This window comes from Pseudomonas sp. 5Ae-yellow, assembly GCF_014077575.1.
Classification (GTDB): Bacteria; Pseudomonadota; Gammaproteobacteria; order Pseudomonadales; family Pseudomonadaceae; genus Halopseudomonas; species Halopseudomonas neustonica.
Window position 1 is genome coordinate 1 of sequence record NZ_JACGWE010000016.1, and the last position, 56,025, is coordinate 56,025.

Here is a 56,025-nt window from a genome sequence, read left to right on the forward strand (position 1 = left end):
ATGTGGAAAAGGGGCAGGGTGCAAAACCATTTGCGTTTTTTGCACACATCTGGCGCTAAAAATAATTTCACGTCGCTCATCGGCTAAAAACGCCCTGTTTTGTGGCCATATTTTATTACCTCCAAGCCGCTCTACCGCCTTTTACCCGCATCCGCGCCAGCCCTTTAGCGACAAGGGCTGGACGTCAAATCGATAAGTAAATCACAACGGATATGACAGCGATATTTAACAGCTATAAATATTTGATAAGCAAAAATATAGCCCTGTAAGCTGCATTCATAGCGGGTTGAGATAATTTTTTGGATATGTTTATTATGGAAAAAGAATTTAAGCATAAACATTCGGGAACCTAGTTTTGGCTTCTAAAAACGTAACACTCCGCCAGCCCACCGGCCTCGACGGATTTGCTCTGAACCAACTTGTCGCACGCTGCCAGCCACTGGACACCAACTCGGTGTACTGCAACTTGCTGCAATGTGCAGACTTCGCTGAAACAGCCATCGCCGCAGAGGCCGATGACGGAGACTTGGTAGGCTTCATCTCTGGTTATCGCCCACCAGCACGCCCCGACACGTTGTTCGTGTGGCAGGTTGCGGTAGATAGCAGAATGCGTGGCCAAGGCTTGGCCCTGAAGATGTTGCTGGCTCTGGTTGAACGTACTCGCGCCGCTGGCGTGACCCGTCTGGAGACCACCATCTCGCCCGGCAACGACGCATCCGAGGCCCTGTTTAAAAAGGCCTTCCGCCTGCTGGGCGCCGATTTCACCACTGAAGTGCTGTTCTCCCGCGAGAAGCATTTCAACGGACAGCACGACGACGAAGTTATTTACCGTGCTGGCCCCTTTACTCAATCAATTACTCAAACAGCTCACGCTTGAGACCAGGAGATATCATGAACAACTTTGAACAGTTCGAGAAAAACGAATCCGACATCCGCAGCTACTGCCGTTCATTCCCGGTCCTCTTCAACCAGGCTCAGGGCGCAGAGCTGGTCACCACCGAAGGCAAGCGTTACATCGACTTCCTGGCGGGTGCAGGCACCCTGAACTACGGCCATAACCATCCGGTACTGAAGAAAGCACTGATCAAGTATCTGGAAGAAGATGGTATTACCCATGGCCTGGACATGTACTCCGCCGCTAAAGAGCGCTTTCTGGAAACCTTCAATCGGGTGATCCTGGAACCACGCGGCTTTTCTAAATACAAGATTCAATTTAGCGGCCCCACTGGCGCCAACGCCGTTGAAGCTGCGTTGAAGCTGGCCCGCAAGGTAACTGGACGCAGCAACGTCATCAGCTTCACCAACGGCTTCCATGGCTGCACCATCGGTGCACTCGCGGTTACCGGTAACGGTCACCACCGCGGTGCGGCAGGCGTACCCCTGACCGATGTCAGCCGTATGCCCTATGCCAACTACTTTGGCGAAAACGTTAACACCATCTCCATGATGGACAAGTTGCTCAGCGACCCAAGCAGCGGTATCGACAAGCCAGCCGCCGTCATCGTTGAGGTTGTTCAGGGTGAAGGTGGTCTGAATACCGCTTCTGCCGAGTGGATGCGCAAGCTTGAAAAGCTGTGCCGCAAGCACGAAATGCTGCTGATTGCCGATGACATTCAGGCCGGTTGTGGCCGTACCGGTACTTTCTTCAGCTTTGAAGAAATGGGTATCAAGCCTGACATCATCACCATGTCCAAATCGCTTAGCGGTTTCGGTCTGCCGTTCGCTATTGTCATCATGCGCAACGAGCTGGACCAGTGGGCACCAGGCGAGCACAACGGCACCTTCCGTGGTAACAACCACGCCTTCGTAACCGCTGCAGCTGCGCTTGAGCACTTCTGGACCAACGACGAGTTTGCCAAGAGCGTTCAGGCTAAAGGCAAAGTAATCAAGGACCGCATGCAGAAAATCGCACGCAAGCACGGCCCTGACTCGCTGTACGTTAAAGGTCGCGGCATGATGGTTGGTATCAGTTGCCCCGATGGCGAGACGGCTTCAGCCATCTGTAAAGAAGCCTTTGCCAACGGCCTGGTCATTGAAACCAGCGGCAACCACAGCCAAGTCGTTAAATGCCTGTGCCCGCTGACCATTACTGACGAACAGATCGAAAAAGCGCTGACCATCCTGGAAGCTGCTTTTGCCAAGGTAATGAGCGATCAGGTTGCCAATCAGGCATCCTGATCCCGGCAGCTTTGCGACCCAACACCGACTCGAAGAGGAAATGAATAGATGATCGTACGTACACTGGAAGAATGCGAAAACTCCGACCGCCGCGTCACCACCGAGACTTGGGAAAGCACCCGGATGCTGCTCAAGGATGACAAGATGGGATTCTCGTTTCACATCACCACCATCTTCGCCAACAAGGAAACGCACATCCACTACAAGAATCACCTTGAGTCTGTGTATTGCATGAGCGGCAACGGTGAGATCGAGACGCTTTCCGACGGCAAGGTCTATCAGATCCGTCCAGGCACACTCTACATCCTGGACCAGCATGATGATCACATGCTGCGCGGCGGGACTGAGGACATGAAAATGGCCTGTGTATTCAACCCACCGATCAGTGGCCGCGAAGTACACGACAAAGACGGCGTATACCCCGCAGACAGCGACTGATCAGTCTGGTCTGACGGCAAACCGCAAAGCTGCCAGCGATGGCGCTTTGCGCACTGCCAGTCGGGATTAATCGCGGTTCGACCGCGGTTTCCTGCCGGAAGGTAACAATCCGCGGCATGCTTTCGCGGACGTTAACACAGCCTTCATCGCAAACCCCACGATAAGATGTACTGGCAGCCAAACAAATCTGGTCGCCTCAGGTACACAGCCAGCGGCAGAAACGCGCCGCAGTAAGACGGACAAACGAGGGCATGAGGCTCTCTACCTGCTGGCAGCAGGACAAGATTCACCAACGACAGAAACCAGGACTATGCATACAGTAGAGAAAATCGGCGGCACATCAATGAGTCGCTTTGAGGAAGTACTGAACAACATTTTCATTGGCCAACGTCAGGGTACAGACCTGTACCAGCGTGTTTTCGTTGTCTCTGCCTACAGCGGTATGACCAACATGCTGCTCGAGCACAAGAAAACCGGTGAGCCCGGTGTGTACGAGCGATTTGCCGACGCCCATGTCGAGGATGCCTGGCTGGATGCCTTGGACGCTGTGCAGGAATCCATGGTCAGCAAGAATGCCGAGCTGTTCAAGGGCGAGTACGAGCGTCTGGCGGCCGACCGCTTTATTGAAGGCCGCATCAGTGACGTGCGTGACTGCATGGTGAGCCTGCAGCAGCTTTGCTCCTACGGCCACTTCCAGCTGACCGAGCACCTGATGAAAGTACGCGAAATGCTAGCCTCTTTGGGCGAAGCGCACAGTGCCTTCAATACCGTGCTGGCGCTGAAGAAAAAAGGCGTCAACGCACGCCTGGTTGACCTTACCGGCTGGAACCAGAGCGAACCAAAGGCGTTCCAGGATATGGTCAAGGACAGCTTTGACGGTATCGATCTAAGCAAGGAGCTGGTTGTTGCTACTGGCTATACCCATTGCAGCGAAGGCTTGATGAACACCTTTGACCGCGGCTACAGCGAAATCACCTTCGCACAGATTGCCGCATCCACCAGCGCGCACGAGGCGATTATTCACAAGGAATATCACCTCTCGAGTGCCGATCCAAACCTGGTTGGCGTGGACAAAGTTGTCACCATCGGCCGCACCAATTATGACGTAGCCGACCAGCTGTCCAACCTTGGTATGGAAGCGATTCATCCCAAAGCTGCGCGCACCCTGCGCCGTGCCGGTATCCACTTGCGCATCAAAAATGCGTTTGAACCGAATCATGGTGGCACCCTGATCAGTCAGGACTATTGCAGCGAGAAGCCCTGCGTTGAAATCATCGCCGGCCGCAAGGACGTATTTGGTCTGGAAGTCTTTGATCAGGAGATGCTCGGCGACGTCGGATATGACCTTGAGATCACCAAGCTATTGAAGAAGCTCAAGCTCTATGTGGTCAACAAGGACTCAGATGCCAATAGCATCACCTACTATGCATCGGGCTCACGCAAGATGATCAACCGCGCATCGCGCTTGATCGAAGAGCAGTACCCGATGGCCGAAGTCAATGTGCACAACATCGCCATCGTTTCGGCGATTGGCTCAGACCTAAAGGTCAAGGGCATCCTCGCCAAGACGGTTGCCGCGTTGGCAGAAGCTGACATCAGCATCCAGGCGATCCACCAGTCGATCCGCCAAGTTGAGATGCAGTGCATCATCAAGGAAGAGGATTACGACGCAGCTGTCGCAGCACTGCACCAGGCGCTGATTGAGCCAGAAAATCATGGTGACGTAATCGTCGCCGCCTGATCCTGAAAGACGGCAACAACAAGTAGCGGCCCCACAGATAACTGTCGGGCCGTTTTTGTTTTGTACGTGAGAGCATCAGCAGAGCAGTTAAAACTTCGTTATAGTCTGGCAATATCCTTGGCAAATACGCTCACGACAATACGCTGCGCATGTGCCGAACAGGGCTGCAGCATCTATGGATAAGGGACGAACGCGTGATTGAAGCGGTATGGATTGCATTTGCCTTCATGATGGGACTGGCCGTGCGCCAGGTGGGCCTCCCTCCCCTAATCGGTTATCTCGGTGCCGGATTTGCACTGTCTGCTCTGGGTTCAAGGGTTGGCGTCGGCCCTGAAGACAGCGAGGTACTCTCCCATATAGCGCATCTGGGCGTTTTACTGTTGCTGTTCACCGTTGGCCTCAAACTCAAGGTGAAGAACCTGGTGCGGCCAGAGGTGATTGGCGGCAGCCTCTTGCACTTCGCTCTGTCTACCGCGCTGCTGCTAGCCGGACTACTCTATTTTCTAGAGCTCCCCTTGGGTGAAGCTACGTTGCTGGCCATGGCACTCTCTTTTTCCAGTACTGTGCTGGCCGCCAAAGTACTGGAGAGTAAACGCGAGCTGCGCGCCTTCCATGGCCGGGTGGCTATCGGTGTCCTGATCATGCAGGACCTGATTGCCCTGGTAGCCATCAGCATCGCCAGCGGTAAAAGTCCGTCAGCCTGGGCGTTGATGGTAATTATCCTGCCCCTGAGCAAACCAATACTCTACAAGCTGCTTGATCTCAGCGGGCACGAAGAATTGATGGTGCTACTCGGCCTGCTACTGGCGCTGGTAATTGGCGGTGCCGGCTTCGAAGCCCTTGGACTCAGCTCCGAATTGGGCGCCTTGGCATTTGGTGCGCTGCTGGCAGGTCACAAGCGCGCGGGCGAACTTGCACAGTCGCTGTGGAGCCTTAAAGAAATCTTTCTGGTCGGCTTCTTCTTGCAGATAGGGCTCGGCGGCTTGCCGGATATGCAGGCAGTTATCTTCGCATTGGTAATCACCCTACTGCTACCACTCAAAGCGCTGCTGTTCTTCCTGCTGTTTGTCGGCTTCAAGCTGCGTGCTCGTAGCGCCTTTCTAAGTAGCCTGACCCTGGCCAACTACAGCGAGTTTGGGCTAATCATGGCGAGCCTGGTGCTTCCGCAATGGCTGATCCCCTTGGCCTTAACGGTGGCTTTCTCGTTCCTGCTTTCCGCTCCACTCAACCGCATTGTCCACTCAATTTACGAGCGCTTGTCGCCCTACCTGCTGCCCTTTGAACGCAACATTCGTCATCCAGACGAACAACCCATTACGCTTGATGATGCTCAGGTTCTGATTATGGGTCTGGGACGGACTGGCCGGGCAGCCTACGACAATCTCGCCGAACAGGGCTTCAATGTCATTGCACTGGACTCGGACCCGGTCGCTGTTGAGGCCAGCCTTAAAGACGGCCGCCGCGCGCTCTTCGCTGACGCAGAGGACCAGGTCTTCTGGCAGAACCTTGATATGCCCAATATTCATTCGGTGATCCTGGCCATGAACGATGCAGAAGCCAAGACCATCGCCGTGCAAAAACTGCGCTCACGCGGCTTTGCCGGCCTGATCGTTTCACACGCAATGTATGAGGACATCGCCAGAGCCATTATTCGCGCAGGCGCCGACCATACCTATCTGACCATGAGCGAAGCCGGCACCGGCTTGGCAGAGCACGTTGCACGCAGCATTCGCGAACGTAGCCAGTTGCTCAGCGAGGACGCTGAGCAACGAGCTGACGTCAAAGCTTAAGACAGCAAGAAACGGCTAACCTGTTCGGCAGCACTCCGCGGGTGCTCCAGCATAAAGCAGTGACCACCCGCTGTTTGGTGCGCTGTACAGCGCACACCGCTGCCTGCGAGGCGGCGTGCGCTTACCCCGACAAAGGGATAGGTGCGATCGCCATAAATGATATGCGTAGCTGTCTTGATGCGCCGCAGCGACCTCCAGAGGCCGCTGGGCATGCTCATGAAGACGTCGGCTTCGCGACTCGGATGACAACATAATTCAACCCCACGCTCCGGGTGATCCCGTAATGCGTGCGTAATATGCGCAGCGAAGGCATTCTCATCCCATCCGCGGAACATCCCCCTGTTATGCAAACTGCTATGCGCGGCGGCACGATCCGGCCAGCTGTCGCGTCGCGACCTGGCACGCTTGGCCACAGGATTGCTGTTTATTCCCAGTAGACCCAAGCCGCGCCTCAAGGTGATCAAGCCAGGTGGAAAAAACACTGGATCGAGTAAAACGGCACGTTCAAACAGGTCGGGCTCCGCCGACAGGATCAAAGCAGTTAAAACGCCACCAAAGCTGTGGCCACAAGCCACACGAGGCACATTGCCAAACAATCCTCGACCGGCTTCAAAAGCTTCCAGCGCCAGTTCAGCATTACGATTCCAGCCAACAAACTTATCGCCATGATCACTCTGGCCATGCCCCTGCAAATCGCATAGCCAGAGATCAAAGTCATGCGCGAGCAACTCCAGCAAAGGCTCGTAACTGCGGGTAGAAAAGCCGTTGCCGTGCAGAAAATGCAGTAAAGGCTTGCCGCTGGGAGGGCTATGCCAACCGCGCAGACTGAAGCCCGCGCTGGTCTGGTGCGCCCAGGGTAACAACTCCATGCCATGATCCCCGGTAAAAAACATCAGTCTAAACGGCGCCAGCGTAGCTGTCAGCGCCATTGGTGCCTGTTAAGCTGCCCCATCTATTGCGGGAATGGTGATATATGCTTGAGGTCAGGACATCCGGCCATGGATTACCGCTGGTGTGGGGGCACGGTTTAATGGGCAGCATGGCGCAGGAAGACACTACCGGCTGGTTTCATCATCGCGATAGCGACCTCAAATGGGTACGCTACGACGCCTGTGGTCATGGCAATTCGCTCCGACCACTGGACCCATTGCGCTATCGCTGGCCTGCGCTTGCGTCAGACATGCTGATGGTAGCAAGGCACAATACCACTGGCCGCTTTGCCTTGGGCGGGCAATCCATGGGTTGCGCCAGCGCAATATTAGCCGCCCTGCAGGCCCCGGATAGCGTCTGCAAGTTGGTATTGGCAACACCACCCACCGTCTGGTCCGACCGATCAGTTCAGGTAGCAAAATACGAGCAGATGATTCGTCTTTTACGCGCTCGCGGTATGAACGCGTTAATACAGCTGTCGCGCCAGTATCCTGCACTGCCAGACTGGCTTGGCCAAGCCCGCCCACAAGACGCCTTGGCGCAGCTCGAAAGCTTGTCAGGCTTCACCCGTGAGCTCTTGATAGCCGTCCTGCAGGGTGCAATCGCGTCCGACATGCCAGCACCAATCGAGCTGAAAAAGCTCGATCAACCCGCACTGATACTAGCCTGGCGCGACGACCCTATCCATCCGATAAGCAGCGCAGAGCAATTGGCTCAAAGCCTGCCCAACGCTGAACTACGCATTATTGACAGAGTCAACGAGCTGGCGGATTGGCCGCAACAAATCGCTGACTTTATCCATCAGTAAATGAACACCTCTGAGCTTATTCCAGGCTGTAGTCGATATTGGTAACCACCCTGACGCGCTTGGTTTCCGGGGTGAAGGGATCAACATCCTCGATCGAAAAATATCCCTGTGTTGCGCGGCGGATACTTCCCACTTCAGCCCCTGCATCGCGCGCGAACTGGTCTGCTGCTGCGCGCGCATCGCGGGTTGCGTCAGCGATCATATCCGGCTTGATACTATCAAGCTGGGTGAATAGAAAGCTGGGCTGAAACTCGTAGCTTTGAGTCAGCGCGATACCAGACTTCACCAGCTCGCCCACTGACTGCATGCCTTGCTTGACGCTATCGACCTCCTCGGTACGCACTAGAACGGTGACATCCGCACGGTAACGTTCAGGCGGTAGGTTATTACCGTAGCTATTCGCATGTTGATCGGTGATTTTAGGCACCGATAACTGAATCTGCGGCTCCTTGAATCCCTTAAGCAATAAAAAAGATCGAACCAAGCCTTGCTGAGTGTCTATATCGTTCTGCAGTTGGTCTAGACTGTTACCAGTAAGCGTAAAATTGATTGGCCAGAGCGCAAGGTCGGCTTGCACCTCACGTTCAGCCAGCCCTTTTACGCTCACCACACGATCAGCGCCGCGGAACTGCAACAAACCGGTTTTCAGGCTAACAGCCATAAAAGCCAACGCGATAGCGATCAACCCGGCTGCTACGATAGACCCCCAGGAAACACGAGAAACAGACGACATAGGTACCTCCAGTAAAAAGTGCAAACTCAGCATAAGAAAGACAAAGGATTGACGCGAGGCATTTCACTTGCGCGCATTCCACCTTAGAATGGCGCCCGACTTCCCTTGGACCCGAACTTTCTTTGTTGTATCCCCATCAAAAAAAGGAGCACGTGTGGATCTCGCGACACTAATTGGCCTGATCGGCGCCATTGGCATCATTGCCGCGTCCATTCTGCTGGGTACCGGAGCACAGGTATTCTTCAATGTACCTTCACTGCTGATTGTCATTGGCGGCAGTCTGTTTGTTGTACTGGCAAAGTTTAACGTCGGCCAATTCATCGGGGCGATTAAAGTGGCTGGGCGGGCATTTCGTTTCAAGCTGCCTGACACTGAAGAAAGCATTAACGAGCTGGTCGAGCTCGCTACTGTTGCGCGAAAGCAGGGGCTGCTGGCCTTGGAAGACAAGGAGATTTCATCCCCCTTCCTGCAAAGCGGTATTCAGCTGCTGATTGATGGCCATCCACAGGAAACCGTAAAGGCCATTCTGGAAAAGGAACGGCTAATGACCTTGGACCGCAACCGCTGGGGAGCCAAGGTGTTCAGCGCTCTAGGTGACGTCGGCCCAGCTATGGGCATGATTGGTACGCTCATCGGCCTGGTGCAGATGCTGTCCAATATGGAAGATCCTAAATCCATCGGCCCGGCCATGGCCGTAGCCCTGCTGACAACTCTTTATGGCGCCATGCTGGCAACCATGCTCTGCTTGCCAATAGCCGACAAGCTAACGCTTAGAATGAGTGAAGAAGCACGCATGCAGGGTCTATGGATAGACGCCATCCTGGCTATACAGGAAGGAACCAACCCTAGGGTCATCGAGCAAATGCTCAGCAGCTATTTGCCGCAGAACAAGCGCGACAAAATTGGCGGCGAAGCGGAAGAAGCCTGATGGAAGAGGAAGAAAGCGGCCCAGGTATACCAGCATGGGTGATGACCTTCGCTGACCTGATGTCACTACTGATGTGCTTTTTCGTGTTGCTGCTGTCTTTTTCCGAGATAGATGCACAGAAGTTCAAGCAGATAGCTGGCGAGATGTCTAAAGCCTTTGGTGTGCAGCGAGAGATCCCGGCCCTGGAAATCCCGATGGGCACCAGTCCCATCTTTGACAAGTTTTCCCCCGGCAAGCCCGAACCTACGCCAGTTGATAGCGTCCGCCAGCAGACCACAGAACAAGCCCCGCAACTTGATACCCTGCGTGAAGAGCTGGAAGGAAAACTAAAAGAGCAAGTCAGCAAAACGACTGAAGACCAGGTAGAGACCAGCATTGATGCCCTGCGTGAGGTGCTCGACAACGAATTGAAACAAGGCCGCATGCAACTTGAGCACGACCGCAAGCGCATTGTGATCAGGGTAGAGGAGAAAGGCTCCTTCCCTTCAGGCTCCGCAGACATGACACCCGACTTTCAGGACATGTTGGATAAGATCGCCGATGTAGTGTCACGCTTGCCAGGTGAGGTCACGATTGAGGGGCATACCGACAACATCCCGATCAAAACCAACCGCTTCCACTCCAACTGGGACCTATCGGCAGCACGTGCCTCGTCGGTAGCCAATGCACTGCTGCTGAACGACACCATCGAGCCGGAGCGAATAAGAGTGCAAGGCTATGCCGAAACTCGTCCACGGGCAGATAACGACTCCCCGGAAAACCGTGCACTCAACCGCCGGGTAGAAATCATCCTCGACCTGTCAGGCTCTATTGATGAATACGAAGCAGAACTGCGACGACTCATGGAGGAAGACCTGGGTGAATTGATCCAGGAACTGGAGTTGCAGGACAGCCCACCGCCGGCACAATAACCAAATCAACCAGTTTATCTGTCAGGCCTGGTTACTTCTTCAGATCATCAGGAATGGGCGGTTCGGGCATAGGCCCTGGCCGCTTGCCCTGGCCGGCACGATATTGGCGCAGCTGAAACACGTAAGCCAATACTTGAGCCACTGCCAAATAGAGACCGGAAGGAATCTCCTGATCAAGCTCAGTGCTGTAGTAGACCGCTCTCGCCAACGGCGGTGACTCCAGCACTACGATATTGTTTTCGTTGGCGACTTCACGGATCTTTTGCGCGATGAAATCAGCGCCTTTGGCCAGCATAATCGGGGCGCCGCCGTTCAGCGGATCATATTTCAAGGCCACAGCAAAGTGCGTTGGGTTAGTAATCACCACGTCCGCCTGCGGTACTTTCTCCATCATCCTGCGTTCGGCCATTTCACGTTGCAGCTGCCGAATTTTACCCTTGACCTCAGGCTTACCCTCGGAGTCCTTGAACTCGTCACGCACCTCCTGCTTGGTCATCATCAGCTTCTGCTTGTTATCCCATAGCTGGAAGGGCACATCGACCAGTGCAATGAGGATTAACGAAGATGAAAGAATCAACAACGCGGAGGCCAGCGCCCAGGCGCAATGCACTATGGCTTGTTCCAGCGGCTCCTGACCAATACTGAGAAAGTCATCGGTGCGCAAATGCAGCACCAGCAATGAGGTACCAAGCACAACCAAAAACTTGGCCAGCGCTTTGAGCAGCTCGACCAAGGCTTTTAGCGAAAACATACGCTTGAGCCCTGCAAGGGGATTCATTCGCTCGAACTTGGGCGCCAACGATTTGACACTAAAAAGCCATCCACCGAGCATGATAGGGCCGACGATAGAAGCCACCAGCAGCATGGCAAACAGGGGCGCAAGTACAACTATCCCCTCCATTACCGAGGTGTACAGATGGAGCGCCATGGCATCAGTGCCCAACAGCGCCTCACGCTCAAATGAGAAGTTGAAGACCATGATACCCATCAACTTACGTGCCATTTCGGGGCCGAGCATTAGCAGCGCGAGCGCTGAGACCATCACCACAGCCAGCGTATTCAGCTCTTTCGAGCGAGCCACCTGCCCCTTATCGCGCGACTCTTTAAGCCGTTTGGCCGTGGGGTCTTCTGTTTTTTCCTGACCGCTCTCGGATTCGGACATCAGCTCGCCCTCACCAAAGCACGCAACCAGATAAGAGCATCAGACGCTAACTCCTGATACTGCCCCAGCACGTTACTCAACAGAACCCAGAGTATGAACAAGCCAAAGATCAGCGTTAGCGGAAAGCCAATCGAGAAAATATTTAGCTGCGGCGCCGCGCGCATCATCACGCCAAAGGACAAATTAACGATCAGCAGCGCTGCAATGGCGGGCAAACCAATCAGAATGGCCGAGGCCATTACCCAAGAGAAACGGTAAACCAATGCTTCAAAGTCAGTTGCCGCCAGCGTCTCGCCAATAGGTAACGTATTAAAGCTCTCAACCAGCACCTCAAGCACGACCAGATGGCCATTCATCGCCAAAAACAACAAGGTAACCAGCATGGTAAATACCTGCGCTACAACGGCCACAGAGATACCCATGCTAGGGTCGTTCATCGACGCAAACCCCAAGCCCATCTGCATCGCAATAATCTGACCAGCCATCACATGAACTTGAAATAAGAGCTGCAGCGAAAGCCCCATAGCAGCGCCTATCACTATTTGCTCGGCGATAATGGTCCAGGTACTCAGTGACAGCGCATCAAGGGTTGGGACTTCAGGAATCTGTGGCGCGACCAGCAAGGTAAGCGCCAAGGCAAAATACAGGCGTATACGAGTTGGTATCAGTTGAGTGCCGAATACCGGCATGGTCATCAGCACGCTTGCGATGCGAAAGAGCACCCACAGGTAGCTTGAGACCCAGCGGCTAAGTTCGGCGCTGGATAGCTCCAGCATCAGCCGATCAGCCCTGGAATCTGCCGATACAGGGTATCGGTAAACTCAATCAACTGAGTAGTTAACCAAGGCCCCAACCAAATCAAGGTAACGAAGGTTACCAGCAGACGCGGGAGAAAACTCAGGGTCTGTTCGTTGATCTGCGTAGCCGCCTGAAACATGGCAACCACAAGGCCGATCAACAAACCTGGCATTACCACAATGGCAACCATGATACAGGTCAGCCATAGCGCTTGGCGGAACAGATCAACAGCTACTTCTGGAGTCATTGCCGGCCCTCCCCTAACGCACAGCAAAGCTGGCAGCGAGAGTGCCGATAATCAGCGCCCATCCATCTACCAGCACGAACAGCATGATCTTGAATGGCAAGGAAATAATCAGCGGCGACAGCATCATCATACCCATGGCCATCAGCACACTGGCAACAACCAGATCGATAACCAAAAACGGAATAAAGATCATGAAGCCAATCTGAAAGGCAGTCTTCAGTTCAGAGGTAACAAAAGCCGGTACCAGAATATGAAAGGGCACTTCGTCGGGGCCCGTCAGGTCGGTGCGATTGGCCAAGCGCACAAAAAGCTCAAGATCGGTTTCACGGGTCTGCGCCAACATGAATTCGCGCATTGGCACGCTCGCTACCTCCATCGCTTCCTGTGCCTGCATCTCCTCGTTGATGTAGGGCTGCAACGCTGTTTGATTGATCTGCTCGAAAACCGGCGCCATGATAAACAGGGTGAGAAATAACGCCAGACCAACCAGAATCTGGCTGGACGGCGTTTGCTGCAAACCCAGCGCCTGACGCAGAATCGCGAACACAATGATGATGCGGGTGAAACTGGTCATCATCATGACGAAGGCCGGGATGAAGGTCAGCGCCGACATCAACAGCAGAACTTGCAGGCTCACAGAGTACGTCTGCTCACCATTGGCATCAGTGCTCAGTGTGACCGCTGGCAAACTAAGCGGATCAGCCGCTGTCTGCGCCCATACCGATGGCGCCGCCAGCATCAGCAAGAGCCAAATCCAACGCATCATGAATCTGCTCCCCGCTTCAACAGCGCCTGAAGTTTGCGCCCAAAGTCACCATTGCCAGCCGCTGCAGCGGCCAAATCCGCGACCGGCTGCTCAAAGACATGCAGGGTATTGATTCGCCCGGGGGAGGTGCCCAGAAGCATCTGAGTACCTCCAACATCGACCAGCAACAGACGGTCTCTTGGCCCTAATGGCAAGCTACTGACCAGCTTGATGTGCTGCCCACCCTGCGGAGCCAACGGCCCAACACGGCGCATCAAGTAGCCCAGGGCGAAAATCAAGCCTATGACCACCGCCAAGCCAAGCGCCAGTTGCAGCAACTGGCCAACCAAGGAGCCTGACGACGCGCCGATAGCCGCCACAGCCGGCTCTTCAGCAGCCAGGCTGGTGCCGGGCAGCAGTGCCATTGCAAGAAGCGGTAAACAACGGAGCATTTTCATGCTCACCGCAGTTTCTTGATACGTTCAGTAGGACTGATCACGTCCGTCAGACGAATACCGAACTTCTCGTTCACGACAACTACTTCACCGTGCGCGATCAAGGTACCGTTTACCGTCACATCGAGTGGCTCACCAGCCAACCGATCAAGCTCTACAACCGAGCCCTGGTTAAGCTGCAGCAGGTTGCGGATAGTGATATCGGTATTGCCCACCTCCATCGCGATCGTGACCGGGATGTCGAGAATCACATCCAGATTAGGGCTGTCACCCGGATCAAATCGGTCATCCTGGGCTTTAGCAGGAGCGCTGAACTCTTCCATCGGCATACGTGGCTCGGCATCACTCTGTGCCAGCATGGCGTCAATATCATCCTGGCTGGCATCACCCGCCTCGTCCAACGCAGCCGCCCACTCATCCGCTAACGCCTGCTCTTCTGGAGTGGGTTCGTCCGGGCTATTGTCATCAGCCATCACGCTATTCCTCTGTTATTGATACTTATCGGGTCGCTGATTATGTATTGATCAACGTGGTCGCGTCAGCGGACCGAGAATCTGCAGGGCAAGATTACCTTTTACCGATCCCAGCTTGGCCTTGAAGGTAGGCACACCATTGGCACACAGCACCATATGATCGGGTAGTTCAACCGGAATCACATCTCCCGGCTGCATCGTCAGCAAGTCATTGAGCTTCAGCTTGCTTTTAACCACGGTCGCACTTAGTGGGACCTTAACGCCGGTAATTTCCTCACGCAGCGCTCGCACCCACCGCTCATCATGCTCATCAACATCGGACTGTACGCCAGAATCCAGCACTTCGCGCAGCGGCTCAATCATGGAATAAGGGAAGGTTACGTGAAGGTCACCACCACCCCCATCGAGCTCGATATGGAAAGTGGAAACCACCACCACTTCGCTGGGGCTCACAATATTTGCCAGTGCCGGATTAACCTCGGAGTTAACGTACTCAAACTGCACGTCATGCACTGCCTGCCAGGCTTCACGTAAATCAATAAAAGCCTGATCCAATACCATTCGCACCACGCGCAACTCGGTCGGCGTGAATTCACGGCCTTCAATCTTGGCGTGACGTCCGTCACCGCCAAAAAAGTTATCCACCAGCTTGAATACGAGTTTCGCATCCAGAATGAACAATGCAGTACCGCGCAACGGCTTCATCTTCACCAAGTTGAGACTGGTGGGCACGTAGAGCGAGTGCACATACTCGCCAAATTTCATTACCTGCACGCCGCCCACTGCGACATCTGCCGATCGACGCATGAGGTTGAACATGCTGATGCGCGTATAGCGCGCAAAGCGTTCGTTAATCATTTCCAGCGTAGGCATCCGCCCACGTACGATGCGATCCTGGCTGGTGATATCGTAGCTCTTGATCGACCCGGGCTCGCCCTCCAGCTCGGTATCAATGGCGCCATCATCTACCCCGTGTAACAGGGCATCGATTTCATCCTGGGAGAGCAGATCCTGTACGGCCATGAACGCGTCCTATTGCAAAACCATATTGGTAAAGAGTACCGACTCGATTACCGGGTCGCCCACTTCCTTTTCCATCAGCGCCTTCACCGCAAGGCCAGCTTTTTCACGCAGTGCCTCCTTACCTTCAGGACTCATCAAGGCGGCAAAGTCTTCACTACCGAACAACAGCACCAACTGGTTACGTATCAGCGGAAGGTGCTGATTCAGCTTGGCCATACCCTCCGCGTTACGGCCCATGAGTACCACACTCACCTGCATATAACGCTGGCGACCACTGTCGCTGTAATTAACCACAAAGGGTGGTTCAAGAGCCTGATATAGCGCTTCTTGCTTAACCGGCTCTGCCGGCACTTCGGCGGCAGCCTCTTCGTCTTCACCGGAGAGCATGAAGTAGGCCACTCCGCCAGCCGAGAGCAGCAATGCCAGTAGACCAATACCAATCAGAATAAATAGTTTCTTGCGACTCTTGGCCGGTTTTTCCAACCCATCGTCTTTCGCTGTGTTATCTGCTTGTTTTGCCATGACAATATTCCGTCACTCCAGCGGGATTTTCCCTGTTTATGAGGGTAATGCATTGAACGTGCCAGTACATGCATTCGCATACCGGCTAAGCGCGCTTTAGCCAAGTAGCCAGGCCCGCGCTCAGTCATCAGGACCGGATGGTCATAGGATAAAGGGAAAGTGCAGAAAAGTCTTTGTCAGCCCGCCTGGAAAGGCGGCTGACAAAGACGCAGGAACTGCTGAAAGGCGCCCAATGCTCAGGCGTAGTAATCAACTAATCGACTATTGGCAGCGATCTGTTGGGCCGCCGCCATCGGCAACTCATCTTCCCCGCTGGCCCGCGAAGCGCTAGCCGCTGAACCACCTGCTCGACCCTCACTGGAATCGCCACCAGCAAAACCACCAGCCGCCTCATTGCCGCGCTGCTGACCACTATTACCATCAGAAACAGTAACGTCGAGCTGATCAACCCCTTGCAGGGAAAATAGTTCGCGCAAACGATGCATATGCCCTTCCAACGCTTCACGCACCGCCGGATTCTGACTCACAAACTGCACCTGGTGCTCGAGCCCACGCGCCTGAATCTTGATCTCTAGCGGCCCCAACTCAGCAGGGTCGAGTTGAATCTCAACGCTCCTGAGATTCTGGCTGGACATCCACATAACCTTATTAACTACAGACTCGCTCCAACCACTTTGACCAAAAGGCACCGCAAGTGATTGTGCCGCGCCAGCGACCGGTCGCTGCGTTAGCGCACCCTGCGCTGAGCCAGCCGCGACCGCAGACTTGTTCTGGGAGTCCAACGCATCAATGGCTGAGTTTTCCTGTTTCGCCGGACCCCCTCCCTTCTGCTCGGCAAGTCTTGCGGCGAACAATCCTTGGGAGTCTACACTGGCTGCCAGGTTAGCTACCCGCTGGGTTTGTTGCGGCTGGTCAGCAGAATTGGCCTGTCGATTACTGGTCAAAAGTTTGTCATCAGCGTCGGTCGACTGCGTCTTGCCCTTGAGAGTGCTGTCTTCGTTAGCAGTGACGGCTGCATCCGCATCAGCCGCTGCAGAACCTGCCATGGCAGCACGCAGCTGCGCGAGCATTTCCGGCAAACTGAGAGGATTCTGGCTGCTGGCAAGTGGTTTATCACCCGATGCGCCAGCGGCCAGGCTCGCGTCCGCGGCCTGCGCCAGGACTTTGCTGGCTTCAGCTGCCGTCATCTGCTGCGCCAATACCGGGCTCGAGACAGCCTGTGTTGCGGCGTCAGCGCCGGACCCTTCTTGTGGTAACTGCGACAACCACTGTTGCCACTGACTGCTCAAGGCGGCCAACAGGTCTGCATCCTCCTGCGGCTCACCATCCGCTGACAGCGTCAGTTCAGCGCCACCTCCATCACTTTCAGCAGCGCCCTGCAGAGGGGATTCCAACGCAGCAAGCTGTTGTAGCCAGTCCCTGATCTCGACCGGCAAGCTTTTGCCGTCTGCGGCAAAGCCAGGCATGCCCTCCTCGCCCGCGGCAATCGCCTCTTGAGACTGACTAAACTGGCTGATCAAGGCCTTCAACTCAGCGGGCTGTTGCGCTGCCAAAACAGAAGAAAAAGCCGCCAACCCTTCAGCTGCAGGGCTTTCACCTTTTGCAGTGCCCAGCCCTGAGAGCTTGTCTCGTGGCATTTCGGCGCCCATCAGCGCCAGCAGATTTTGCCCAATTGGCATACCTAAATCTCCACCCGGTCTGCAAGAATCCTTGCGTTTGCAGACGTGTTGCAATGCATGGGCCAAGTGGAGCAGTAGGAGTCAGGAAAGTTGCGTTTGCACGCGACTAGAACACGCGAGGATGTTTGAATAACTTACCTTTGCCGCAGCTAGATCACCTTTCAAAGCGGCACGTTCACCGTCAAGGCATGCATTTTCCAAGGCAAGGGCACCCATATTACCGCAGCTACCCTTGAAGCTATGAGCAGCCTGGCGGAAGGCTTCGAGATCTTCGCTTTGCAAGGCAGCGCTCAGCTGAGAAAGGCGTAAATTGGCATCAGTCAGAAAGGTCTCAAGCAACAGAGGATAATCGTCCTGCATGAGCTCGCGCAGTGCATCCAGCGCAGCATGATCGATATCCGGCAAATGATCTGACATGAGAAAACCTTGTATGGAGCGTAGCCGAGTTTAATCGCGACCTGATCGGCAGAAAACTGAACTAACGAAAGTGCCCGCAGTATGCCCAAGCTACCAGCTGAAGACCACCCTGACAGTGCTGCTGGCTCCTTTGACTTCTACTTCCTGCGCCAGCGCCGCCACCAACGCCAGGCCTCGTCCGGCATAATCTGCGCATGCGCGATCAGGCGCAAACCCATTGCCGCTATCTTCACATTCAATCTGCAGCATCCCGCCATCAGGGGTTGGCAAGTGGTTCAAGGTGATACGAATCCAGCCGTCTACCAGGCTGCGCAGCCGCTCACCTCGCTCTTGATAATAGAGAGCGAAGCCATCCGAATCCTGCTTCCACGCCGAGTCGAGCCGCAACAGGCCGTGTTCCAGAGCGTTGCTATATAACTCACTCAGCACGGTAAACAACGCACCCGCTTGCGGCCGCAGCCCTGGGATCTCCAATAGTCGCGAGAGCAGGAAAGGCAGCGGGTTTTGTTCGCGGATAGACGCAGCTCGATAAGTGTAGCTCAGGCACCAGTCCTGCGGCCGAGACGGCGGCGCGGTGGCGCGCGGTGAAGGTATACGCTCACTCCGCTCAGGCATCACCACTTGAAGCAAACTGACATCATCCTCAGGGCTACCGTGGAAGCGCTCAAGCGCGCCGAGCAGCCCATCGAAAATTCGCCCTGGATGCCCCAGATAGGCATCCAGTACCTCGTGCACGCCAGCTTCCCCAAACAGCTCACCTGCCTGGTTACGGCTTTCAATAACGCCATCAGTCCAACACAACAGACGCTCACCCGGGCGCATCACCATCACTTCAGGCTGAGGATTAAAGCGTTGCCGGTTGGCGACACCCAGCGGCAGGTTGGTAGAGGCGACGCTGCGCATAAGCTCTGCCGACGGGCCGAGAATCATCACATCAGGCAAGCCACCATTCCAGATTTCCACAAGCCCTTTATCGGGGTTTACCTCAATCAGCACAGCGCAGCAGAAAATACCGACCGGCAGAATGGTTGCCAGCTTGTCATTCAACTCAAACAAAATATCGCGCAGGGCAAACCCCTTTGCGGTCATTGCGTAAAACACTTCCGCCAGCGGCATCGCGCCGATCGCAGCTGACAAACCGTGCCCGGTGAAATCCCCCAGCAGCAGATGCATTTCACCTGAGGGACGATTGGCTGCGAGCAGAATATCGCCATTGAACATCGCATAGGGGGACTGCAGGTAACGCAGACTGCTGTGGCTCAGAGCCCCTGAATGCGCCACGCGATCAAAAATGATTTTGGCTACTTCCTGGTCCTGCAGCAGACTGGCGTGCTGCGCAGCAATCACATCACGCTGCGCCTGCAACGTTTGATGCATCTCGCGCATGCGGCGAAACGCGCTGATCTTGGCATCCAGGATCACCGGGTTATAGGGTTTGGTCAAAAAGTCGTCGCCGCCCGCTTCCAGGCATTGTACCAGGGCATCGGTCTCGGTCAGACTGGTGAGAAAGATGATCGGCACCAGGTCTTCACCCGCCTGCTGCTTGATCAGCCGGGCAGCCTCAAAGCCGTCCATCACCGGCATAAGCGCATCAAGCAAAACAATATCTGGCCGACGTTCGGAAAACTGCTCTACCGCCACCTGGCCATTCTCGGCGAGATAAACCTGGTGACCCAATCGCTCAACCAACCGACCCAGAATCATACGATCAGCAGGATTGTCGTCGGCAACCAGGACGGTTAGCCGGTCCGCAACCTTGAGCGCCGACGCCGACAACTGCGTGGCCATCAAGGGTTACTTGATACTGAAGAGTTGTTCAAAGTTGGAAATACTCAGCACTTTGCGCACATCCGGATTGCAGTGCACGATACTGATCTGCGCGCTATCCCCACCGGCGTGATCACGCAGCAAAAGAAGCATACCCAGCGCCGAGCTGTCGATATAGTCAGTGTCGTGCAGATCAACCACGTACTCTTGCGGAGTCAGACCGCTGCGCTCGTAGGCGTTGCGAAAGTCCTGATGGGCGCCGAAATCAAAGCGGCCTTTTACGCTGATGGTAAGTACTTGGCTATCCGCCGATAAAGTCGCCTGAATCGACATAATCTCTCCCTGACAGTATTTAAGTTCTCCATTTCTTTTAGCACAGGGACTGGCACCTGTCAGGGATTATTTCCACGTTGCCCATGAGCACGTTGCGACAATTCGTCGAGGAGCTTCTGCTCCTGCCGATCAGCTCTGGCCTGCGCTTCCAAACGGTACTTTTCAATCAGCTTACGAAGCGCCTCAAGCCGCTGATAACGCTCACGCCAACTTTCTCGCGCCTTTTCTATACTTTGGCCATGCCAGCTCACCGTCTGCCGCTGTTGCTCCAGCGCGACTTCCATCTGCGCCATGAAACGCTGGTAATTCATTAGCCATTCACGGCCGACGCCCTGCTCGCCCCGCTGCGTCCACCCTTTGGCATATTCGGTACAGTAATATTCGAGATCACGCAGACGATTCTGCGCTTCATCCAACTGCTGCTGGCACTGCCCCAGCACCGTAGCAGCTTTGCGCTCCTCTTCCAGCGCCATATCGACGACCGGCATGAGTCGACGAATGCGACTTTCACTCATTAGTGATGGTCTGCTCCAGCGCCGCCTGACTATCGCTCAGATTAACGCTGACATGCAGCCCCTGACGCAGAAAGGCCTGCATGGCCGGCATCTTTTCCATCGCTTTATCCGTCAAGGGGTCGGAACCAGCAGAATAAGCACCCACACTGATCAGGTCTCGGCTCTGCTGATAGCGCGCGTATAGCTGCTTGAATTGTTGCGCCTTCTGTAATTGCTCAGGTGAAACGATCTGCGGCATAGCGCGGCTGATAGAAGCCTCAATATCAATCGCCGGGTAGTGCCCTTCCTCGGCCAACCGGCGCGATAGCACTACGTGACCATCGAGAATCGCGCGCGATGCGTCAGCGATAGGATCCTGCTGGTCATCACCCTCAGACAGCACGGTGTAGAACGCGGTAATTGAGCCACCGCCCTGCTCGGCGTTACCCGCGCGCTCGACCAGTTGCGGCAACTTGGCAAATACCGACGGAGGATAGCCCTTGGTAGCAGGAGGCTCGCCGATGGCCAGCGCGATTTCGCGCTGGGCTTGGGCAAAACGCGTCAGGGAGTCCATCAGCAAAAGCACATTTTTGCCCTGATCACGAAAGTATTCAGCAATGCGCGTACAGTACATCGCCGCACGCAGCCTCATGAGAGGGGCATCGTCAGCAGGAGAGGCGACCACGACAGAGCGCGCCATCCCCTTCTCGCCCAGAATTTGCTCGATGAACTCTTTCACCTCACGGCCACGCTCGCCAACCAGCCCCACGATAGTGATATCCGCATCGGTAAAGCGGGTCATCATGCCCAGCAACATACTCTTGCCCACGCCGCTACCGGCAAAGAGACCCAGACGCTGGCCACGGCCGACAGTCAACAAACTGTTGATCGAGCGGATGCCTACATCCAGCGGCTCTTCGATCGGATGGCGCTTGAGCGGATTGATTACCGGACCATTGAGGTCTACCCAGTCTTCAGCCTTGAAGCTGCCTTTGCCATCCAGTGGTCGGCCGATGCCATCAACCACTCGCCCCAGCATCGCTGACCCCATCGGCAGCTTTCCGCCACCACTTGAAGGCACTACCCGAGCGCCGGGCTGCAGACCTTCCAGACGGTCTACCGGCATCAGGTAAATCTTGTTGCCGGAGAATCCCATGACTTCAGCTTCAATGCTGCTCTGACCATTAGGCGTATCACTGATGACCTGGCAACGGCTGCCGACCGGCGCCTTGCAGCCCTCGGCCTCCAGCGTCAGACCTACCATGCGAATCAGCCTGCCTTCTACCACCGGGTCGGCGGCGAGCTTGATTGCGCCTTGATAGCGCGAGAGACGACGGGCGAAACTGATGCGTTCAAGCTGACTCATGATCGCCGCCATCCCTAGCTTCTTCGCCTTTTTCGCTGGGCGTAATACTGATATCAGCTTCCGGCGGATGAGCGCGCTGCTCCTGACGCTCCTCATACAGCTGAGCGATCAGCTGCTGCATACGCGTTTCCAGCGTGGCATCAACCTGACTGTGTTCGGTTTCTACACGGCAACCACCGGCCATCAGACTATCGTCCTCAAGCAGACGCCAGGTTTCTTCGTGGCGCTCGCGCAGCGCCTTGATGGCGTCAAAATCGGCGGGATTGAGATAAATGCGGATATTGCCGGCACCCACTGGCAGGGTTTTGAGCGCGCCACGCAACACTTGAAGCACTTGCGTCTGATCGGTACTCATCTCGCGCTGCAGCACTTCGCGCAACATAGCTTTGAGCATATGCAGCAGCATGTCTTCAATCTGCTCGTCTTGCGCTTGCATCGGCGACATCAGCTGCGTCATCAGTTTTTCCAGCTCCGCCAGCCGAGCCTCCAGCGCCGTGCGGGCTTCCTGCTGCGCCTTCAGCTGACCAGCGTGAAAACCGTCCTTCTCACCGGTAGAAAAGCCATCGTTGTAAGCCTCCTGGCGGATCTGCTCCAACTCCTCTACGGTAAAAGGTTTAACCTCTTCAATCTCTTCTTCCACTTCAGCCAAGGAATCTTCGCCCTCAGTCTCAGATTCTGGCTCAGCGTCATCACGCTCCAGTGCTACCTGATGGGACGCGGTATCAAAACTGGGCAAATCCCAGAGACTAAAGGCTTCTACCTGACCGCCGCGCAGCAGTTCGGACTCGGATTTCTTTGATGACATTGGCTACCCTGCTGCTGATTAAGTGACTGCGTCAGAATACCATCGCGGCACCCAGGCGTAGTTCAGCCTTTAGACCATTTCCTCGCCGCCCTTGCCACCCAGCATGATTTCGCCAGCATCGGCCATGCGTCGAGCAATCGTGAGAATCTCTTTTTGCGCAGCTTCTACTTCGCTGATGCGCACCGGCCCTTTGGCTTCCAGGTCGTCCTGCAGCAGTTCGGATGCCCGCTTGGACATGTTGCGCAGGAACTTATCCTTAATAGACTCGTCGGCCCCTTTGAGCGCGATGATCAGAACCTCGGAAGACACCTCTCGCAACAGTGCCTGAATCCCGCGATCATCCACCTCGGACAAGTTATCGAATACGAACATCAAGTCCTCGATCTTGGTCGACAGATCTTCATCCATCTCGCGGATGGCTTCGATCAACTGCGACTCGGTACTTGATTCAAGGAAGTTCATAATATCGGCAGTGCGCTTGATACCGCCCATGTTAGCGCGGGTGGTATTAGAGTTCCCGGCGAACTGCTTCTCCAGAATCTCGTTCAATTCTTTCAGCGCGGAGGGCTGCACGGTATTCAGTGAGGCCACACGCAGCAGCACGTCAAGGCGAACCTTGTGGTCAAAATAGCCGACAACTTCAGCCGCCATATCGGGGTCAAGGTAGGCCACCACGATGGCCTGAATTTGTGGATGCTCAAAGCGAATCACATCGGCTACCGCGCGTGGTTCCATCCACTTCAAACTATCCAGACCAGAGGTATTGCCGCCCAGCAAAATACGATCAACCAGGCCATTGGCCTTATCTTCGCCCAATGCCTGGGTCAGCATGGTACGAATATAACCATCAGCCCCGACTCCGAGGCCTGTCTGGTCACTCACTACCTCGATAAAGTCACCCATGACCTCTTGCACCTGCTCGCGGTGCACCGCGCGCAAGCCCGCCATGGCACTACCTACGCGCTGCACTTCCTTTGGCCCCATATGCTTGAGAATGGCGGCGGCGTCCGACTCACCAAGACTCAACAAAAAGACTGCAGCCTTATCCAGGCGAGACAGTTTTTGCGGGCGCTTACTCGCGTCTTCACTCATCAGCGTTAATCCATTCTTTAACTACCTGAGCCACCCGGCCCGGATCTTCAGCCAATAGCCCCTTGATCGCATTCAGCTGCTGCTCATACCCGGCGCCTGGTGGCGGCAGCAACACGGGGCCGGCGCCAGAACCGGACAGGCTAACCTGATCAGGACTCAAATCGCCATCCAGCCCACCCATGGCACCGCCCGGCAGAGACGAGGCATAACCGTCGTCACCACTGCCGCCGCGGCTGGCCACAGTCAGATTCTTCAATGCCGGACGCAGCACGGCGAACACCAGTATCAGTACAAACAGAATACCCAGCATCTGCTTCGCCACATCCCAGAACCAGGGCTGCTCCCAGAAAGGGATGGACGGCAAAGGCTCGGCATCAGGCTGAGCAACAAAGGCGCTATTGATCACACTTACGCTATCACCTCGACTCGCATCAAAGCCAACCGCATCCTGCACCAGGCGCGTCAAGCGAGCAATCTCCACCTCGGTCAGCGGCGTACGCGTGACCTCGCCTGTTTCTGCATTGATCTCCGCGGGATCATCAACCACTACCGCAACCGAGAGACGACGCAGGCGCCCCTGCTGCTGACGTGTATGGCTGATCTGGCGATCAAGCTCATAGTTACGCGTAGCCTGCTCACGGGTGTCTTTGGGGATAACGGGTGCAACAGGCTCGCCGGTAACCGGATCAACAACCTGCTCTGGCGCCTGACCGGCTACCGGCGGCTGATTGGACAAGGCGCCGGGTATACCGACTGGACCCGCAGAACCACTACGTTCTTCGCTTACCACCTGCTCGCTGCGCAACGCAGATTCGGGGCTATACATTTCGGCGGTAGACTCTACTGCGCTGAAATCCACATCAGCCGAGACCTCGGCCTTGTAGCGCCCCTCACCGAGTACCGGCTGCAGAATATTATGTACACGGCGGGTATAGGTATCTTCCAGCCTGCGCGAGTAATCAAACTGACGACCGGCCACGGTCAATTCGTTCAGTTCATTCTGATTGGACAGCAGATTGCCGTTCTGATCCACCACGGTGACCTGGTCTTTATCCAGCTCTGGAATACTGGTCGCCACCAAATTGACGATGGCCATGACCTGCGCGGGCTCCAATCGACGACCGGCATACATCTCCAGCAGCACCGAAGCACTGGGCTTGCGGTCATCGCGAACAAAGACCGTGGAGCGCGGCATGGCAATGTGTACCCGCGCGTTCTTGACGTTGTAGAGACTGGAAATGGTCCGCCCCATTTCGCCTTCCAGGCCTCGACGATAGCGCGTCGTTTCCATGAACTGGCTGGTACCCAGACCTTGCTCACGATCGAGAATCTCAAACCCGACATTGCCGTCGGTTGGCGCAATCCCCACACTGGCCAAGCGCATGCGCGCGTCAGCCAGATCTTCAGTGCGAACCAGCAAAGCGCCACTGTTAGGCTCAACTTTATAGTCGACCCGACTCTGCTGCAGAATATCCACTACCTGGGATGCGTCATACCCTTCCATGCTGTTGTACAGCGGGCGGTAATCCGCCTCCTGCGACCACAACACCACAGCAAAACCAATGGCTACGCTGGCTGCCAGACCAATCAGCAGGCCAAACTGTCGTAACATCGGCAGCTGCGACAGATTATCCAGAACAGCCAAGCCCATGAGCGGTTTACGCTCAGCGCTCGACTGATTCTGGGTAGCAGGTATGTTGGCGGATTCCATGGGTCTTTCCTCAGACAGTCAGCAGCTAATAATACAGACTAGATCGGCATCTTCATGATGTCTTCGTAGGCGCTCACCATTTTATTTCGCACCTGCGTAATGGCCTGGAAGGCAACTGACGACTTCTGCGATGCGATCATCACTTCGGTCAGATCAATTCCCTGATCACCTCGTTCATAGCCCGTGCGTAGCTCACCAGTGGTCTTCTGCAGCTCGTTCACGCGGTCAACGGCCTGCTTGAGCATGTCATCAAAAGCCGGAGCATTGACGTTTTGCTCTACCTTGGCCACTGGTTGCGGTTTACCCATGGCCTCCATTTGCATGGTGCGCATCTGCAACATCAAACGATTGAATTCAACACCTTGGGTCATACCTGCCTCCACGCCGTAAATTTTTTGACGGCTACTGTCGCTTTACAGGTACTCAAGCAAAATGGATGCCAACAGACAACATCAACGCAAGCAGGAGGAATACACAGGCAGGTATGCGAGACAGTCAGCCAGCAATGGCAGCATGAAAGGAATGCTCAAAGAACGGGGAAAAGCGATCTAGCAGAAATGCAACCACCACAACGAACAGACTAATAGTACCAGGACGACGAAACAGATAAGGGCAGAGCCAAAGCAACCAGGCGGCCATCAGCCTGAGCCGCCCTTTTATCCATACAGTCCTAGCGGATTAGACCCCCGCGAACAGGCTGGCCTCAACGTCCAGGCCGGCATCACGCATCTGTGCGAGCTTATAACGCAACGTGCGAGGACTAATACCCAGACGGTCTGCCGCCTCCTTGCGACGACCATGCTCAGAGCGCAGCACATCAATGATCATCTGGTACTCGCGCTGTTTAACGCCTGCACCCAATACACCGCCGCTCACGGGCTGAGCATCCACAGGAGCAGCCTCAACTGCGGGAGTAAGCGGTCTGACTGCACTCGCCGTCACCGCTGCGCCAGGCGCCACCGTCAAACATAAGTCATGCGGCTGGATTAGCCCTCCATGCTGCAGCACCAACGCGCGCTGAACGGCGTTATCCAATTCGCGCACGTTGCCTGGCCAGGCATGCGCACGCATAGCTTCTATCGCCTCAGCTGAAAAGCGCACAGCACTCATATTCATTTTACCGCTGTGCTTGACCAGCAACCGCTCCGCAATCGGCAGAATATCGCCGGGGCGCTCGCGCAGTGCTTGCCACTGCAGAGGAAAAACGCCAAGGCGATAATACAGGTCTTCACGGAAACGGCCTGCCGCCACCTCCGCAGGGAGGTCACGGTTAGTGGTAGCGATGATGCGAATATCCAGCTTGATCAGCTTACGACCGCCCACACGCTCCACTTCTCGTTCCTGCAAAACACGCAAAAGTTTGGCCTGCAGACTCAGTGGCATTTCAGAAATTTCGTCAAGTAGCAGCGTACCGCCATTCGCCTGCTCGAACTTGCCAGCCTGCGCCGCGACCGCCCCGGTGAAGGCCCCCTTCTCATGACCAAACAAGGTAGCTTCCAGCATGTTTTCGGGAATAGCTGCGCAATTGATTGCGATAAAGGGCTGCTCTGCGCGTGGTGAGTTCTGATGAATGTACCGCGCCAGCACCTCCTTACCGGTACCCGACTCACCAGACACCAGCACGGTGGAGTCGCTCGCAGCAACCCGACGTGCCAAATCCAGCAACTGCAGGCTGGCGGGCTCGACCGCAACCGGCCCCTCACCGGGTATCAACTGAAGCTTGCCCTGAGCATGCTGCGCCACCAGATCGAGTAGCGCCTTGGGCGCAAAAGGCTTAACCAAATAATCAACCGCACCATCACGAATGGCAGTAACGGCCTGCTGCACTGTGCCGTAAGCCGTCATCAACAACACTGGCAAATGGGGATAATCGCTACGCAAGTGCCGCAACAGTGCGTGGCCATCCATGCCCGGCATATTTACATCACTGATAACCATGCTGACATTTTCCTGGCGCAGCAATTTCAGCGCGGTCTCTGCATCCGGCGCTTGTACGTAGTCGTAGCCGCCCAGCATCAGGGTATCAGCCAGCGCTTCACGTAATGACTGATCATCCTCAACCAGCAAAACACGGGTGGTCTGAGTGCTCATAAGGCCTCCTGTTCATCCAGATCCAACTGGCGAACCGGCAGAAGTATCTCTGCACAGGTGCCCCAGCCCGCCTTGCTGCGCAGCATAAACATCCCGCTATGCGCCTTAACAACCGATTTGACTACCGCAACACCCAAACCTGTACCTTGCGCACGGGTGGTATGGAAAGGCTCACCAATACGCGCCAGTAGTTCCGGCGACATGCCTCGCCCGGTATCTACCACACTGATACTCAGCTGACCCTCAATCAAGCGCATGGTGACCTTGAGGTTGGCGCCAGGAGAACCTGCCTGCAAGGCGTTATCGATCAAATTGGTTACCGACCCAGTCAAGGTGTCGCGATTGCAGCGAAGCATCACATCCTCTGACAGCAAGTAGTCCCAGCGACAACGCCCCCCCTTTTCTTCGATCAGGTTGTCCGCCTGATTCTGCAGCCACTCAAAGAAAATCGACGCCGGCAAGTAGTCCTCAATCGGCAAATCGCCCTTGGCAAACTGCAGCATGTCGCGAATCTGGTGTTCAATGCTATGCAGACGACCCTGAAGACGCTCGGTAAAACGCACACGATGAGCTGGCGCCAATGCCTGATCGTTAAGGTGTTCGGCGTATAGCAGGGCTGCAGAAAGGGGGGTACGAATCTGGTGAGCCAGCGAGGCGACCATGCGTCCCAGTGCTGACAGGCGTTCACTGCGCGCCAAACGACTCTGCAATTGACGGGTTTCGGTCAAATCATTCAACAGGATCAGTTGACCAGGCTCACCAATCAAAGACCGGGTAGCCAGCGATACCCGCCGACCACTGCGTAAAGACACCTCGTGGTAATCATCATCACGCGGCGCGAAGCGATCGCGAATAAGGTCTCGCCACAGCTGGCCTTCCAGTGGTTCACCTAACAGCTCACGCGCGGCAGGATTTGCCTCGCGCACCACACCTCGCCCGTCGAGAACCACCACGCCGCCGGGCAGCAAATCCAGTACATTTTGCAGGCGTCCGGCCAAGCGGGCTTTTTCCGACAACTCATGCGTGCGCTGCTTCTCGGCATCGGCGAGCTGACGCTTGAGCATGGAAACCTGCTGTTCCAGCAATGCATGCGACTGCGCCAGCTGCTCAGAGACTTCACTAAAACGCGCGTACGCACCTGCCAGCGGCTGAGCGTCACTCTCTGCGTCAGCCTGCTTTGCGTCCTGCGAAATGGGTTTTGCGGATACGGCCATCGGGATTCCCCTGGGTACTGAAACCTGTCGTCAGGGGAGACAAAGCAAAGCCCGTGCCACTAAATAATATATGATTTAAAACAAGAGCTTATCAATAAAAAAAGAAAGTCGCGTCAGTCTTCTGACACGTCAGCGCCACGATTGAGACCGTACTTACGCATCTTCTCAACCAGGGTCGTGCGACGGATTTTTAGCCGCTCCGCAGCGCGCGCGACCACACCGTTGGACTCATCAAGCGCCTGCTGAATCAGCGTCTGCTCAAGACCCGCGAGATAGTCTTTCAGATCCAGCCCCTCTGGCGGCAGGAAGGCAGGACTATCGAGCCCGACCAAGCCACTGAAAGCATCATTGCGCTCGTCATCCTCTTCTCGAAGTTGACGCAGGTCGTCCTGGTCATCTTCTACATAGCGGAACTTGCGTGGTAGCTCGCCCACACCGATAACACCATGCGGATGCATGATAGCCATACGCTCCACCAGGTTTGCCAGTTCACGCACGTTACCCGGCCACTCGTGCTGACACAGCGACATGATGGCAGAGGTACTGAAACGAATTGAGCCACGTTTTTCCTGCTCGAGCCTGGTAATCAGCTCGTTCAGCAACAGCGGCAAATCTTCAATGCGCTCGCGCATGGCGGGCATATCGATAGGAAATACGTTGAGACGATAGAACAGGTCTTCACGGAAGCTGCCTTGCTCTATCATCTGCTCCAGGTTCTTATGCGTTGCCGCAATCACTCGCACATCCGCAGTCTGGATCTTGTTGCTACCAACGCGCTCAAAGGTGCGCTCCTGCAGCACGCGAAGCAGTTTGACCTGCATCGGCAGCGGCATATCGCCTATTTCATCGAGAAACAACGTGCCGCCCTGAGCCAGCTCGAAACGCCCCGCCCGACTAGTAATAGCGCCAGTGAAAGCGCCCTTTTCATGACCAAACAGCTCGCTTTCCAGCAACTCGGCAGGAATCGCACCGCAATTCACCGGCACAAAGGGAGCGTCCTTACGGCGCGAGTGGTAATGCAGGTTGCGCGCGACCACCTCTTTACCGGTGCCCGATTCTCCCAGAATGAGCACTGTCGCTTCCGTATCGGCAACCTGCTGCATCATCTGGCGGACGGAATGAATCGAGCGGCTGGTACCTACCAAACTGCGGAACAGGTTGGGCTCTCGCTGGCGCTGACGATTAGCGTTCTCTTCAAAAACCTCGCGGTACACCTGGGCACGATGCAAGGCATCAAGCAGATGGTTATAACTGAGCGGAGGTTCCAGCACGGCCAGCAGGCGTTGCTTGAGGTGATCAGGCCATTTGCTCGATTGCTCTGGGTCAATCAGGATCACCGGCAGGTTTTCGTCCCACTTATCGAGCTGTCCCAGCAGCGCAGGCAAGCCATGCTCATGCTCGCAGCGACCGAGAATGACACACTTGACCGCGCCCGCAGATTCAACCTGAGCACCCGCATCGGCAAGCCAGCTCTGCGAGTCACTGATAATAGCGTCCTCGCCCAAAAAGCCGAGAATAACAGCCAAGTCATGGCGGTTTTGCGGGGAGTCGTCGATCGACAAGATATGACTGTTGAGCAGCATAGGCAGGGGGGCTTTCCTGTGGGCGCACTAGGTAGGACACGGCATAATGATAGCACCGAGCCACACTCTATTATATTGGGCTTAAATGTAGTCAGAAATGACGCAACAGTCAAATAGTTGGCGCAGCAAAGTTGGCTAATTATTTGCAGTCAGAGTCCTTCAGTCAAACATCTGGTATACCTTGGCACCCTGACGGCTTTTCTGTAACCCCTGCAACTCCTCCGCCAGCTTGCCTTGCACTGCCTGGCACAAGGCAACGACCTCACGGTAAGTACCGCTCAGATGCTCCAGTACGTCAGCAATTTGCTGATCGTCACGCTGCGGGTCCTGCATAGCTTGCTGGACCTGCAGACGGCAAAGCCGATCCAGCTCGCCTACTTGCTGCCAGTCGCCGGCCTGCACAGCAGAGATCAAGGATTCGTGCGTGTTTTGGATTTGTTCAACGGCATTAGCCATCGGAGTGCTCCTCAAGATTGGCGAATGCCGTCCCAGCCGGATTTAACTTCACGCAGCAGTTCGGTCACCTCATCCAGTAATGCCACTTCGTTACGCAAATTAGCCTGGCTTAAACGCTGCTGCATGAAAGCATAGAGGCTATCGAGATTACCAGCAACCTCACCGCCCTGCTTGTGGTCCAGCGATTCACGCAGGCCACCAATTATCGCGATAGCCTTACCAATCTGCTCACCTTTCAACGCCACGTTGCTATGCTGCATGGCACCCTTGGCCTGAGCTACACGTTGCAAACCACCATCCATCAGCATCTGGATCAAACGATGCGGATCAGCTTCACTGATCTGCGCGTTAACGTTGACGGTTTGGTACTGCTTCATCGCGGCATAAGCATTCATGGGGCATATCCTGAAGATAGATGGCACATGATGTTTATATCGGCAGCGCGGGGGAAACTTGAGGCGAATTTGCTAAAAAGAACAACATATATAACAGCCTAGCGAAGATAGCCGTCCCATCGCAAGCGCGGCCTACTTGCGCATGCAGATGCAGAAGCAGAAGCAGAAGCAGAAGCAGTGCATACCCAAATAAGCAGCTTAAACGTGGAAGTTCTGTATTAAAGAGCGATCAATCAAGCAGGTTCAATGGCATCCCAAGCTTCTTTGATCTCATTTAACAACTGCTGAACCTCATCGAGCGAGCGCGGCGTGTCATCCAAGGCGACACCAGCTAGCTTACGGGTCATATAATCGTAAAGTGCATCAAGATTTTCGGCGATCTCGCCGCCCATATCTTTATCCAACGACGCCTGAAGTGCCCCGATGATGCTGATGGTGCTGCTCACCGCCACACCGCGTCGTTCAGGGTTACCGGTTGCCTGCGCGTGACGGGCTAATTTGAGGCGCTCAATAGCGCCGTCCAGCAGCAGTTGCACGGCGCGATACTGGGATACTTCTTGCGAAATATTAACCTGCTTGTAGGTGTCGATTGGGCTAGCCATTGCTTAATCCTTTTTCACGAAGCCGGGGAGACTGTCGAGTTGAGCGTCAAGAAACCCACCTGTACTACTCAGTTGGGAGATTAGCGTATCCATAGCATTAAACTGTGCGAACAAGCGTGCTTCCAGTTTACCCAAGCGGAGAGTTAGGGCTTCGCGCTGCTCGTCCACCCCACCGCGCCCTGACAGTGTGTTCTGCAACGCTTTGGTACGATTTTCCAACAAACCACCAGTTTCCGTATATGGCTTAACCTTGCTTTCCAGACGCGCCATCAATCCTTCATCGCCAGTGAAAAAAGCATTTACCTGTTCAAAATTACTTTCCAGTGCCTCATCCAGCTTGGTGTCATCCACTGCCAGCTTACCGTCACGCTGAGTAGTAATACCTAGCTCGGACAAAACACGAATACCATCACCACTCGCCGGAGAGCCCAACTCGCCACGCATGCTGCTCATAAATGAGCGCACAGAAGAATCACCCACCAAAGCTGCCACTAAAGGTTCAGAATTATCACCGCCAACAGCTGTGACGTTGGTTAGAGCATTTACGCTGCCAAGCATCTTGTTGTATGCATCGACGAAATCAGTGATCGATTTGCGAACACCAACCTTATCCTCAGCCACACCTACGTTAATGCTTTCAGCATTCGCCAGCGACTCAGCCGATTGCGCGCTTTTGAGTGTCAAAGTCACGCCTTCGATGGCGTTTTCAACGGTATTGCTGGCGCTGCTGAGATTCAAACCATCAATGGCGAAATTGGCATCTCGAGAATAGCTAATGACGCGCGCGGCTCGCGGATCGTTTGCATCTGCAGAGGTTGGCTCAAAATTAGCATCAACACCAGATGGCGGAGTAAATGCCAGCTTACCAAGCTCGCCCGCAGCATCTGCCGATACAGCCACGCTGATATCATTACCAGTACCCGACTTGCTAGAGCTCAATACCAGCCGTGCACCACCCTCACCGCTTGGATCATTAACAATAGTCGCGCTCAGACCGCTCTCTTTGCCGGCCTTGTTAATTGCATCGCGGATATTAGCCAAACTGTTACCGCCCTCAGGCACATCAATGTCCAGCGACTCATCGCCAACACTGATGGTAAGGGTGCCAGTACCCAGTGCATCGGTAGCGTTATCAAACCCTGCCAAAGCTACCTTACCGGTCTGCGCTAGGTTAAATACCTGCACATTATAATTGCCAGCAACAGCTTTGGAGCTGGCCGAGATACTGACGTTATCCGTCGCACTGGAGGTGGCGCTGCGCTTTTCAAAGAGTGCAGGATCGTTAAGCTTTTCAAGGGCGGCCTGGAAAGTAGATAGCGCACTGCGGAATTGTCCGAGTGCCGACACTTTGGTGGTGGTGGCTTTCTCGAGCCGATCCAGCTGCGCCGTTTTGGGAGCCGCATCTGCGTTGACCAGAGCGCCAACTAAACTATTGATATCTAAACCAGAGCCGATACCGGTAATTGCCATGACTTTACCCTCTGCGACCGATTATTGACGGTTCGCTTGCCGAACGTACGTTTCCGGAAAGAAAGCAAATCCCATGCCACCAACCGGCATAGCCAAGCAGTTAGTCAGGCCTTGGCTTCAAACAATAAACTGCGGATTTCAGAAAGATTTTCCGACAATCGCAATGCCTCTTCCGAGGGAAGCTGGCGAATCACATCACCACTGGCTGCCTCGGTTACATTAACCACCACTCGGCCACTGTCTTCATCAAGATTGAAATTGATGTCTCGGCGTACCGACTGGATAAAATCCTGGAGATCAGTCACTGCTGTCTGCAGTTGATCGCGTTCTACTTCCGGGCTTTGCTCTACCGCTTCAGGGGTTTGTGTCTCTACCGGTTGCGGCGCTGATGCTGATTGTGCAGCGTCCATCTGCCTTATTGCTTGGCCCTTGCCGGCGCCCGCTTCCACCGCCGCAGCGCTTGGCGCAGAGCGGGTTACTTCAAACGGTTTAATTACACCCATATCCATGGCGCGTACCTCACAAAGGAGAAAGCGGAGAGAGGGCGCGCCCTCTCTACGCAATATTACCTCAGTTTACCCTTAGCCCAACAGGCTGAGGACCGCCTGTGGCAACTGGTTGGCCTGAGCCAGCATCGCAGTACCAGCCTGCTGCATGATCTGGTTTTTGGCCAGGTTGGCAGACTCAGCAGCGTAGTCGGTATCCATGATGCGAGCGCGTGCTGCTGAAGCGTTCTCACCAATGTTTTGCAGATTGCTGATGGTCGAATCAAAACGATTCTGTACCGCACCGAGGTCAGCTCGCTGGCTGTCGATACTAGCCAAAGCCGCATCAATAATGGAGAGTGCGTCTTGAGCACCGTCCTGAGACCTAATGTCGATAGTGTTAACCGAGGCCAAAGTTGACGTAGTGCCTGCCGAAGTAATGGCCGCAGTAGTACCAGTCCCACCAGTCACAGTGAAAGCATCGCTCGAACTGAACTTAAGCTCAGAGTTAACAACCACTCCGCCCACGTCCACAACATCGCTAGCGCCAACAGTGCCCCCGGTTGCATTAGCAATAGTCAACGTACCAGAGGCAGTACCTTCAGCACGAATACCTTCTACGCCTTCAGCTGAAACAGTGAGCTTATTGGTAGTGCTATCAAACGTTGCAGAATAGCCATCTTTGCCGATAGCAGCTGCAAGCTCCTTCGCACTGCCATTGTATTTGCTGAGATCATACTCTGTATCCCCAACAAACAACGTACCTGTGTCAGCTGCAGTAAAGTTCGCTAATTCTACAGAGACCTTAGTAGATACTTCGACACCCGTCCCCAAAGCGTTAAGTGTAGCTGCTGCATCCTTTGCGTTTTGTGTTGAGACGTCAGTTCCAACAGAGGTGCCGAGGTTGCCGCTCAATACCATGTCGGTTGCACCAGTAGCAACGCCATACGCCGTACCGGCAGCAGCCGCTGCACCGAACACACCACCAGCACCAGATTTCACGTTCTCACCAAGTTTGCCGCTTGATGCATCTGACAAGCTTACTGAGATAGTCTCATTTGCGTTAGAACCCACTTGGAAGCTCTTACTTCCAAAAGTCCCGTCCAGCAGCTTCTGAGTACCGAATGAAGTCGTATCAGCGATTCGAGTTAGCTCGCTTTGCAATGAAGAAACTTCTTTCTGCAGTGAATCACGGTCTACATCGCTGTTGCTACCGTTGGCAGCCTGAAGAGACAGATCACGCATGCGCTGGAGGATATTTGTAGACTCTTGCAAAGCACCTTCAGCGGTCTGCGCGATAGAGATACCATCGTTTGCGTTTTTTACCGCAACACCCAGACCGTTGATCTGACTGGTCAGACGGTTGGATATCTGCAGGCCAGCAGCATCATCTTTGGCGCTGTTGATGCGCGAACCGGAAGACAGACGCTCCAGAGAAGTAGACAGGTTGCTGGAAGACGAGCTCAGGTTACGCTGAGCGTTCAGGGAAGCGATGTTGCTGTTGACTGTAAGAGCCATGATAAATACCTCGACCTAGTGTTGTTTGCCTGAGCTTGCGACTCGCGGGCCGGCTTTGCCCAGGCACCCATTGAGTTCGCATTCGATTACTTTATCGGCATCCCTGTCAGGACCTTTAGGGTTTTTGCTGAATTATTTTTGCTGTGCTTTGCAAGCGCTCAGCTAACCCAGAACACCCTAAACGCACCTGACATGGTTTTGACGCCAATCAGATGCTCCGCCGATGACTATTTATCGACGGGGTGAGGAATAACTTTAGGGCGAGTGTTGCACGGGCCTGATTTCGGCTGGGCATGGTCCTCCCGTAGATCGTACCCATGCTCCAGCGCGGGAACGCGCACGGTCTGAGTAACGCTGGTTGCAGCAGGGACGCTGAGCGTCCTGGACTGCATTCCCACGCGGAGCGCGGGAACGACCGGAATCCCGCGGCAGCGTGCTCTACTACATGATCGTTCCCATGCTCGGCGTGGGAACGCACGCATTCTGGGCGACTCGGGTAGCAGGAGGGATGCTAAGCGCCCCGCGCTGCATTCCCACGCCGAGCATGGCAGCGATCAGTTCAGCGATTCCCGCTCAGCGCACCGCCCTACATTACATCTGCATGAAGATTGCCCCAGCGGTACAGCCATGCAACACCCCTGTAACCTCCGTGGGGTTAGCTGGTGTCATTTCCAGACCCGTGTGCCAAGGCGCACGCCAACAGACTGACGCCGAGGTACCCATGTACGCTGAAAAAGCCGTTATTCGCGTGCACCGAGATTTAAAGGTGCACACCTGGTTCTACCCCAATCCCACCGCCGAATCGACCATCATCCTAGTCAATGGCTCACTGGCGACAAGTGCGTCCTTCGGGCAGACCTTGCGCTATCTGAGGCCACTATTCAACGTTGTACTCTTTGATCAACCTTACAGTGGGCATTCACGGGCACACAACAGCAACCACCTGCTAATCGGCAAAGAAGATGAGGCGCTGATCCTGCTGGATCTGATTGAACATTTCTGTGTTGACCAAGTGCTGTCCTTCTCTTGGGGCGGGGTCGCTACCATGCTGGCACTGGCCCAGCGCCCTGATCGCATCAAGCGCGCGACAATCACCTCTTTCTCGCCCATCATCAACCCGGCGATGCATGACTATCTATCACGCGGCAAAACCTATCTTGCTGCCTGTGATCGTCAGCAGATCGGCAATCTGATCAATGAAACCATTGGCGAGCACCTGCCACCGCTGTTCAAACGCTGCAACTTCCGACATGTCAGCAGTCTGGATGAGCATGAGTACGCGCAGATGTTGCTGCATATTCGCCAGGTGCTGGAGCTGGACAGTAGTCAGTACATGAGTTGCGTGAGCAATATTGATATTCCGCTGCTGTTTATCAATGGAACCTGGGACAAGTACACCAGCGTGGATGATGCGCTGCACTTTGCTGATCTGGCGCCCCGCGCGACCTTCGTGCGTATCGCGCATACCGGGCACTTTCTGGACTTGGAGCACAAGACAGCCTGGCAGGACACCAGAGCGGCAATCGAAGAATTTGTGTTTGGCGAGGCCCAGCAGACAATACACCAGCCACATCACCGGCTGGCGATGGTTGGCTGAACAGCCTGCACTCAAAAAAAAGAGCTGCAGGCTGTCGCGGCGATCAGGGATTCATTGAGTCGAACACGGTGGTTTCAGCATCCGCCGCTTGGGCACGCAGGCCGATCAGCTGCTTGATCTTGCGGTGCGGGAATACGTAGAACTGGTCAGCTTCTACCGCCTTGAGGGTTTGCTCGGCGATGTCCGGCGCTTGAATCTTGCCCTTTTGCACTGCGGCTTTGGTCATTTCGGTGCGTTTGAGCATCATCTCGCTGGGCGTGATGGTATCTGCCATATCCGCAGGCCGGTTGCGCTGCGAATCGGAGATGCCGGTGGGGAAGAAGGCCGGGCAGAGGCAGGTTACGCCGACTTTGGCACCGATGTCTTGCAGGTCCAGCGCCAGGGTTTCTGACAAAGCAACGACCGAGTGCTTGGTGACGTTGTAAATCGACATGCTCGGGCCATTCAACCAGCCAGCTGCGGAGGCGGTATTGATAATGTGACCTTCGCCCTGCTCGATAAACATTGGGGTGAAGACTTTAACGCCCCAGACCACGCCATACAGATTGACGCCCATTACCCATTCCCAGTCCGCAACGGTATTTTCCCAAGCCGGACCACCGACGCTTACGCCAGCGTTGTTAAAGATCAAATGCGCGGCGCCAAATTCGCTTTTGCACAGATCGGCAAAGGCCTGCACTTGCTCCAGCTTGGATACGTCCAGCCGCATGGTCGCGGCTGGCGTGCCCGGGTACGCGGCTTCGACCACGCGCAGGGTTTCCTGCATGCCTGCTTCATCTACATCACCCAGCACCAGCTTCATGCCGCGTGCTGCGCAACACAGCGCAAATTCACGACCCAACCCACTGCCGCCGCCGGTAATAGCCGCTACTTTGCCCTGTAGATTTTGCATGCCCTACTCCTCTGAATCTGCGCCCTGCTTATTCGGACGTCGATGAATTATAAATAAGGTGAATAGCATGCCTCGTTCACATTAACCATACCAGCGCTATGGGCCGGATTGATCTAGCCCAAGCAGTCCGATTTATAAAGCTCGTTATATTCTGAGATGAGGCCCGGCAAAACACCCTCACCTCCGCTGGTTATGTCCTATAGTTGGCATAACGAGGTCGCTGGAAAATAATCATGCCGGGACGCCTGTTGTTAGCGCTCATCTTCACCCTCCCCTTGGCCGCTCAAAGTGAGCCATTGATGCTGAATACGGACATTTTCCCACCCTATCAGGTGCAAGAGGGTGATCGCTTGACGGGGAGTTCTATAACGGCCTTGGCCTGTATCTTCGATGCCATGGATAAGGAGTACGAGATCAGAGTGCTGCCTTGGCAACGCGCCGTGCATGAAGTTAGTCAGGGTAAGGCCGAAGGATTTTTCTCATCTACCAGGATGAACAACGCCAGCAACTTCGCCACCCTGTCAGCTCCACTGGCGCTGGAAAAGTGGTATTGGTACAGCAACAACACAGAGCGGCCTCCGGCCTTCGGCGCCTCCAGCAGCCTGCGCATCGGCGGAGTGCGCGGCAGCAATCAGGTAGATTGGCTGATACAGCATGGCTATAACGTAGATCCGCTGGTGACAAATACCGCGCAACTGCTCTATCTGCTCGAGCGCGGTCGCATCGACGCCTTTCTGGCTGACCAGCAGACGCTGCGTATTGAGATGACGCAACAACCCTTGGATCTGCGCCCGAGCCATGCGCACTTCCAGCAATACACCACCTTGGGCGTCTATTTCTCCAATTCGCTGTTGAGCCGTGAACCTGCCTTTATGACTCAGTTTAACCGACAGGTTTTCCAGTGCATCCCCGAAATTGCCGTACTACAAGCGGATGAGCGCGCTCGCCTAGCACACTTATACGAAACACTATTCGACAATTGGCGCCGCGAGCCTCTGCTGGTGCAGGCGGTGTTACAGGAGAATAAAACCCGCGGCGATATGGCCTTGAGCCGGATACATGCGCTGGACCAGCAATGGCTACAAGAGCAGCAACAAACAGAGCAACCGCTGATAGACAGCGTACGCAACAATTCCCTGTCACTTTGGCTGAAGCAACAGCAGGCGAGCTACAAGGGTTTGATAAGTGAGATTATAGTGACCGACCAGCATGGCCTGAACATCGCCGCTAGCGAAGTCACTACCGATTACTGGCAAGGAGACGAAGCCAAATTTGCCGAACCCTTCTTTGCCAGTCAGGATCAACCTTATATGGGCCCGCTAAGTTACGACCAATCGACCCAGCGTTATCAGGTACACGTGAGCAATACCGTGCGTAACCCCAGCAGCGGTGAGGTGACTGGCGTGATCATTCTGGGGATTGATATCGAACGGGCCTTGAAGATGGAAAACAGCTTAAATAGCGGAGAATTACCTAGACAATGAGCCACACTGCACTCCACCTCTGCGCCAGCGCGCTGGCAATCATACTGGCATGCAGCGCCTGCTCTCCGGTACCGCAAAAGCCACTGGACGGCGGCATGGCTCGGGTCAACCTGGATGCTGATGTGGGCAACGATGTGAGAGCTTACCGCCTGGATGGTGAGCTTACGCCCAGCATTCGCTTCGGCGACATCACGCCCGGCGCGCACAGCCTGCAGGTGCGCTATCACTTCGAAGTACCCGGTGGCGCCGGCAGCGGCGCCCTGTTGGACGCCAACTTACGCACCTGTGTGATGGAGGTGAAATACGATAATTTTGCTGCCGGCATGCAGTATCTGCTCAAAACCGAACGCCGTGGCTGGCGGCCTGCAGGCTGGCTTTATGATCAGCAGACTCAGGAGAAGCTGGTTGATGCGGAAGAAGTGCGTTGTGGGCCGGGTATGTAGTTGGGGTGGTTAGGCTGCCAGCCAGCATGCGATATGCATACAGTATGTGGCTAGCTGATTTCCGGTTTCACCGGATGGCGAGTCAGGGGGAATGCTTACCCACTCCCCCCGACACCCCCCCTCGGTACCCGGCTGCGCGGCCCTTCGGGTTCGCTCCGTTGCTCGACCTGCCGGGGCCCCTCGCAAACTCGCTTCGCTCAGACACCGCGAGGACCTTTTCCCCGGCAGCTCTGCGCTACTCGCCCGCTCAGATGGGATTTAATAGTCCGTGTCGTAGCTTAGTTGCGCGGTTAAAACAGGCGAAGAACCAACATCATACGAATACTCCAAGCTGTCGAGTACCGCAGAAATGCAGTCATACCCACCCAGCCGCCCGCCAAGTCTCCATCCAAGCCATATCATCATCCGCCTCAGCGCGATACTCAGCAGCCAACCATCCGTCGTACCCAACGCTGTCCATCGCCGCTAACGCTGCGGCAAAATCCAGTTCGCCTGAACCGGGTGCGCCGCGACCAGGGCAATCAGCAAACTGCACGTGGCCGATGCGTCCGGCCAGGCGCTGCACGCTGTGTGGCAAATGCTCGCTCATACGTGCCATGTGATAGAAGTCGAGCTGCGCGGAGAGATTAGGATGATCGACCCGCTCCAGCATCTCAGCCAGCTCGTCGGAGCCGGACAGCAAAAAGTCCGGCATATCCAGCCGGTTAATCGCCTCGCACACCACGCCGATACCCAGAGGCGCAAAGACCTCGGCTGTGTTCTTCAGGTTGGCGGCCAAGATGGTCAGTGCGGTAGCTCGATCAACTCCTGCGGCCAATCTGCCGGGGAGCACGTTGACCTTTTGCGGCCGCAGCACCTGCGCATACTCCAGGGCCAATTGCAGGGCGCTGGCAAATTCTGCTTGGCGATCCGGCACACCTGCCAGCCCTGGCCCGCCCTGTTGCATGTCTCCGGCCGGCAAGTTGAACAACACCAGCGGCATGCCGTGGCGCTGCAACTCAACCTGCAATTCGATAGCCGGTATGGCGTAGGGAAACTGGATTTCCACTCCATCAAACCCTGCCTTGGCAGCAGCGCCTACGCGCTCCAATAAAGGAAGTTGAGTAAACAGCAGCGAGAGGTTGGCGGCCAGCTTCCAGCGCATGGAGTGTTCTCCGAAAGGTAAAGCACTCAATTGTAAGCAGCTTGCGGCATAGCTGCACGTCTCAGGGCTTCGCCTGCAGGCGGTTTTTCTTTACACTTGCGACCATGCCCCGCTCGGCCACGACAGCCGTTTGGGAGTCTTCCGCTATTGAACCGGAGTAAAACATGTCGATGATCAAACGCCCCTTGGCTGCGCTGGCGGGTTTGTGCCTGTCTGTTGCCACCCTTTTTTCTACCGCTGCACTGGCGCAAACCACTGAGCTACGCGTTTCCGCCATCCCCGATGAAGCGCCTACCGAGCTGATGCGCAAGTTCGAGCCGCTGGGCAAGTATCTGGAAGAACAAATTGGCATCCCGGTTACTTTTCAGCCTGTCTCCGATTACGCTGGCGTGGTTGAGGCGCTGGGTGCCAAGCGCCTAGACATGGCGTGGCTGGGTGGTTTCACTTACGTGCAAGCCAAACTTCGCACCGGCGACGCAATTCCGCTGGTTCAGCGCGAGCAGGACGAAGTGTTCACCAGTACCTTCATCACGGCTGATCCGGACGTCAAAACCCACCAAGACCTGGAAGGCAAGAGCTTCGCCTTCGGCTCTGTATCCTCTACCTCTGGCCACCTGATGCCGCGCTACTTCCTGCAGCAGGACGGTATTGATCCTGATACCTTCTTCAGCCGTGTCGGCTTTTCAGGCGCCCACGACGCGACCGTCGCCTGGGTTGAATCCGGCAAGGTAGACGCTGGCGTGCTGAATTCATCAGTGTGGGAAAAACTGATCGAGCAGGACAAGGTCGACACTGACAAAGTCCACGTTTACGCCGTCACCCCCACGTACTACGACTATAACTGGACAGTACGCGGCGGCCTGGAGCCAGAGTTGGTCGAGAAGATCAAGGCCGCTTTCCTGGCACTGGACCCTGCCAATCCTGAGCATAAAGCGATTCTGGATCTACAGCGCGCCTCACGCTTTGTGCCAACCAGTGCAGAAAACTATCAGGGCATTGAAGAAGCTGCCCGTGCTGCCGGTTTGCTTGAGTGAGCATCAGCCTGACAGGGGTGGGTTATACCCACCCCAACGGGATGCGCGCGCTATCGGATATCAACTTAAGCATTGCAGCTGACGAACAGGTCGCCATCATTGGCTCATCAGGTGCGGGCAAAACCACCCTGCTAAAGTTGCTGGCAACCAGCCTACTGAGCTCCTCCGGCGACCTTCAGCTGCTGCAGCATAATCCCGCACAACTGGGTGCCCGAGCTCTGCGCCAGCTGCGCAGCCGCATTGGCCTGATTCACCAAAGCCCTCCTCTGCCACCACGCCAACGGGTGGTAACCGCTGTACTGGCCGGCAGGCTGGGGCAATGGTCTTTGGCACGCGCCTGCCTGTCCCTGTGTTATCCGAGCGATATCGAAGGCGCCCGAGCGGAGTTGTCTCGCCTGGATCTGGCAGAAAAACTCTTCGAACGCTGCGATCAGGTGTCGGGCGGACAGCAACAACGCATCGGCATCGCCCGCGTGCTCTATCAAAAACCGGACATCATGCTGGCAGACGAACCCGTCTCGGCGATGGACCCGGTATTGGCCGAACATACGCTGAGCATCCTCGGCAGCATTGCCCGTGAACGCGGCGTGCCCTTGATCGCCAGCCTGCATGCGGTAGAACTGGCGCTGAAACACTTCCCCCGCGTGATCGGCCTTAGAGCGGGCGAGATTCTTTTCGACAAGCGCGCAGACACCATCAGCCAGCAGGATCTGGATGCGCTTTACCTGAATACCGACCTGGACGATACCGCCGATCAATACGCCGCTGCGGCCAACAACAGCCTGCGTAGCCGATGCCTGTAACCGCAACTCGGGCCCACTGGCATGACCCAGCTGCCACTCCCCGCGCACTGCTGACACTGGCACTCTTGCTGGTGCTTTGGCCTGGCCTGCAACTGACCGAGTTTCGGCCGCAGATACTCTTTAACGCGCAAAACCGCGAGGTAATGGGCCGTTTCCTGGCAGGGTTCTGGCCGCCGGATACCAGCGCTGAGTTCCTGCTAATGCTTGGTCGAGCCACACTGGAAACCCTGGCAATGGCAACCGCGGGCCTGGCTCTGGCACTGATTCTGGCTATCCCCCTCAGCCTCATCGCTACCCGCACGCTCTCTATTTCGGCACTCTTTAGTGGCCGTCCCAGCCGGACTGGCCGCCTGCTTCGCTACCCTGTTCGTTTTGTTCTGATCGTACTGCGCAGCATACCGGAGATCGTTTGGGCGCTGCTGTTCGTGCGCGCCGTGGGACTGGGCCCCACTGCTGGCGTCCTGGCGATAGCCATTACCTACAGCGGCATGCTCGGCAAAGTCTATGCGGAAATCTATGAATCGGTTGATCCACAACCTGCCCGCGCATTACTGCAGAGTGGCAGCTCCCGCCTGGCTGCTTTTTTGTACGGTGTACTGCCCAATGCTGCACAGGAACTAACGTCCTACACTCTGTATCGCTGGGAGTGCGCCGTGCGTGCCTCGGTCATCATGGGCTTCGTAGGAGCTGGCGGGCTGGGCCAAATGATTGACCTGTCCATGCGCATGTTTGCCGGTGGGGAAGTAGTCAGCATATTGCTGACCTTCCTGTTGCTGGTGCTGCTGGCCGACCAGATCAGCCAGCAACTGCGCAAGAGGCTGGCATGAAGCAGAGCCTCAGCGCAGCACTATGGCTACTGGCAATCGTTGCCGCAGTGGTAGCCTCTTTTGCTTATCTGCAATTGGACTTTGCCAGCCTGTTCAGCACTGATAGTCGCGCACAGATGCTGGACTATGCAGGCTCTTTCTTCCCACCCAACACCTCCGCAGGCTGGCTCAACAAACTGTGGCAAGGCACGCTTGAGACCTTGGCGATCTCAGCTATCGGCACCCTGCTGGCCGCGTTCTTTGGGGCGCTATTTAGCCTGCTGGCAGCAGGCCGACTGGGCAATATGGCAAAAGCCCTCTGCCGCCTGCTGCTTAATGCGCTGCGCTCTGTGCCGGAGCTGGTTTGGGCTGCACTGATGGTGTTGGCAGCAGGACTGGGCCCTTTTGCCGGTACCCTGGCCATCGCCCTGCATACCACGGGCGTACTCGGCAGGCTCTTCGCCGAAGCGCTGGAAAACACCCCACCCGAGCCGGCCAATGCCTTGCGCGCAGCAGGTGCCTCCGCCACCACCGCTTTTCTCTACGGCACCCTGCCGGGCGTCATACCCCAGTGGCTGGCTTACACCCTGTATCGCTGGGAAAACAATATTCGTATGGCCGCGGTATTGGGCTTTGTGGGCGCTGGTGGTTTGGGGCAGATGCTGCACGTCACACTCAGCCTGTTTCAGCAATCCAAAGCGATGAGTGTGATTCTGGCTATGCTGGCGATGGTGTTGTTGGTGGATGCGTTGAGCGGGTGGTTGCGGGCGAGATTGGGGTGAACTGGCGTCTGACTCTGTCTGCCAAGGCCTGAACGAAGCTTGCTCCGAGTATTATCTCAACCATCATGCGTTAGCTAGATAACGGTTTCGCCGCTAGGCGAAACCGATCCCAAACTGATTATCAGTATTTGAGTGACCGCAGTCAGAAAAAGCCAACCGAATAAAACCATGCTTCAGAAATACTCAGGAGCAAAAAATTGGTCAGCTCTCAACCCGCTCCTGCACCAAGACCCAAGGCCGAATAACCACCGCCCACAAATTGTCAGGCTCTCGCTCAGCCCAGTCTGCCGCTTGTGCATCGGTCGCCAACTGCAACTGCCTGGCATCCATCCAGCCTTTTATCTGCTCGCTGTTGTCTTCCATCATCGCCGCAGCCGCCTGCACCAGATCAAGATCCGGGGCGACCATCAGCAAATCGCCACGCGCAAAGTGAGGCTCGAGGGTTTTCCATTCAATATTGCCAGTGGCACCAAGAATAGCCGCGTAGGCTTCGTCAGACAGGGTCATCAGGCTAATTCCTTTCCTCTATCAAAAAGCTGCATGGTAGCCAGCTGCGGCTGACATGCAAGACATCGTCGGCAATGTCGCCAAAAACAACCTAATCTGTCACACAGTATGTCGCTATACAGACACAATGTTGCAGTTAAAGGACATTGACCCATAAATCGACAACGGCCGATTCCCTGTAATAGTAGCGATTGCTAAACTGCTCCGGTACAGTTCTGATCAGGCTGCGTACCCGGACAAGCAGGAACAGGCCAAGACTAATTCGGCATAACAATATAAGTGAGCAGATACTATGAAAATGGCACACAAAAAAGCACTGTCCCAAATTATCGCCGCGGCGACACTGGTCGGTGCCAGCAGCTACTCGCTGGCAGCTGATACGATCAAGATTGCGCTGGCAGGCCCGGTTACCGGTCCCGTAGCACAGTACGGTGACATGCAGTTCATCGGTGCCAAAATGGCCATCGAGCAGATAAACATGGCAGGCGGCGTGAATGGCAGCCAGCTGGAAGGTGTGGTTTTTGATGACGCCTGCGACCCCAAACAGGCTGTCGCCGTCGCCAACCGTATCGTTAACGATGGCATCAGCTTTGTCGTTGGTCACCTTTGCTCCAGTTCTACTCAGCCTGCTTCCGACATCTATGAAGATGAAGGCATCCTGATGATTACCGCAGCCTCCACCAGCCCCGAGATCACCGATCGCGGCTACAACCTGGTATTTCGCACCATTGGTCTGGACAGCCTGCAGGGCCCGACTGCTGGCAAATATATTGTTGAACAGATAAAGCCAAACAAAGTTGCCGTCATCCATGACAAACAACAGTACGGTGAAGGTATCGCGACCGCAGTGCGTGACGTGCTGACTGAAGCCGGCATCGACGTACCCCTGTTTGAAGGCATCACCGCGGGTGACAAGGACTTCTCTGCGCTCATCGCCAAGCTGCGCCAGGCCGATGTCGATTTTGTTTACTACGGTGGCTACCACCCAGAGCTTGGCCTGATTCTGCGCCAGGCATCCGAGCAAGGTCTGGATGTGCGTTTCATGGGGCCTGAAGGCGTAGGTAACACCGACATCTCTGCCATCGCCGGTGAAGCCTCCGAAGGTCTGCTGGTCACCCTGCCGAAAGCCTTTGACGAAGACCCCAGGAACGCTGACCTGGTACAAGCCTTCAAAGCCAAGAACGAAGACCCTTCCGGTCCCTTCGTATTCCCGGCTTACGCAGCAGTGCAGGTCATTGCCGATGGTATCAAGCTGGCCGATAGCACCGACACCGAAGCCGTCGCTGCGGCGCTGCGAAGCAACAACTTCGACACTCCGACGGGCACTCTTGCTTTCGACGAGAAAGGCGATCTGAAAGACTTCAACTTCGTGGTCTATGAATGGCACTCTGACGCCAGCAAAACTGCACTGACCGAGTAAGTGAATTAACTCCGGGCCTGCTCAGCTTAGCTGACAGGCCCGGTTTTTTTGTTGATGCCTGTCTTTGCGGACCAGCATTGCTCATCTTGTATTTTCGGTGTCATGGCTATGCCAGAGTCCCTCTATTATTTCATTCAACAGCTACTGAACGGACTTACCGTCGGTAGTACCTATGCCCTGATCGCCATTGGCTACACCATGGTGTACGGCATCATTGGCATGATCAACTTCGCCCACGGCGAGATTTACATGATTGGCAGCTATATCGCCTTTATCGTTATTGCCGCGCTGGCGATGTTCGGTATTGAGTCGGTACCGCTGCTGATTTTTGCTGCCTTCGTCATCAGCATGGTGGTCACCAGTGCCTATGGCTACAGTATCGAGCGTGTCGCCTACCGCCCGCTGCGTGGCGGCAACCGCCTGATCCCGCTTATTTCAGCGATCGGCATGTCTATTTTCCTGCAGAACCTGGTGCGTATAGCCCAAGGCTCGCGTGACATTGCGATGCCCAGCCTGATCACCGGCGGTATCGACATTGGCCCGCAGGATGCCTTCCACGCCAGCCTGTCCTATATGCAGATGATCATTTTTGCGGTCACGCTGGTGAGCATGGTGTTGCTAACCCTGTTCATCTCCCGCTCGCGCATGGGCCGTGCCTGTCGCGCCTGCGCTGAAGACCTGAAAATGACCAACCTGTTGGGTATCAATACCAACGGCATCATCGCGCTGACCTTTGTCATCGGCGCTGCACTGGCAGCCATTGCCGGTGTGCTGCTCGGCATGTACTACGGCGTGATCAACCCCTACATCGGCTTCATGGCGGGCCTTAAAGCCTTCACCGCCGCTGTACTGGGCGGCATCGGCAGTATTCCCGGCGCCGTATTGGGCGGCCTGTTGCTTGGTGTTACCGAGGCCATCACTGCGGGTTACTTCAGCACCGAGTACAAGGACGTGGTGGCCTTTGGGCTGCTGATCCTGATTCTACTGTTCCGCCCCAGTGGCATTCTTGGCCGCCCGGAGGTAGAGAAAGTATGATTCGCGCCAATTTGAAACCGGCGGTCATTTCCGCCGTCGTCGTCGTAGTTCTTTCTGGATTGCTGATGGGCGTGAGACTCGATCAGGACGGCACCAACTTATCCCTGGTTGGCGCTGGCCCTGACGTGTATTGGAAGATCGCGATTGCCGCCACCTTCATCTTTTTCTACAACCTGTTCCGCGACCACCTGGCCAGGCTATGGCAGAGCATGCCAGGCATGCCAAAAACGCCGACACAGCTGGTTGAAGCCAGCAAAAAACCCGTACTGCGTCAGTTGTTCTGGTGCTTTTTGATCGCGCTCGCCATCCTGTGGCCCTTCATCTCCAACCGAGGCGGTACTGACCTGGCGACGCTGGTATTGATCTACGTGATGCTTGGCTTGGGGCTCAACATCGTGGTTGGTCTGGCTGGCCTGCTGGATCTGGGTTATGTCGGCTTTTACGCGGTGGGTGCCTATGGTTATGCCCTGCTCGCGATGTATTTTGATATCGGCTTCTGGACCGGTCTGATTTCCGCCGGCTTACTCGCCGCCCTATTCGGCTTCCTGCTCGGCTTTCCGGTACTGCGCCTGCGAGGAGACTATCTGGCCATTGTTACCCTGGGCTTCGGCGAGATCATTCGCATTCTGCTGAATAATATGACCTGGCTAACCAACGGCCCCAATGGCATCGGCGGCATCCCCAAGCCTACGCTCTTCGGACTTGAATTCAGCCGCAAGGCCAGCGAGGGCATGCAGAGCTTCCACGACTTTGTAGGTATCGATTACAGTTCTGAGCACCGGGTCATGTTTCTCTATCTGCTCGCGCTCCTGCTCGTGCTGATCACCCTGTTCGTAATCAATCGCTTGCTGCGCATGCCGATTGGCCGTGCCTGGGAAGCTCTGCGTGAGGATGAGATTGCCTGCCGCGCGCTGGGCATCAACCCTACCGCGGTAAAACTCAGCGCTTTCACCATAGGTGCCAGCTTCGCCGGTTTTGCCGGTTGTTTCTTTGCTGCACGACAGGGCTTTATCAGCCCGGAATCCTTCACCTTTATCGAGTCTGCCATCATCCTCGCCATTGTGGTGCTGGGCGGCATGGGGTCACAGATCGGCGTCATTCTGGCTGCCATCATCATGACCATCCTGCCGGAGATGGCCCGTGAGTTTAACGAGTACCGCATGTTGCTGTTTGGTTTGATGATGGTGCTGATGATGATCTGGCGCCCCCAAGGGCTGCTGCCAATGAACCGTCCGCACCTGGAGTTGCGCACATGAGCCGGCCGCTATTGGAAGTATCCGGTTTGACCATGCGCTTCGGCGGCCTGTTGGCCGTGGACGGTGTAGAGTTGAGTGTTGAACCGGGACAAATCGTCTCTATGATTGGCCCCAACGGCGCCGGTAAAACAACGGTCTTCAACTGCCTTACCGGCTTCTACAAGCCGAGCGGCGGCAAGATCGTGTTTGATGGGCAGGAAATTCAAGGCTTGCCGGGTTTTAGGGTAGCGCGCCGCGGCATGATTCGAACGTTCCAGCATGTTCGGCTGTTCAAGGAAATGACCGTAGTCGAGAACCTGCTGGTAGCCCAGCACCAGCATATGAACACCAGTATGCTGGCCGGGCTGTTCAAAACGCCAAGCTATCGCCGCAGTGAACGCGAAGCAATGGAGCGCGCGGCCTACTGGCTGGAGCGCGTTGACTTACACGAGTTCGCCAATCGCGAGGCCAACACCCTCGCCTACGGCCAGCAACGACGTCTGGAGATAGCACGTTGCATGGTTACCCAGCCCAAGCTGTTGATGCTGGATGAGCCTGCAGCTGGCCTGAACCCACGGGAAACCGACGATCTGAAGGCGTTGATCGCCGAGCTACGCGACAACCATCAACTCACGGTATTGCTGATTGAGCATGACATGAAACTGGTGATGAGCATTTCCGACAAGATCGTTGTAATCAACCAGGGCAGGCCTTTGGCTGCCGGCACGCCGGAAGAAATCAAGCAGAATCCGGATGTCATCAAAGCTTACCTGGGTGAAACCTGAGGAATTGCCAACCATGCTGTACATGAAGAACGTATCAACCCACTACGGCAAGATCCAGGCGCTACACGAGGTGAACCTTGAGGTTCAACGCGGCGAAATCGTCACCCTTATCGGTGCCAATGGTGCGGGCAAGACAACCCTGCTGATGACCCTGTGCGGCGACCCCCACGCCAGCACGGGGAGCATCCGCTACGATGGCGATGAACTGACCGGTCTAACCACCGCCGAAATCATGCGCAAGGATATCGCCATAGTACCGGAAGGCCGGCGGGTATTTTCACGGCTCACGGTGGAGGAGAACCTGAGCATGGGTGGGTTTTTTACCGCCAAGGAAGAACTGCAAGAGCAACTGGACACCACGCTAACCTTGTTTCCGCGCTTGAAAGAACGCTATCAACAGCGCGCAGGCACCATGTCAGGTGGTGAGCAGCAAATGCTGGCAATCGGGCGTGCACTAATGAGCAAACCACGGCTCTTGCTACTCGATGAGCCGTCGCTCGGGCTGGCACCTATCATTATCCAGCAGATTTTCGATATTATCGAGCAGCTGCGCCAGCAGGGCGTCACCATCTTCCTGGTCGAGCAAAATGCCAATCAGGCGCTTAAGCTCGCCGACCGGGGTTACGTGATGGAGCACGGCCATATCGTCATGCAGGACACTGGCGAAGCACTATTAGCCAACCCCGATGTGCGCAAGGCCTATCTCGGCGGCTAGCCCCAGACTGTCAGGGAGCCGTCTGGCGCCCCTGATAGGCACAACCCTGATAGCGTTCACCATTAAGCAGCAAAGTGGCGCTCATATGAAAATAATCACCAGTAATCGCGTCCTGACAGGCTTGCGGATAAAGCCATAACTCAATACCAGCGTCCTCCAGCCCACGAGCGCTCAGCGAACCATCTGGCAACTGCTCGCTCACTACGGGCTGAGGCGAGTAAGATCGCTCGGCATCATTGCGCGTCAGACCATTCGCCGCAAGACTGACACGCCAGGCTGGCTTGCTTTGCACCGCGACCCACTGCGCCGCATCAGCACTGCGATCAGCACAACCCCGGCCGTGCGACTGCATGCGCAGCACCTCGTCAGACCGAACTCGCCCGGCGCTATCAACCCGCCCCAGCAAGTCGACAAAAATCGCTGTCTGTCCTGGTTGTGCTGATTGTGCGAACAGCTCATCGAGCCTATCGTTGGCACTTACCGCTTGTGCGTTGTCGCGGCCGCACTGGCGTAGTACAAACCCGCTTTCGCTCTGTTCAAGAAGGCCACTCAGGCGCTGCTGCCCCCCCGCCCAACGATCACTCAACAAGCTACAACCCGACGTCAACAACACCGCCGTGGCCAGCGTAATACGCGCGCTCTGACACAAGAAAGCACTCAATATGTGAACTCCTCAGCGTAAAATAGGTGATGCCGCCAAAATCATGACATACGGCAGATCACAAATGCGATTGGCAATGGTACTCTGTGCCCCATTCACCCGCATGCGATTCAGATTGGCGGGTTTGGTTCCCTGGTATCACTTTGTCGGAAAACACTGTTGGAAGCACAATAATGAAGATGATCTCTGCCGCCATACTGAGCACTGTCGCAATAACCCTTACTGCCTGCTCCACCAGCAAACCCGCCCCAGCACCTCAGCCCGAGGCGACCCCATGGGCCCAGGAGCATATGGCTGAGCTCACCGTCATTGCCTTGGAAGAGCATTACGAGATTCACAATACCGGTGAGCAGATTCGTCTGGTAATACCGGTCAAAAATAACTTCCATCCCAAGCGGACCTTGCTACTACCCTCAGGCCTGGTGCCTTTGTCACGTGTCGCCAAGGTTCTGCGCACAGCGACTGATAGCAATATTGCCGTTATTGGCTTCAGCGACGATGTCGGCGCAGACGACGTAAACGAGCAACTCAGCCTTGAGCGCGCCCAGGCTGTTGCCAGCGTACTGCAACTGGGCGGCGTTCGTCGTACCAACATGCAGCTGAAGAGTTTGGGCGAGGATCAACCCCGGGCAGATAACAGCACCCAGGAAGGTCGCGATCTGAACCGTCGGGTAGAAATCGAAATCACCCCCCGTGGCGGCTTCTCGAATCTGGCCCTTGCGCCTTGATATGAGCCCTTCTGGCCTGCAATAGCAGTACGTCGCTTTTGCAGGCCAGGTCTGCTGTAGTAAGTAGTAAAAAGCCTTTCACAACTTAGCAGCACCCAGGCATTGCGTACTCTTAACGTACGCCAAGCCCTGCGCTGCCAGTACTTTGCGCTCTAGCCAACCAGACCAGACAATCTCACGAGCCCGTTCAGGCGCTAAATACCGCCACAGATTGGCGTTGCTCTAAGGGCAGGAGCTCACTGATCCCAAGGCTCGCCGCGAGTTCGCGGTTCACGCCGCAGTTTTTCATGCATGGCGGCTTTAGCCAGCATATGTGCGCTGACCGGCGCAGTTAAAAACAGGAAAAAGGTAATCAAGAGCTCGTGTAGGCTAGGCTCGCCAGTCTGCTGCGAAAAATACAGCATGGAGCCAATAACCAGCGCCCCTACACCCAATGTGGTCGCCTTCGTCGGACCATGCAGACGCATAAAGAAGTCCGGCAGCTTGACCAACCCGATAGAGCCAATCAGCGCGAACAGGCTACCGGTTAGCAGCAAGGCTGCAATCAGCCACTCGACCCAGCTTGGTCCACTCATAATCTTTCCTTACTCAATAATATTGCCGCGCATCAGGTGCTTGGCAATCGCGACCGTGCTGATAAACCCCATGACGGCGATCAACAACGCGGCTTCAAAAAACAGGTTGGAGTCCAGATACAAACCAAACAGCATGATCAGCGCAATACCGTTGATATACAGGGTATCCATGGCCAGTATGCGGTCCGGCAGATCAGGCCCCTTGATCAGGCGAACAAAGGTCAGCAGCAAGGCAACACTCATGATGCCTAGGCAGAATAGAATTACGGCCTGGAGCATTCGAACACCTCCTTGATCGGTTGCTCATAGCGGCGTCGAATATGCTCAATCATCGCCTCCTCATCACCCACATCCAGCCCATGTATCAGCAGCGTCTTGCGATCTTCGCTGATGTCAGCCGAGACCGTGCCCGGTGTCAGCGAAATTGTGCTGGCCAGCACGCTGATAGAAAATTCGTGCTGCAAACTCAGTGGATACTCGACAAAAGCCGGGCGCAACTCGCGGCGCGGGCCGAGAATCAGTTTGGCTACCTGAAGGTTGGCCAGCACAATATCGGCAAACACGCGGCACACAAACAGCAGCAATCGATCGACCCGGCAGTTGCTTGGCGGGTTAGGCCAGAACACATTGGTCATCAAGGGAATGACCAGGGCGAGAAAGGCGCCCATTATCAGGCTACCTGCCGATACCGCATTCATCAGCAATTGCCAGCCAACCAACAGCGACAGACTCAGCCAGGGGTGCGGCAGGATGCGCTTGAAAAAGCTCATGGACTGGCCTCCGGAGTGATGGACATAACCGCATCAATGTAGTTTTGCGGCGCCAGCAGCTGATCTGCGGTAGCAGCCAGGTAGGCCAGTACCGGCTCGGCAAAGATCACCAGCGCCGGACTGGCCAGCAATAACAGCAGTACCGCCGTCATGCGCAGCGCATCGATCGGCTCAGCCGACGCAGCTGCCTCAGTTTGACGCCAGAACAGCGTGGTACCCGCGCGGCTCAAGGCAACAAGGCTCAAGAACCCGGCTCCCAGCACGACCGGATATAACCAGGCAGCCTGCTGCCCGGTGCCCACGGCACTAAGCAGCAACAGCTTACCGATAAAGCCGGACAACGGCGGCATACCGACAATCGACATCGCAGCCAAAAAGAACACGCCACCCAGCAGCATTGGGTACGGCAAGGCTGGTCCGGCAATCAGACGCGCAGCGTAGCGCGGCCCGCGGACACGTTGCAGCACGCCGGCGAACAAAAAGAAGGCCCCGGTAATCCAGGTCGAGTGCATCAAATAGAATAGCGTGGCCCGCAGGGCTTCAGGCGTGCCAATCGCCAGCCCCGCGAGCATGGTGCCAACCGAGAGCACCACCAGGTAAGCAATCAGTCCCGAGAGCGTGGCTGCAGCCAATGCGCCCAGTGCGCCAAGCAACAGCGTTACCAGCGCTAGTGGCCAAAGCCACTCATTAACCATAAATGCCAGGCTATCGGCCTGCTCACCGAAGATAAGCGTGTAAACCCGCAGGATCGAATACAGACCAACCTTGGTCATAATGGCGAATAGCGCACCGACCGGGGCACTGGCTGCCGAATAGGCACGCGGCAGCCAGAAATAGAGCGGGAACATCGCTGTTTTCAAACCGAAGACCACCAATAACAGCATGCCTGCGGCGCCCACCAGAGGCTGCTCCTCTGGCGATAGCTGGCTGACGCGAATCGCCAGATCAGCCATATTAAGCGTTCCTAGCACCCCATACAGGGTACCGACTGCAATCAGAAACAAAGCTGACCCAGTCAGATTCAAGAGCACATAGTGCAAGCCTGCGCGCACTCGCGCGGACCCCGCACCATGCAGCAAAAGCGCATAGGAGGCGATCAGCAGAATCTCGAAAAATACAAAAAGATTGAACAGGTCGCCAGTCAGAAAGGCGCCGGTAATCCCCATCAACTGAAACTGAAACAGCGGATGAAAATTGCGCCCTGCAGCGTCATCGCCGCGCAGTGAAAACAACAGCGCACAAAAGGCGAGCACAGCGGTTATGAACAGCATGAGCGCACTGAGGCGATCAACCACCAACACAATACCAAAGGGCGGTGCCCAGTTGCCCAAGGTGTAAACCAGCGTCCCCTCGCTGGCACGCAGGAGCAACATGATTGCCAACGGCAACTGCAGAAAGGTCGCCAGCAGACTGACGCCACGTTTAAAATTCATGCTACCACGCATTAGCAGCAGCACAGCGCCCACCACCATAGGCAACACAATGGGTAGGATCGGCAGATGAGTCATCAACGATCTCCCTTACCATCAACGTGATCACTGTCCAACTCACCCTGCGCTCGCAGGGATAGGACCAGCGCAAAGGCGGTCATAGCAAAACCGATCACAATAGCCGTCAGCACCAATGCCTGTGGCAGTGGGTCCGCATAGTCCACTCGCTCACCCAATACCGCAGGCACCGCTTCACCAATGCGGCCCATGGCAAACAGAAACAGGTTGACCGCATAGCTCAGCAGGGTCAGCCCTATCACCACCGGGAAGGTCCGTGCGCGCAGCATGAGGAACACCCCGCAACTGGTCAGCAGGCCAATTAGCAGTGCATACATCAGCTCCATCAGAAATCCCCCCTTCGCAACGGCATCTGTGACAACTTGCCCAGATTCGCGAGTATCAACAAAGTGGCACCCACTACGGTCAAGTAAACACCCAGATCAAACAGCATCGCAGTTGCCAGCTCGATGTCTCCTATCAACGGAATATGGAAGTGATCAAAGGCGCTGGTCAGGAAGGGATAGCCGAAGAACAGACTGCCAAAGCCGGTCGCTGCTGCAATCAACACACCGGCAGCAGCCAGATAATGGTAATTGACCGGCCAACGCTCTGATGTCCATTCCTCGCCACTGGCAACGTATTGCAGAATCAAGGCGACGGCGGTAATCAGGCCAGCGATAAAGCCACCACCCGGCAGGTTGTGGCCACGCAGGAATATAAATACCGATATCAGCAGCGCTAGTGGTAGCAAGACCCGCGACAGGTTCACCAGCATCAGTTGCTCGCCACGGGTTGCCCAAGGCTTACCCAAACTATCACCACCCGGCAGACGGAGACGCAGACCATCTATCAGCGCATAAATACCAATGGCTGCAATCGCCAGCACGGTAATCTCGCCCATAGTGTCAAAGCCACGGAAGTCGACCAGGATCACATTGACTACGTTGGTACCACCGCCGCCAGTCAAACTGTTCTGCAAGAAGAAACTGGCGATGCTGTCGTAGGGACGCGTCATGACGGCAAAGGCCAATGCCGCTACCAGCCCCCCACACATGAGTGCCAGCAACACATCTCTGCCACGCCGCAACGGGGAGGACTCGCGCGGTGAGCGCGCGGGCAAGAAGAACAGCGCCAACATCAACAACACTATGGTGACCACTTCAACCGATATTTGCGTGAGGGCCAGATCTGGCGCGGCAAAGCGAGCAAAGGCAAGCACCACACCAAGACCAACAACACTGAGCATCGTCAGCGATACCAGTCGCTTGCGGTGCCAGAAAACAGTGCACAACGCGGCAACAGACATGATCAAAGCCACCGCAAGGCTAGTACCGTCAATGGGTGTCATGGCTACGTTGCCTTGCAAGCTCGGCAGTCGGAACAGCCAATAGCCACTGACGATGAGTGCCGCACCCAGCAGGCAGGCCAGGTAGCGCTGCAGCGATCCATTTTCCAACAGCAGCGTGAACTGGCCAGCACCGCGCACAGCCGCCTGCACCATGCGTTCAAACACCAGCTTAGCGTCCAACTCGCGCTGGCGTGCATACCAGGCAAACAAAGGCGCGCGCGCCGCGTAGACAAGTACACCCACAACCAGAGCGACAAAACTCATCAGCAACGGCAGGTTAAAGCCGTGCCAGATCGCAAGACTATACTCCGGCAATTCACCGCCAACCGTTGCCTGTGCTGCGACCGAAAGCAGGCCTGCGACAGTAAGCCCTGGTGCCAGCCCGACCAGCAGACACATGGCCACCAGAAT

The 56,025-nt window shown here is 55.6% G+C and carries 61 protein-coding genes (1 of these 61 only partly in view); 22 read left to right on the forward strand and 39 right to left on the reverse strand.

From position 1 onward, the window contains the following. The 6 genes from H4J77_RS19765 to H4J77_RS11355 form a co-directional block, all read left to right on the forward strand. Window positions 1–196 (forward strand): hypothetical protein (locus tag H4J77_RS19765; RefSeq protein ID WP_220469343.1); only part of this gene is annotated, 196 nt, incomplete at its 5' end. Window positions 197–355: 159 nt separating this feature from the next. Then, window positions 356–877 carry a diaminobutyrate acetyltransferase gene (ectA, locus tag H4J77_RS11335; protein ID WP_123887798.1) on the forward strand — a complete coding sequence of 174 codons (522 nt, stop codon included), beginning with the start codon at window positions 356–358 and terminating at the stop codon, window positions 875–877. Window positions 878–891: 14 nt separating this feature from the next. Continuing rightward, window positions 892–2,178: a diaminobutyrate--2-oxoglutarate transaminase gene (ectB, locus tag H4J77_RS11340; RefSeq protein ID WP_123887797.1), complete on the forward strand. Its 1,287-nt coding sequence runs from the start codon at window positions 892–894 to the stop codon at window positions 2,176–2,178. A 48-nt stretch (window positions 2,179–2,226) separates the two neighbouring features. Then, window positions 2,227–2,616: an ectoine synthase gene (locus H4J77_RS11345; protein WP_123887796.1), complete on the forward strand. Its 390-nt coding sequence runs from the start codon at window positions 2,227–2,229 to the stop codon at window positions 2,614–2,616. Between the two features lie 310 nt (window positions 2,617–2,926). Beyond that, the gene (locus tag H4J77_RS11350; protein ID WP_123887795.1) at window positions 2,927–4,357 is read left to right on the forward strand and encodes an aspartate kinase; all 1,431 of its coding nucleotides are present in this window, start codon (window positions 2,927–2,929) and stop codon (window positions 4,355–4,357) included. 194 nt (window positions 4,358–4,551) lie between these two features. Next, on the forward strand, window positions 4,552–6,147 hold the full coding sequence (locus H4J77_RS11355; RefSeq protein WP_123887794.1) for a cation:proton antiporter family protein: 1,596 nt from the start codon (window positions 4,552–4,554) through the stop codon (window positions 6,145–6,147). On the opposite strand, the gene H4J77_RS11360 is transcribed toward H4J77_RS11355, so the two are convergent. After that, complete coding sequence (locus tag H4J77_RS11360; RefSeq protein WP_123887793.1) at window positions 6,144–7,016, reverse strand: alpha/beta fold hydrolase; 873 nt, start codon at window positions 7,014–7,016, stop codon at window positions 6,144–6,146. The two genes, H4J77_RS11355 and H4J77_RS11360, sit on opposite strands and share 4 nt — an antisense overlap. Window positions 7,017–7,120: 104 nt before the next feature. Here H4J77_RS11360 and H4J77_RS11365 point away from each other — a divergent pair, with 104 nt between their 5' ends. Further along, a complete protein-coding gene (locus H4J77_RS11365; protein ID WP_123887792.1) occupies window positions 7,121–7,885 on the forward strand; it encodes an alpha/beta fold hydrolase in 765 nt (254 codons plus the stop codon). Window positions 7,886–7,901: 16 nt separating this feature from the next. Here H4J77_RS11365 and H4J77_RS11370 read toward each other — a convergent pair whose 3' ends face one another. Further along, entirely contained in the window at window positions 7,902–8,618 is a 717-nt protein-coding gene (locus H4J77_RS11370; RefSeq protein WP_123887791.1) for an SIMPL domain-containing protein, read from the reverse strand. Window positions 8,619–8,772: 154 nt separating this feature from the next. Between H4J77_RS11370 and pomA the strand changes: the two genes are divergently transcribed. Further along, window positions 8,773–9,546 (forward strand): flagellar motor protein PomA, encoded by a 774-nt coding sequence (gene pomA, locus H4J77_RS11375; protein WP_123887790.1) that lies wholly within the window; start codon window positions 8,773–8,775, stop codon window positions 9,544–9,546. Next, window positions 9,546–10,457 carry a type VI secretion system protein TssL, long form gene (tssL, locus tag H4J77_RS11380; RefSeq protein ID WP_123887789.1) on the forward strand — a complete coding sequence of 304 codons (912 nt, stop codon included), beginning with the start codon at window positions 9,546–9,548 and terminating at the stop codon, window positions 10,455–10,457. Before pomA ends, tssL begins: the two co-directional genes overlap by 1 nt. A 31-nt stretch (window positions 10,458–10,488) precedes the next feature. Here tssL and flhB read toward each other — a convergent pair whose 3' ends face one another. The 27 genes from flhB to H4J77_RS11515 all read right to left on the reverse strand — a co-directional run bounded on the left by flhB (window position 10,489) and on the right by H4J77_RS11515 (window position 35,360). Beyond that, a complete protein-coding gene (flhB, locus tag H4J77_RS11385; RefSeq protein WP_123887788.1) occupies window positions 10,489–11,619 on the reverse strand; it encodes a flagellar biosynthesis protein FlhB in 1,131 nt (376 codons plus the stop codon). Next, window positions 11,619–12,395, reverse strand: coding sequence for a flagellar biosynthetic protein FliR (fliR, locus tag H4J77_RS11390; protein ID WP_123887787.1), 777 nt, complete (start codon window positions 12,393–12,395; stop codon window positions 11,619–11,621). Before fliR ends, flhB begins: the two co-directional genes overlap by 1 nt. Continuing rightward, on the reverse strand, window positions 12,395–12,664 hold the full coding sequence (gene fliQ, locus H4J77_RS11395) for a flagellar biosynthesis protein FliQ (RefSeq protein ID WP_123887786.1): 270 nt from the start codon (window positions 12,662–12,664) through the stop codon (window positions 12,395–12,397). The genes fliR and fliQ overlap by 1 nt, the downstream gene beginning before the upstream one ends. Window positions 12,665–12,677: 13 nt before the next feature. Continuing rightward, window positions 12,678–13,430: a flagellar type III secretion system pore protein FliP gene (gene fliP / locus H4J77_RS11400; RefSeq protein ID WP_123887785.1), complete on the reverse strand. Its 753-nt coding sequence runs from the start codon at window positions 13,428–13,430 to the stop codon at window positions 12,678–12,680. After that, entirely contained in the window at window positions 13,427–13,867 is a 441-nt protein-coding gene (fliO, locus tag H4J77_RS11405; RefSeq protein WP_235869589.1) for a flagellar biosynthetic protein FliO, read from the reverse strand. Before fliO ends, fliP begins: the two co-directional genes overlap by 4 nt. A 2-nt stretch (window positions 13,868–13,869) precedes the next feature. Continuing rightward, window positions 13,870–14,337, reverse strand: a complete 468-nt coding sequence (fliN, locus tag H4J77_RS11410) for a flagellar motor switch protein FliN (protein ID WP_123887784.1) — start codon at window positions 14,335–14,337, stop codon at window positions 13,870–13,872. 51 nt (window positions 14,338–14,388) lie between these two features. Continuing rightward, window positions 14,389–15,360, reverse strand: coding sequence for a flagellar motor switch protein FliM (gene fliM / locus H4J77_RS11415; RefSeq protein WP_123887783.1), 972 nt, complete (start codon window positions 15,358–15,360; stop codon window positions 14,389–14,391). 9 nt (window positions 15,361–15,369) lie between these two features. Further along, a complete protein-coding gene (locus tag H4J77_RS11420) occupies window positions 15,370–15,882 on the reverse strand; it encodes a flagellar basal body-associated FliL family protein (protein WP_123887782.1) in 513 nt (170 codons plus the stop codon). Window positions 15,883–16,118: 236 nt separating this feature from the next. Next, window positions 16,119–17,561 carry a flagellar hook-length control protein FliK gene (locus H4J77_RS11425; RefSeq protein ID WP_235869588.1) on the reverse strand — a complete coding sequence of 481 codons (1,443 nt, stop codon included), beginning with the start codon at window positions 17,559–17,561 and terminating at the stop codon, window positions 16,119–16,121. A gap of 81 nt (window positions 17,562–17,642) precedes the next feature. Then, on the reverse strand, window positions 17,643–17,978 hold the full coding sequence (locus H4J77_RS11430) for an Hpt domain-containing protein (RefSeq protein ID WP_123887781.1): 336 nt from the start codon (window positions 17,976–17,978) through the stop codon (window positions 17,643–17,645). A 90-nt stretch (window positions 17,979–18,068) separates the two neighbouring features. Beyond that, a complete protein-coding gene (locus H4J77_RS11435; protein WP_123887780.1) occupies window positions 18,069–19,766 on the reverse strand; it encodes a fused response regulator/phosphatase in 1,698 nt (565 codons plus the stop codon). 6 nt (window positions 19,767–19,772) lie between these two features. After that, on the reverse strand, window positions 19,773–20,078 hold the full coding sequence (locus H4J77_RS11440; protein ID WP_123887779.1) for an STAS domain-containing protein: 306 nt from the start codon (window positions 20,076–20,078) through the stop codon (window positions 19,773–19,775). 59 nt (window positions 20,079–20,137) lie between these two features. Further along, on the reverse strand, window positions 20,138–20,593 hold the full coding sequence (gene fliJ / locus H4J77_RS11445; protein WP_123887778.1) for a flagellar export protein FliJ: 456 nt from the start codon (window positions 20,591–20,593) through the stop codon (window positions 20,138–20,140). After that, window positions 20,586–21,938, reverse strand: a complete 1,353-nt coding sequence (fliI, locus tag H4J77_RS11450; RefSeq protein WP_123887777.1) for a flagellar protein export ATPase FliI — start codon at window positions 21,936–21,938, stop codon at window positions 20,586–20,588. Before fliI ends, fliJ begins: the two co-directional genes overlap by 8 nt. Beyond that, complete coding sequence (gene fliH / locus H4J77_RS11455; RefSeq protein ID WP_123887776.1) at window positions 21,925–22,743, reverse strand: flagellar assembly protein FliH; 819 nt, start codon at window positions 22,741–22,743, stop codon at window positions 21,925–21,927. The genes fliI and fliH overlap by 14 nt, the downstream gene beginning before the upstream one ends. 69 nt (window positions 22,744–22,812) lie before the next feature. Then, a complete protein-coding gene (gene fliG / locus H4J77_RS11460; RefSeq protein ID WP_123887775.1) occupies window positions 22,813–23,835 on the reverse strand; it encodes a flagellar motor switch protein FliG in 1,023 nt (340 codons plus the stop codon). Continuing rightward, window positions 23,828–25,546 (reverse strand): flagellar basal-body MS-ring/collar protein FliF, encoded by a 1,719-nt coding sequence (gene fliF / locus H4J77_RS11465; RefSeq protein WP_123887774.1) that lies wholly within the window; start codon window positions 25,544–25,546, stop codon window positions 23,828–23,830. Before fliF ends, fliG begins: the two co-directional genes overlap by 8 nt. A 38-nt stretch (window positions 25,547–25,584) precedes the next feature. Next, the gene (gene fliE / locus H4J77_RS11470) at window positions 25,585–25,917 is read right to left on the reverse strand and encodes a flagellar hook-basal body complex protein FliE (protein WP_123887773.1); all 333 of its coding nucleotides are present in this window, start codon (window positions 25,915–25,917) and stop codon (window positions 25,585–25,587) included. A gap of 307 nt (window positions 25,918–26,224) precedes the next feature. Continuing rightward, window positions 26,225–27,637 (reverse strand): sigma-54 dependent transcriptional regulator, encoded by a 1,413-nt coding sequence (locus H4J77_RS11475; RefSeq protein WP_123887772.1) that lies wholly within the window; start codon window positions 27,635–27,637, stop codon window positions 26,225–26,227. Further along, entirely contained in the window at window positions 27,634–28,857 is a 1,224-nt protein-coding gene (locus tag H4J77_RS11480) for a PAS domain-containing sensor histidine kinase (RefSeq protein WP_372237828.1), read from the reverse strand. Before H4J77_RS11480 ends, H4J77_RS11475 begins: the two co-directional genes overlap by 4 nt. Window positions 28,858–28,964: 107 nt before the next feature. Next, a complete protein-coding gene (locus H4J77_RS11485; RefSeq protein WP_123887770.1) occupies window positions 28,965–30,434 on the reverse strand; it encodes a sigma-54 dependent transcriptional regulator in 1,470 nt (489 codons plus the stop codon). Window positions 30,435–30,593: 159 nt separating this feature from the next. Beyond that, window positions 30,594–30,890: a flagellar protein FliT gene (locus H4J77_RS11490; protein WP_123887769.1), complete on the reverse strand. Its 297-nt coding sequence runs from the start codon at window positions 30,888–30,890 to the stop codon at window positions 30,594–30,596. An 11-nt stretch (window positions 30,891–30,901) separates the two neighbouring features. After that, window positions 30,902–31,285 (reverse strand): flagellar export chaperone FliS, encoded by a 384-nt coding sequence (gene fliS / locus H4J77_RS11495; RefSeq protein WP_123887768.1) that lies wholly within the window; start codon window positions 31,283–31,285, stop codon window positions 30,902–30,904. A gap of 233 nt (window positions 31,286–31,518) precedes the next feature. Beyond that, window positions 31,519–31,887: a flagellar export chaperone FliS gene (fliS, locus tag H4J77_RS11500; RefSeq protein WP_123887767.1), complete on the reverse strand. Its 369-nt coding sequence runs from the start codon at window positions 31,885–31,887 to the stop codon at window positions 31,519–31,521. Between the two features lie 3 nt (window positions 31,888–31,890). Beyond that, a complete protein-coding gene (gene fliD, locus H4J77_RS11505; RefSeq protein ID WP_123887766.1) occupies window positions 31,891–33,357 on the reverse strand; it encodes a flagellar filament capping protein FliD in 1,467 nt (488 codons plus the stop codon). A 104-nt stretch (window positions 33,358–33,461) separates the two neighbouring features. Next, on the reverse strand, window positions 33,462–33,866 hold the full coding sequence (locus tag H4J77_RS11510) for a flagellar protein FlaG (protein ID WP_235869587.1): 405 nt from the start codon (window positions 33,864–33,866) through the stop codon (window positions 33,462–33,464). 72 nt (window positions 33,867–33,938) lie between these two features. Further along, window positions 33,939–35,360: a flagellin gene (locus tag H4J77_RS11515; protein ID WP_123887765.1), complete on the reverse strand. Its 1,422-nt coding sequence runs from the start codon at window positions 35,358–35,360 to the stop codon at window positions 33,939–33,941. 508 nt (window positions 35,361–35,868) lie between these two features. Between H4J77_RS11515 and H4J77_RS11520 the strand changes: the two genes are divergently transcribed. After that, complete coding sequence (locus H4J77_RS11520) at window positions 35,869–36,957, forward strand: alpha/beta fold hydrolase (RefSeq protein WP_305955049.1); 1,089 nt, start codon at window positions 35,869–35,871, stop codon at window positions 36,955–36,957. A 43-nt stretch (window positions 36,958–37,000) separates the two neighbouring features. Here H4J77_RS11520 and H4J77_RS11525 read toward each other — a convergent pair whose 3' ends face one another. Further along, a complete protein-coding gene (locus tag H4J77_RS11525) occupies window positions 37,001–37,849 on the reverse strand; it encodes an SDR family NAD(P)-dependent oxidoreductase (RefSeq protein ID WP_123887764.1) in 849 nt (282 codons plus the stop codon). A gap of 233 nt (window positions 37,850–38,082) precedes the next feature. On the opposite strand from H4J77_RS11525, the gene H4J77_RS11530 reads away from it, so the two are divergent. After that, window positions 38,083–39,333 carry a transporter substrate-binding domain-containing protein gene (locus H4J77_RS11530; RefSeq protein WP_123887763.1) on the forward strand — a complete coding sequence of 417 codons (1,251 nt, stop codon included), beginning with the start codon at window positions 38,083–38,085 and terminating at the stop codon, window positions 39,331–39,333. After that, a complete protein-coding gene (locus tag H4J77_RS11535) occupies window positions 39,330–39,776 on the forward strand; it encodes a hypothetical protein (protein ID WP_123887762.1) in 447 nt (148 codons plus the stop codon). The genes H4J77_RS11530 and H4J77_RS11535 overlap by 4 nt, the downstream gene beginning before the upstream one ends. A 355-nt stretch (window positions 39,777–40,131) precedes the next feature. On the opposite strand, the gene H4J77_RS11540 is transcribed toward H4J77_RS11535, so the two are convergent. Beyond that, on the reverse strand, window positions 40,132–40,920 hold the full coding sequence (locus H4J77_RS11540) for a hydroxypyruvate isomerase family protein (protein WP_123887761.1): 789 nt from the start codon (window positions 40,918–40,920) through the stop codon (window positions 40,132–40,134). Between the two features lie 170 nt (window positions 40,921–41,090). On the opposite strand from H4J77_RS11540, the gene H4J77_RS11545 reads away from it, so the two are divergent. The 4 genes from H4J77_RS11545 to phnE (H4J77_RS11560) are packed head-to-tail and all read left to right on the forward strand — an operon-like array spanning window position 41,091 to window position 44,345. Continuing rightward, entirely contained in the window at window positions 41,091–41,954 is an 864-nt protein-coding gene (locus H4J77_RS11545) for a putative selenate ABC transporter substrate-binding protein (protein WP_123887987.1), read from the forward strand. Further along, complete coding sequence (locus tag H4J77_RS11550) at window positions 41,951–42,757, forward strand: phosphonate ABC transporter ATP-binding protein (protein WP_123887760.1); 807 nt, start codon at window positions 41,951–41,953, stop codon at window positions 42,755–42,757. The genes H4J77_RS11545 and H4J77_RS11550 overlap by 4 nt, the downstream gene beginning before the upstream one ends. Then, complete coding sequence (gene phnE / locus H4J77_RS11555; RefSeq protein ID WP_123887759.1) at window positions 42,748–43,584, forward strand: phosphonate ABC transporter, permease protein PhnE; 837 nt, start codon at window positions 42,748–42,750, stop codon at window positions 43,582–43,584. Before H4J77_RS11550 ends, phnE (H4J77_RS11555) begins: the two co-directional genes overlap by 10 nt. Then, complete coding sequence (phnE, locus tag H4J77_RS11560) at window positions 43,581–44,345, forward strand: phosphonate ABC transporter, permease protein PhnE (protein ID WP_123887758.1); 765 nt, start codon at window positions 43,581–43,583, stop codon at window positions 44,343–44,345. Before phnE (H4J77_RS11555) ends, phnE (H4J77_RS11560) begins: the two co-directional genes overlap by 4 nt. A 201-nt stretch (window positions 44,346–44,546) precedes the next feature. Here the strand turns inward: phnE (H4J77_RS11560) and H4J77_RS11565 are convergent, their stop codons facing one another. After that, window positions 44,547–44,852 (reverse strand): DUF2288 domain-containing protein, encoded by a 306-nt coding sequence (locus H4J77_RS11565; protein ID WP_123887757.1) that lies wholly within the window; start codon window positions 44,850–44,852, stop codon window positions 44,547–44,549. A gap of 298 nt (window positions 44,853–45,150) precedes the next feature. Here H4J77_RS11565 and H4J77_RS11570 point away from each other — a divergent pair, with 298 nt between their 5' ends. The 5 genes from H4J77_RS11570 to H4J77_RS11590 all read left to right on the forward strand — a co-directional run bounded on the left by H4J77_RS11570 (window position 45,151) and on the right by H4J77_RS11590 (window position 50,042). Beyond that, window positions 45,151–46,272 (forward strand): branched-chain amino acid ABC transporter substrate-binding protein, encoded by a 1,122-nt coding sequence (locus H4J77_RS11570; protein WP_372237829.1) that lies wholly within the window; start codon window positions 45,151–45,153, stop codon window positions 46,270–46,272. Window positions 46,273–46,380: 108 nt separating this feature from the next. Next, window positions 46,381–47,307: a high-affinity branched-chain amino acid ABC transporter permease LivH gene (gene livH / locus H4J77_RS11575; protein WP_123887755.1), complete on the forward strand. Its 927-nt coding sequence runs from the start codon at window positions 46,381–46,383 to the stop codon at window positions 47,305–47,307. Then, complete coding sequence (locus tag H4J77_RS11580; RefSeq protein ID WP_123887986.1) at window positions 47,307–48,563, forward strand: high-affinity branched-chain amino acid ABC transporter permease LivM; 1,257 nt, start codon at window positions 47,307–47,309, stop codon at window positions 48,561–48,563. The genes livH and H4J77_RS11580 overlap by 1 nt, the downstream gene beginning before the upstream one ends. Further along, window positions 48,560–49,327, forward strand: a complete 768-nt coding sequence (livG, locus tag H4J77_RS11585; protein ID WP_123887754.1) for a high-affinity branched-chain amino acid ABC transporter ATP-binding protein LivG — start codon at window positions 48,560–48,562, stop codon at window positions 49,325–49,327. The genes H4J77_RS11580 and livG overlap by 4 nt, the downstream gene beginning before the upstream one ends. A 13-nt stretch (window positions 49,328–49,340) precedes the next feature. Beyond that, complete coding sequence (locus H4J77_RS11590; protein WP_123887753.1) at window positions 49,341–50,042, forward strand: ABC transporter ATP-binding protein; 702 nt, start codon at window positions 49,341–49,343, stop codon at window positions 50,040–50,042. Between the two features lie 10 nt (window positions 50,043–50,052). Here H4J77_RS11590 and H4J77_RS11595 read toward each other — a convergent pair whose 3' ends face one another. Beyond that, a complete protein-coding gene (locus H4J77_RS11595; RefSeq protein WP_123887752.1) occupies window positions 50,053–50,703 on the reverse strand; it encodes a hypothetical protein in 651 nt (216 codons plus the stop codon). A 173-nt stretch (window positions 50,704–50,876) separates the two neighbouring features. Between H4J77_RS11595 and H4J77_RS11600 the strand changes: the two genes are divergently transcribed. Continuing rightward, window positions 50,877–51,431: an OmpA family protein gene (locus H4J77_RS11600; protein ID WP_123887751.1), complete on the forward strand. Its 555-nt coding sequence runs from the start codon at window positions 50,877–50,879 to the stop codon at window positions 51,429–51,431. 236 nt (window positions 51,432–51,667) lie between these two features. Here the strand turns inward: H4J77_RS11600 and H4J77_RS11605 are convergent, their stop codons facing one another. The 6 genes in view from H4J77_RS11605 to H4J77_RS11630 are tightly spaced (at most 9 nt apart) and all read right to left on the reverse strand, a layout consistent with a single transcriptional unit that may run on beyond the window. Further along, complete coding sequence (locus tag H4J77_RS11605) at window positions 51,668–52,006, reverse strand: Na+/H+ antiporter subunit G (RefSeq protein WP_123887750.1); 339 nt, start codon at window positions 52,004–52,006, stop codon at window positions 51,668–51,670. 9 nt (window positions 52,007–52,015) lie between these two features. Beyond that, the gene (locus H4J77_RS11610; protein WP_123887749.1) at window positions 52,016–52,285 is read right to left on the reverse strand and encodes a K+/H+ antiporter subunit F; all 270 of its coding nucleotides are present in this window, start codon (window positions 52,283–52,285) and stop codon (window positions 52,016–52,018) included. Next, window positions 52,270–52,776, reverse strand: a complete 507-nt coding sequence (locus H4J77_RS11615) for a Na+/H+ antiporter subunit E (protein ID WP_123887748.1) — start codon at window positions 52,774–52,776, stop codon at window positions 52,270–52,272. Before H4J77_RS11615 ends, H4J77_RS11610 begins: the two co-directional genes overlap by 16 nt. After that, a complete protein-coding gene (locus H4J77_RS11620; RefSeq protein ID WP_123887747.1) occupies window positions 52,773–54,284 on the reverse strand; it encodes a monovalent cation/H+ antiporter subunit D in 1,512 nt (503 codons plus the stop codon). Before H4J77_RS11620 ends, H4J77_RS11615 begins: the two co-directional genes overlap by 4 nt. Beyond that, the gene (locus tag H4J77_RS11625) at window positions 54,284–54,610 is read right to left on the reverse strand and encodes a Na+/H+ antiporter subunit C (RefSeq protein ID WP_123887746.1); all 327 of its coding nucleotides are present in this window, start codon (window positions 54,608–54,610) and stop codon (window positions 54,284–54,286) included. The genes H4J77_RS11620 and H4J77_RS11625 overlap by 1 nt, the downstream gene beginning before the upstream one ends. Beyond that, window positions 54,610–56,025: the 3' portion of a monovalent cation/H+ antiporter subunit A gene (locus H4J77_RS11630; RefSeq protein ID WP_123887745.1), read on the reverse strand. It continues 1,377 nt past the right edge of the window; the window shows 1,416 of its 2,793 coding nt (coding positions 1,378–2,793); the start codon falls outside the window, past its right edge; its stop codon occupies window positions 54,610–54,612. Before H4J77_RS11630 ends, H4J77_RS11625 begins: the two co-directional genes overlap by 1 nt.

Excerpts from the sequence above, each read along its gene's own strand:
- ectB (WP_123887797.1), top strand. The coding sequence starts at position 892 with ATGAACAACTTTGAACAGTTCGAGAAAAACGAATCCGACATCCGCAGC.
- H4J77_RS11345 (WP_123887796.1), top strand. The coding sequence starts at position 2,227 with ATGATCGTACGTACACTGGAAGAATGCGAAAACTCCGACCGCCGCGTC.
- H4J77_RS11350 (WP_123887795.1), top strand. The coding sequence starts at position 2,927 with ATGCATACAGTAGAGAAAATCGGCGGCACATCAATGAGTCGCTTTGAG.
- H4J77_RS11360 (WP_123887793.1), bottom strand. The coding sequence starts at position 7,016 with ATGGAGTTGTTACCCTGGGCGCACCAGACCAGCGCGGGCTTCAGTCTG.
- H4J77_RS11365 (WP_123887792.1), top strand. The coding sequence starts at position 7,121 with ATGCTTGAGGTCAGGACATCCGGCCATGGATTACCGCTGGTGTGGGGG.
- H4J77_RS11370 (WP_123887791.1), bottom strand. The coding sequence starts at position 8,618 with ATGTCGTCTGTTTCTCGTGTTTCCTGGGGGTCTATCGTAGCAGCCGGG.
- tssL (WP_123887789.1), top strand. The coding sequence starts at position 9,546 with ATGGAAGAGGAAGAAAGCGGCCCAGGTATACCAGCATGGGTGATGACC.
- flhB (WP_123887788.1), bottom strand. The coding sequence starts at position 11,619 with ATGTCCGAATCCGAGAGCGGTCAGGAAAAAACAGAAGACCCCACGGCC.
- fliR (WP_123887787.1), bottom strand. The coding sequence starts at position 12,395 with ATGCTGGAGCTATCCAGCGCCGAACTTAGCCGCTGGGTCTCAAGCTAC.
- fliQ (WP_123887786.1), bottom strand. The coding sequence starts at position 12,664 with ATGACTCCAGAAGTAGCTGTTGATCTGTTCCGCCAAGCGCTATGGCTG.
- fliP (WP_123887785.1), bottom strand. The coding sequence starts at position 13,430 with ATGATGCGTTGGATTTGGCTCTTGCTGATGCTGGCGGCGCCATCGGTA.
- fliO (WP_235869589.1), bottom strand. The coding sequence starts at position 13,867 with ATGAAAATGCTCCGTTGTTTACCGCTTCTTGCAATGGCACTGCTGCCC.
- fliN (WP_123887784.1), bottom strand. The coding sequence starts at position 14,337 with ATGGCTGATGACAATAGCCCGGACGAACCCACTCCAGAAGAGCAGGCG.
- fliM (WP_123887783.1), bottom strand. The coding sequence starts at position 15,360 with ATGGCCGTACAGGATCTGCTCTCCCAGGATGAAATCGATGCCCTGTTA.
- H4J77_RS11420 (WP_123887782.1), bottom strand. The coding sequence starts at position 15,882 with ATGGCAAAACAAGCAGATAACACAGCGAAAGACGATGGGTTGGAAAAA.
- H4J77_RS11425 (WP_235869588.1), bottom strand. The coding sequence starts at position 17,561 with ATGCCAATTGGGCAAAATCTGCTGGCGCTGATGGGCGCCGAAATGCCA.
- H4J77_RS11430 (WP_123887781.1), bottom strand. The coding sequence starts at position 17,978 with ATGTCAGATCATTTGCCGGATATCGATCATGCTGCGCTGGATGCACTG.
- H4J77_RS11435 (WP_123887780.1), bottom strand. The coding sequence starts at position 19,766 with ATGGCCACGCAGTTGTCGGCGTCGGCGCTCAAGGTTGCGGACCGGCTA.
- H4J77_RS11440 (WP_123887779.1), bottom strand. The coding sequence starts at position 20,078 with ATGTCGATTCAGGCGACTTTATCGGCGGATAGCCAAGTACTTACCATC.
- fliJ (WP_123887778.1), bottom strand. The coding sequence starts at position 20,593 with ATGAGTGAAAGTCGCATTCGTCGACTCATGCCGGTCGTCGATATGGCG.
- fliI (WP_123887777.1), bottom strand. The coding sequence starts at position 21,938 with ATGAGTCAGCTTGAACGCATCAGTTTCGCCCGTCGTCTCTCGCGCTAT.
- fliH (WP_123887776.1), bottom strand. The coding sequence starts at position 22,743 with ATGTCATCAAAGAAATCCGAGTCCGAACTGCTGCGCGGCGGTCAGGTA.
- fliG (WP_123887775.1), bottom strand. The coding sequence starts at position 23,835 with ATGAGTGAAGACGCGAGTAAGCGCCCGCAAAAACTGTCTCGCCTGGAT.
- fliF (WP_123887774.1), bottom strand. The coding sequence starts at position 25,546 with ATGGAATCCGCCAACATACCTGCTACCCAGAATCAGTCGAGCGCTGAG.
- fliE (WP_123887773.1), bottom strand. The coding sequence starts at position 25,917 with ATGACCCAAGGTGTTGAATTCAATCGTTTGATGTTGCAGATGCGCACC.
- H4J77_RS11475 (WP_123887772.1), bottom strand. The coding sequence starts at position 27,637 with ATGAGCACTCAGACCACCCGTGTTTTGCTGGTTGAGGATGATCAGTCA.
- H4J77_RS11485 (WP_123887770.1), bottom strand. The coding sequence starts at position 30,434 with ATGCTGCTCAACAGTCATATCTTGTCGATCGACGACTCCCCGCAAAAC.
- H4J77_RS11490 (WP_123887769.1), bottom strand. The coding sequence starts at position 30,890 with ATGGCTAATGCCGTTGAACAAATCCAAAACACGCACGAATCCTTGATC.
- fliS (WP_123887768.1), bottom strand. The coding sequence starts at position 31,285 with ATGAATGCTTATGCCGCGATGAAGCAGTACCAAACCGTCAACGTTAAC.
- fliS (WP_123887767.1), bottom strand. The coding sequence starts at position 31,887 with ATGGCTAGCCCAATCGACACCTACAAGCAGGTTAATATTTCGCAAGAA.
- fliD (WP_123887766.1), bottom strand. The coding sequence starts at position 33,357 with ATGGCAATTACCGGTATCGGCTCTGGTTTAGATATCAATAGTTTAGTT.
- H4J77_RS11510 (WP_235869587.1), bottom strand. The coding sequence starts at position 33,866 with ATGGATATGGGTGTAATTAAACCGTTTGAAGTAACCCGCTCTGCGCCA.
- H4J77_RS11515 (WP_123887765.1), bottom strand. The coding sequence starts at position 35,360 with ATGGCTCTTACAGTCAACAGCAACATCGCTTCCCTGAACGCTCAGCGT.
- H4J77_RS11520 (WP_305955049.1), top strand. The coding sequence starts at position 35,869 with ATGCTAAGCGCCCCGCGCTGCATTCCCACGCCGAGCATGGCAGCGATC.
- H4J77_RS11525 (WP_123887764.1), bottom strand. The coding sequence starts at position 37,849 with ATGCAAAATCTACAGGGCAAAGTAGCGGCTATTACCGGCGGCGGCAGT.
- H4J77_RS11530 (WP_123887763.1), top strand. The coding sequence starts at position 38,083 with ATGCCGGGACGCCTGTTGTTAGCGCTCATCTTCACCCTCCCCTTGGCC.
- H4J77_RS11535 (WP_123887762.1), top strand. The coding sequence starts at position 39,330 with ATGAGCCACACTGCACTCCACCTCTGCGCCAGCGCGCTGGCAATCATA.
- H4J77_RS11540 (WP_123887761.1), bottom strand. The coding sequence starts at position 40,920 with ATGCGCTGGAAGCTGGCCGCCAACCTCTCGCTGCTGTTTACTCAACTT.
- H4J77_RS11545 (WP_123887987.1), top strand. The coding sequence starts at position 41,091 with ATGATCAAACGCCCCTTGGCTGCGCTGGCGGGTTTGTGCCTGTCTGTT.
- phnE (WP_123887759.1), top strand. The coding sequence starts at position 42,748 with ATGCCTGTAACCGCAACTCGGGCCCACTGGCATGACCCAGCTGCCACT.
- phnE (WP_123887758.1), top strand. The coding sequence starts at position 43,581 with ATGAAGCAGAGCCTCAGCGCAGCACTATGGCTACTGGCAATCGTTGCC.
- H4J77_RS11565 (WP_123887757.1), bottom strand. The coding sequence starts at position 44,852 with ATGACCCTGTCTGACGAAGCCTACGCGGCTATTCTTGGTGCCACTGGC.
- H4J77_RS11570 (WP_372237829.1), top strand. The coding sequence starts at position 45,151 with ATGGCACACAAAAAAGCACTGTCCCAAATTATCGCCGCGGCGACACTG.
- livH (WP_123887755.1), top strand. The coding sequence starts at position 46,381 with ATGCCAGAGTCCCTCTATTATTTCATTCAACAGCTACTGAACGGACTT.
- livG (WP_123887754.1), top strand. The coding sequence starts at position 48,560 with ATGAGCCGGCCGCTATTGGAAGTATCCGGTTTGACCATGCGCTTCGGC.
- H4J77_RS11590 (WP_123887753.1), top strand. The coding sequence starts at position 49,341 with ATGCTGTACATGAAGAACGTATCAACCCACTACGGCAAGATCCAGGCG.
- H4J77_RS11600 (WP_123887751.1), top strand. The coding sequence starts at position 50,877 with ATGAAGATGATCTCTGCCGCCATACTGAGCACTGTCGCAATAACCCTT.
- H4J77_RS11605 (WP_123887750.1), bottom strand. The coding sequence starts at position 52,006 with ATGAGTGGACCAAGCTGGGTCGAGTGGCTGATTGCAGCCTTGCTGCTA.
- H4J77_RS11610 (WP_123887749.1), bottom strand. The coding sequence starts at position 52,285 with ATGCTCCAGGCCGTAATTCTATTCTGCCTAGGCATCATGAGTGTTGCC.
- H4J77_RS11615 (WP_123887748.1), bottom strand. The coding sequence starts at position 52,776 with ATGAGCTTTTTCAAGCGCATCCTGCCGCACCCCTGGCTGAGTCTGTCG.
- H4J77_RS11620 (WP_123887747.1), bottom strand. The coding sequence starts at position 54,284 with ATGACTCATCTGCCGATCCTACCCATTGTGTTGCCTATGGTGGTGGGC.
- H4J77_RS11625 (WP_123887746.1), bottom strand. The coding sequence starts at position 54,610 with ATGGAGCTGATGTATGCACTGCTAATTGGCCTGCTGACCAGTTGCGGG.